At 42.0% G+C, this 57,671-nt stretch carries 35 protein-coding genes (2 of these 35 running past the window's edge); 16 read left to right on the top strand and 19 right to left on the bottom strand.

What is annotated here, in order from left to right:
• Together K1X76_00725 and K1X76_00720 are read left to right on the top strand one after the other, a co-directional pair.
• Window positions 1-1,556, top strand: the 3' portion of a protein-coding gene (locus K1X76_00725; GenBank protein ID MBX7147581.1) for a hypothetical protein. 1,021 nt of this gene lie to the left of the window's left edge; the window shows 1,556 of its 2,577 coding nt (coding positions 1,022-2,577); its start codon lies beyond the left edge, outside the window; its stop codon occupies window positions 1,554-1,556.
• 238 nt (window positions 1,557-1,794) lie between these two features.
• Entirely contained in the window at window positions 1,795-2,220 is a 426-nt protein-coding gene (locus tag K1X76_00720) for a hypothetical protein (GenBank protein MBX7147580.1), read from the top strand.
• On the opposite strand, the gene K1X76_00715 is transcribed toward K1X76_00720, so the two are convergent.
• The 7 genes from K1X76_00715 to crcB (K1X76_00685) all read right to left on the bottom strand — a co-directional run bounded on the left by K1X76_00715 (window position 2,217) and on the right by crcB (K1X76_00685) (window position 6,454).
• Window positions 2,217-3,491 (bottom strand): amino acid permease, encoded by a 1,275-nt coding sequence (locus K1X76_00715; GenBank protein MBX7147579.1) that lies wholly within the window; start codon window positions 3,489-3,491, stop codon window positions 2,217-2,219. The genes K1X76_00720 and K1X76_00715 overlap by 4 nt on opposite strands.
• Entirely contained in the window at window positions 3,488-3,862 is a 375-nt protein-coding gene (gene crcB / locus K1X76_00710) for a fluoride efflux transporter CrcB (protein ID MBX7147578.1), read from the bottom strand. Before crcB (K1X76_00710) ends, K1X76_00715 begins: the two co-directional genes overlap by 4 nt.
• 238 nt (window positions 3,863-4,100) lie before the next feature.
• Window positions 4,101-4,502 carry a hypothetical protein gene (locus K1X76_00705; protein ID MBX7147577.1) on the bottom strand — a complete coding sequence of 134 codons (402 nt, stop codon included), beginning with the start codon at window positions 4,500-4,502 and terminating at the stop codon, window positions 4,101-4,103.
• A 166-nt stretch (window positions 4,503-4,668) separates the two neighbouring features.
• Window positions 4,669-4,992 carry a hypothetical protein gene (locus K1X76_00700; GenBank protein ID MBX7147576.1) on the bottom strand — a complete coding sequence of 108 codons (324 nt, stop codon included), beginning with the start codon at window positions 4,990-4,992 and terminating at the stop codon, window positions 4,669-4,671.
• Window positions 4,993-5,009: 17 nt separating this feature from the next.
• Window positions 5,010-5,312, bottom strand: a complete 303-nt coding sequence (locus K1X76_00695; protein ID MBX7147575.1) for a hypothetical protein — start codon at window positions 5,310-5,312, stop codon at window positions 5,010-5,012.
• Window positions 5,293-6,075: a hypothetical protein gene (locus K1X76_00690; GenBank protein MBX7147574.1), complete on the bottom strand. Its 783-nt coding sequence runs from the start codon at window positions 6,073-6,075 to the stop codon at window positions 5,293-5,295. Before K1X76_00690 ends, K1X76_00695 begins: the two co-directional genes overlap by 20 nt.
• A 7-nt stretch (window positions 6,076-6,082) precedes the next feature.
• Window positions 6,083-6,454: a fluoride efflux transporter CrcB gene (crcB, locus tag K1X76_00685; GenBank protein MBX7147573.1), complete on the bottom strand. Its 372-nt coding sequence runs from the start codon at window positions 6,452-6,454 to the stop codon at window positions 6,083-6,085.
• A 41-nt stretch (window positions 6,455-6,495) separates the two neighbouring features.
• On the opposite strand from crcB (K1X76_00685), the gene K1X76_00680 reads away from it, so the two are divergent.
• Window positions 6,496-7,230 (top strand): TlyA family RNA methyltransferase, encoded by a 735-nt coding sequence (locus K1X76_00680; GenBank protein ID MBX7147572.1) that lies wholly within the window; start codon window positions 6,496-6,498, stop codon window positions 7,228-7,230.
• Window positions 7,231-7,276: 46 nt separating this feature from the next.
• On the opposite strand, the gene K1X76_00675 is transcribed toward K1X76_00680, so the two are convergent.
• Complete coding sequence (locus K1X76_00675; GenBank protein ID MBX7147571.1) at window positions 7,277-7,675, bottom strand: polymer-forming cytoskeletal protein; 399 nt, start codon at window positions 7,673-7,675, stop codon at window positions 7,277-7,279.
• A 250-nt stretch (window positions 7,676-7,925) separates the two neighbouring features.
• Here K1X76_00675 and mnmG point away from each other — a divergent pair, with 250 nt between their 5' ends.
• Window positions 7,926-9,821, top strand: coding sequence for a tRNA uridine-5-carboxymethylaminomethyl(34) synthesis enzyme MnmG (gene mnmG / locus K1X76_00670; protein ID MBX7147570.1), 1,896 nt, complete (start codon window positions 7,926-7,928; stop codon window positions 9,819-9,821).
• Between the two features lie 288 nt (window positions 9,822-10,109).
• Here mnmG and K1X76_00665 read toward each other — a convergent pair whose 3' ends face one another.
• Window positions 10,110-10,556, bottom strand: a complete 447-nt coding sequence (locus tag K1X76_00665) for a hypothetical protein (GenBank protein MBX7147569.1) — start codon at window positions 10,554-10,556, stop codon at window positions 10,110-10,112.
• 135 nt (window positions 10,557-10,691) lie between these two features.
• Here K1X76_00665 and rsmG point away from each other — a divergent pair, with 135 nt between their 5' ends.
• The 5 genes from rsmG to K1X76_00640 all read left to right on the top strand — a co-directional run bounded on the left by rsmG (window position 10,692) and on the right by K1X76_00640 (window position 26,539).
• Window positions 10,692-11,375, top strand: coding sequence for a 16S rRNA (guanine(527)-N(7))-methyltransferase RsmG (gene rsmG / locus K1X76_00660; protein MBX7147568.1), 684 nt, complete (start codon window positions 10,692-10,694; stop codon window positions 11,373-11,375).
• 150 nt (window positions 11,376-11,525) lie between these two features.
• Window positions 11,526-12,329, top strand: a complete 804-nt coding sequence (locus K1X76_00655) for an AAA family ATPase (protein ID MBX7147567.1) — start codon at window positions 11,526-11,528, stop codon at window positions 12,327-12,329.
• Between the two features lie 55 nt (window positions 12,330-12,384).
• Window positions 12,385-13,263 (top strand): ParB/RepB/Spo0J family partition protein, encoded by an 879-nt coding sequence (locus K1X76_00650; protein MBX7147566.1) that lies wholly within the window; start codon window positions 12,385-12,387, stop codon window positions 13,261-13,263.
• A 449-nt stretch (window positions 13,264-13,712) separates the two neighbouring features.
• Entirely contained in the window at window positions 13,713-25,598 is an 11,886-nt protein-coding gene (locus K1X76_00645; protein ID MBX7147565.1) for a hypothetical protein, read from the top strand.
• A gap of 17 nt (window positions 25,599-25,615) precedes the next feature.
• Entirely contained in the window at window positions 25,616-26,539 is a 924-nt protein-coding gene (locus K1X76_00640; GenBank protein MBX7147564.1) for a lysophospholipase, read from the top strand.
• Here the strand turns inward: K1X76_00640 and K1X76_00635 are convergent.
• The gene (locus K1X76_00635; GenBank protein MBX7147563.1) at window positions 26,536-27,354 is read right to left on the bottom strand and encodes a hypothetical protein; all 819 of its coding nucleotides are present in this window, start codon (window positions 27,352-27,354) and stop codon (window positions 26,536-26,538) included. The genes K1X76_00640 and K1X76_00635 overlap by 4 nt on opposite strands.
• A gap of 374 nt (window positions 27,355-27,728) precedes the next feature.
• Here K1X76_00635 and K1X76_00630 point away from each other — a divergent pair, with 374 nt between their 5' ends.
• Together K1X76_00630 and K1X76_00625 are read left to right on the top strand one after the other, a co-directional pair.
• Complete coding sequence (locus tag K1X76_00630) at window positions 27,729-40,643, top strand: hypothetical protein (GenBank protein MBX7147562.1); 12,915 nt, start codon at window positions 27,729-27,731, stop codon at window positions 40,641-40,643.
• Between the two features lie 242 nt (window positions 40,644-40,885).
• Window positions 40,886-41,992 (top strand): hypothetical protein, encoded by a 1,107-nt coding sequence (locus K1X76_00625; protein MBX7147561.1) that lies wholly within the window; start codon window positions 40,886-40,888, stop codon window positions 41,990-41,992.
• Between the two features lies 1 nt (window position 41,993).
• Here K1X76_00625 and yidC read toward each other — a convergent pair whose 3' ends face one another.
• The 4 genes from yidC to rpmH form a co-directional block, all read right to left on the bottom strand.
• Entirely contained in the window at window positions 41,994-43,682 is a 1,689-nt protein-coding gene (gene yidC / locus K1X76_00620) for a membrane protein insertase YidC (GenBank protein ID MBX7147560.1), read from the bottom strand.
• Between the two features lie 5 nt (window positions 43,683-43,687).
• Complete coding sequence (gene yidD, locus K1X76_00615; GenBank protein MBX7147559.1) at window positions 43,688-43,909, bottom strand: membrane protein insertion efficiency factor YidD; 222 nt, start codon at window positions 43,907-43,909, stop codon at window positions 43,688-43,690.
• Entirely contained in the window at window positions 43,873-44,223 is a 351-nt protein-coding gene (gene rnpA, locus K1X76_00610; protein ID MBX7147558.1) for a ribonuclease P protein component, read from the bottom strand. The genes yidD and rnpA overlap by 37 nt, the downstream gene beginning before the upstream one ends.
• Window positions 44,224-44,312: 89 nt before the next feature.
• On the bottom strand, window positions 44,313-44,462 hold the full coding sequence (gene rpmH, locus K1X76_00605; GenBank protein ID MBX7147557.1) for a 50S ribosomal protein L34: 150 nt from the start codon (window positions 44,460-44,462) through the stop codon (window positions 44,313-44,315).
• A 560-nt stretch (window positions 44,463-45,022) separates the two neighbouring features.
• Here rpmH and dnaA point away from each other — a divergent pair.
• The 4 genes from dnaA to gyrB all read left to right on the top strand — a co-directional run bounded on the left by dnaA (window position 45,023) and on the right by gyrB (window position 51,784).
• Entirely contained in the window at window positions 45,023-46,360 is a 1,338-nt protein-coding gene (dnaA, locus tag K1X76_00600; protein ID MBX7147556.1) for a chromosomal replication initiator protein DnaA, read from the top strand.
• A 714-nt stretch (window positions 46,361-47,074) separates the two neighbouring features.
• Window positions 47,075-48,169: a DNA polymerase III subunit beta gene (dnaN, locus tag K1X76_00595; GenBank protein MBX7147555.1), complete on the top strand. Its 1,095-nt coding sequence runs from the start codon at window positions 47,075-47,077 to the stop codon at window positions 48,167-48,169.
• Between the two features lie 18 nt (window positions 48,170-48,187).
• Entirely contained in the window at window positions 48,188-49,294 is a 1,107-nt protein-coding gene (locus K1X76_00590; GenBank protein ID MBX7147554.1) for a DNA replication/repair protein RecF, read from the top strand.
• 75 nt (window positions 49,295-49,369) lie between these two features.
• Window positions 49,370-51,784 (top strand): DNA topoisomerase (ATP-hydrolyzing) subunit B, encoded by a 2,415-nt coding sequence (gyrB, locus tag K1X76_00585; GenBank protein MBX7147553.1) that lies wholly within the window; start codon window positions 49,370-49,372, stop codon window positions 51,782-51,784.
• Window positions 51,785-51,804: 20 nt separating this feature from the next.
• Here the strand turns inward: gyrB and K1X76_00580 are convergent, their stop codons facing one another.
• Both K1X76_00580 and K1X76_00575 read right to left on the bottom strand, forming a co-directional pair.
• Window positions 51,805-52,833 (bottom strand): hypothetical protein, encoded by a 1,029-nt coding sequence (locus K1X76_00580; GenBank protein MBX7147552.1) that lies wholly within the window; start codon window positions 52,831-52,833, stop codon window positions 51,805-51,807.
• Entirely contained in the window at window positions 52,830-54,260 is a 1,431-nt protein-coding gene (locus K1X76_00575) for an FAD-binding oxidoreductase (GenBank protein MBX7147551.1), read from the bottom strand. The genes K1X76_00580 and K1X76_00575 overlap by 4 nt, the downstream gene beginning before the upstream one ends.
• Between K1X76_00575 and K1X76_00570 the strand changes: the two genes are divergently transcribed.
• Entirely contained in the window at window positions 54,246-55,241 is a 996-nt protein-coding gene (locus K1X76_00570) for a class I SAM-dependent methyltransferase (GenBank protein MBX7147550.1), read from the top strand. The two genes, K1X76_00575 and K1X76_00570, sit on opposite strands and share 15 nt — an antisense overlap.
• A 79-nt stretch (window positions 55,242-55,320) precedes the next feature.
• Here the strand turns inward: K1X76_00570 and K1X76_00565 are convergent, their stop codons facing one another.
• The 3 genes from K1X76_00565 to K1X76_00555 all read right to left on the bottom strand — a co-directional run.
• A complete protein-coding gene (locus K1X76_00565; protein ID MBX7147549.1) occupies window positions 55,321-56,991 on the bottom strand; it encodes a DUF4215 domain-containing protein in 1,671 nt (556 codons plus the stop codon).
• A gap of 189 nt (window positions 56,992-57,180) precedes the next feature.
• On the bottom strand, window positions 57,181-57,549 hold the full coding sequence (locus K1X76_00560; GenBank protein ID MBX7147548.1) for a PilZ domain-containing protein: 369 nt from the start codon (window positions 57,547-57,549) through the stop codon (window positions 57,181-57,183).
• Window positions 57,549-57,671: the 3' portion of a hypothetical protein gene (locus K1X76_00555; GenBank protein MBX7147547.1), read on the bottom strand. 237 nt of this gene lie beyond the right edge of the window; the window shows 123 of its 360 coding nt (coding positions 238-360); its start codon lies beyond the right edge, outside the window — the gene reads right to left on this strand; the stop codon is at window positions 57,549-57,551. Before K1X76_00555 ends, K1X76_00560 begins: the two co-directional genes overlap by 1 nt.

Here is a 57,671-nt window from a genome sequence, read left to right as displayed (position 1 = left end):
CCGTCTTACGGACTCTGTGCGATTTAGTTGATACCAGCGAAGAAAAGGAAATCAAAACCTGGTACCACGAAATACCGGCCCAGTCTTCACCGCCTCATATGGAATCCGTAAATGCTTTTCCTAATCCATTGGCAGATCCGCTCCAAGCTGAGCTTCCCGTTGACCTGGTGTATTCAAATCTGGTAGCGGATCAAAACTATGCCTACGGTTTTGTGACTGATCTCACGCTATATGCTCCAGACAACCGCTTGTTTCGCTATACACTGACACCCGGATTGGAAACTCGAGAGCTGTTTTTAGACGGCTCCAATCTGTTCCAACACTCTGCAAGGATCAGTTTGGCAGGGAATCGTTTGTGTTTTTTGGCCAGCGATGATGTTGATGATTGGTATGTGGGAATTTTCTGCGTTGATACGAATACCCCGTTTGCAACGCCCCCCACGTTCCAAGACTTAAGCCAGCAGGGTATTACGCAACTTCCGTTACCGGATAATCTGAACAACCCGTTCTTGGAGAGACCGGCCCGCCCCATCGATATCCACTTAAGTCGGAACGCCATTTACCTGCTGGGAAGATCTGAAGACGGTTTTTCACAAATCCAGCGCCTCTGGCTGGATAGGAGCGGCAGCTCCTGGGAAGTGTTGACAACTCTGTCCCAGGACAAAGACTTTACCGCCTTCGACCTCGATGAAAATACCCATGAGGTTTTTATTTCCGACTCCTCCCGCATTTATAGTTGCAATTATCTGACTTCCCTCGGGCCCCTTGCATTGCCAACTCCAAAATTGGAGGGTCAGACGGGCCTGTGCCGGTTAGAACTTTTTGCCGGCCTGGAAAACCAGAAGGGCTACAAACGTGGACCCAGGCTAGAGGCCGCTTTCACCCTCATCCACGATATCTTCCGCGATGAAGGCAAACTCTACGTGGTGGACATGTCTGGTGCTTCCGCCATCGGTTTGCGGGAACGCCAGAACGTTGTTCAGATTGCCGGACAGCCAGCCACCCTGGGCCCAGAAGGCGGCGGTCACGTGGCCGTGATGGACCATGTTTTTGTTAACGGTTTAACCCAAAGGGCCATCCCCGTGGGTTATAACGCCGATCCTCAATACCCCGAGAGATTTGTACGTTACATTCACAAAGACAATGCGGCTCTTTTCCAGACCAATGTTAGTTTGGACTTTGATTCGACTTCAGAAAATCTAGTTCTGGATCCTACTATCTATTCGTTTTCTTCTTATCTGTCGTCCGTATACACCGGTTATTACCCACTGGTTCGGATTGATGAGACCGTCCCTCTTGTGAAGCAAAGCTTCTGCGGTTTTGAAGACGTCGATTTGAGTGGCAACATGAGCGGGATTGTCCATATGTTCGCGCAAACCAGCCAGCCTAACACAGCAGGAATTGAAGATGTTTTGAGTGATTCTGGTTTGTTGGATGACGCACAAATGGAACAAGTTTTAAGCGCCAACTGGGTCCATCTGAAATCGCCGGAGGAGATTGCTGCGGAATTCAACGTCGAATGTCCTTTATACGAAGGGCAGTATCTGTATGAATAATTCATAGGAGCAGGGGACGTTCTTGACTAACCGGACTAACTTTTTTATTTTTGAGTTAGACTTATTCCGGAAAATCAACAACGTCCCTCATTCAATACAGCTTTGTAAGATGCAGAGACTTGTTTTCTGATTATACAAATATTATAAGTTGGCATTTCTCATTAAAATGATGCTATTTTCATGAGTTGAATGGAGATCAATCTTTCATTACTATTGATACTTCAGGTATGAGCAAGACATGTGGACAGCACTACAACCTCTATCTATAAAAATTCTATTTTTCGTAGTAGGTGTTATTCTTATTTCTTCTATTATTCTAATTGGATTTGCTGTTATTGATTATTGTAAAACAAGACTCAGCATTTACTTCCCTGGACATCCTATTTTTATCTGTCCTCAGTGCTGGAGACTTTATTATAATAAGGAAGCTTCTACTTGCACGGAATGTGATCGTGAACATGTGGTAAACCTAGTTGTAACGGATGATGTATTAAAGAAATATAACCTTGAATACATTACGCATCACATTCAGAAAATAAAAGATGAACTAAGAATAACAAAAACAGATAAAACTAAATTTGGAATAACAAGAACACATTTTTTGAAAAATTCTGTAATTGCTGCCAAGCGTATATACACTCTAAAAAAGCGTCACTCACCTTAAAGATTTTGTTTTAAATTTAATAACCTGAAAATTAAGCCAAAGAATATAACGCCTGCGGCCCTCAAAAATACATCACTATCAAAATAAAACATAAGCCCTACTGTACCCACTAAACCTAAAACAGGAATAGTGAGCCACGCTATATGCTTAGCAGACTGAAGGTTGATTTTAAAAAGGCTTAAATGAACAAGTGAAAAAACAATGAGAATAAGCAAGCTGGTTGTTTGCGCTAAAATTTTTAAACTCCCGGTAAATACTAAAAGTGCTACCGCAAGAGTAGCGATAACAACACCCACCCAAGGGGTTTTACGCTTGTGATGAATTTTTGAAAATATTTTGGGGGCTAAACCTTCTTCACTCATGCCATACAGTAAACGCGACACCATAATAAGATTAATAAGCCCCGTATTGCTAATGGCCATCATGGCCAAAATAGAAAAATAACTAATCACAAAGGTCCATCCACTTTTTTCAAAAATGAGAAGAAGGGGAGTGGTAGATGACGCAATGGTATTTTCGTCCACAACCATCTGCAACAAAATAGTAACGGTAATATAAATGACAGTAGCAACTAGAATGGAAACTAAAATTGCCCGTGGAACATCGCGAGAGGGATTTTTGGCTTCTTCGGCCAAATTACTTAAATCTTCAAATCCAATAAAAGCATAAAAGGCGAGCGTTGTTCCCAATAGAATGGGATTAAAATCTATATTTTCTGTGAAACGCATAACCCACGCATTGGCACTCTCAAACGACACCAACTTAAAACCGGCAGCTATCACTAAAACCAAACCCAGCACTTCCATGATGGTGAGAATAATATTTACACCAGACGATTCACGAATTCCCCAAAAACAAAGAAAGGATATACTGGATAAAATAATAATTTTAATGATGAGCGGATCGAGTGAAAAAAGCTTTTCACCATATCCTGCAAACGCATTCACCACGGTAGATACAGAAGCAAGCCCTGTGGCCATCACCAGCACTCCCACGAGTGTAGCAAAAAGTTTTCCTTTAAAAGCGCGCCTGATATAAACCGAAGCCCCGCCACTAACCGGATACAGAGACGCAAGCTTGGCATAGCTAAGCCCTGTTAAAATAGCGATAACAGCTCCAACCACAAATGAAAGAGAGGCAACATTGCCGGCAACCCCCACAATTTTTCCAACAAGGGCATAAATTCCGGCACCCAAAACATCGCCTACACCATAAAAAATAAGAGCCAGCGCTCCTAAATGACGCGAGAGTGTATGTTTAACTTGAGTCATGAATTTTTAAAGAGTGAATACGCCAGAGTTGTAACCGATAAACAAAGTAAGAGATTGAGGGCTATATTAGTAAACGCTTGGCCAATTTGTTGTTTGTAAAGCAAATCAACGGTTTCAAAACTAAAGCTGGAAAAGGTGGTAAGCCCACCCATAATCCCTACTACTAAAAAAAGACGGGCGCTTTCGGAAAGTTGTCCCTTTAAAAATAGGGCCATTAAAAAGCCGATTAGAAATGAGCCAACAATGTTTACAATGAGTGTTGGGTAAGGAAAAGTGGAGGGTAAAAATTTAGGAATCACTATACCCGCCGAGTAACGGCTAACAGCCCCAATAAAACCACCCATACCCACTAATAAAATGTTTCTCATCATAAGGTTTGTGAGTATATATCCCTTACTAAGTAATGAATATGAAAAAAATCCGTATCGATCAACTTTTAGTAGAAAAGAACCTTGCCCCCACACGTACCCGTGCGCAAAGTTTAGTGATGGCCGGTGTTGTTTTTTGTTTAGAGCAAGGGACGTTCTTGACTAACCGGACTAACTTTTTTATTTTTGAGTTGGACTTATTCCGGAAAATCAACAACGTCCCTCATTCAATAAATTATAACTACATCACCGGCTTAAAAATGCTCAGTTTTAAATTATTTCCAACCTCCGGAAGTGAAATACATGAATAATTGAGAGGGTTCAAAACGGGTCTGATTTCTTTAAAAATTTTACTTGCACGCTGTTGACCCAAGGCGCCATCAGGATTTACAACTAGGATTCTAAACTTGTAGCCCGATCCTGGGGTTGTTAATAGTTTGGTTTTAGCATCAAAAGGCAATACAATTTTTTTGGCCACGTCTTCCAATGTTCCCGATTTACAACTAATAGTACTATTTAGATCATTACCGTTAAACTGGCAGTTTTCTTGCTCCAACAAGGCATTAGTATCGGCCACATCATCGGCTTTAGCAAAAGAGATAATGGCCATCACAATCATTAATGATAAAAATATTTTTTTCATATCGTTCCCATTTCTTAAATTACAACCATGCCAAATTTGTATTCTGTCATCAATAGAAACTTGCAACAAATCAAAATTTATCAGATGAGGGACGTTGTTGACTAAGCGGACTAAGTTTTTGATCAAATAAAAAGTCCGATAATTAAACAACTTCCCTGGTTCAATATTATTTGTTTAAAGGCTGCGCAGGAGAAGGGCTGGTAGTGGGAGATTTTTCTTTATTCACACACGAAAGCCAGCATTCCTTATTTATTTCTTTACCCGTTACCTTATCTGTTTCCCATACACACACATCATCACAGACACCATCTTTTACTTCATAAATACTGCACGGTGTATTTTTTTTACCTTTATAACACGGATCTTTTTCGGGCGCTTCATCGGCTATAGCCATACTTAACGAACATTTGGAAGGAACTGGGGCTACATCTATGAGAGGTAGTATTGAAACAAGACTTACTACAAAATAAAATATGAACATTTTTTTCATAAATACTCCGCTTTATCTTAAGTTAAAAAGCCAATAGCGCAGCTGATACTATTAGCCAACACACTCCATAACCAAAATTTTTTCAATCCAAAAAATTTTAAATAAAACGCTTCGGCAACAATGGCAAATGTTTCGGCAATAATTAAAAATTCGGCATAGCGGTATAGTGGCATAAAATGCGGTATCACAAACCATACTATGGGATGCGTCAGGGCACTGGCACCAAAGGCAACAGCGGGACGCCCTTTTAAAGCAAAACAATAGATTGGCATTTCCACAAGCTGTGTACGAATAAATGCATTAAGCCACGGATGAAACATTGTTGATAAAATTCCTTTCGGGTTTAATGGCTATGAGTAAAAGATAAATAAACTCAAGATACACATGAAACCCGGCTAGTTTTAAATACAAGAGCCTGGCGCTCCACACATCGTAAAAAGCATACACACCAAGGGCTATAAAAGTAATAGCCGAAATTATCATAAGAGGTTTTCCAAAATCATGGGTGAGCGATTTTAAAGCAACAGGCCATTTTTTATGATGATATAAGGGAATAAGAATAAGCCATATAAGGTAATGAACCATTTGCCAAAAAACAAATAATACTAAAAGCTTTATTGATAGTGCAGGGCTTACAAACGGCACAAGACTGTGAGCCGCCTGAAACAAACCCATATTGTGTATAACGGTTTGAAGCGGAATAATTTTTTCTAAGGGGGCTACAACACAAATGATGGATAGAAAAAGCCATAAAACAAGGAAAATATTTTTATACACAGCCGGCGTTTTACGGGAATGGACCAGCCAGATTATAACCGCCACCACGTTATGAAAAAAAACTAGTCCTAATAAAAGCCGGCCTGGATGAAACAAAAAAGTAAAAATAAGAACGGGCAAAACGGAAAAAAGAAAAACTAACGCGGCGTACTTTTTGTTGCTTAAAAGAGAATGACGAATAACCAAATAGCGAATATCCGAAATAACATGAGGAATTCCCAAAACCACAGGCGTCATTACATACAAAAAAAGAGGCATTTTAAGACATAAAACAAAAAGAAACAAAACACTTATTATTGGCAGCATATTTGCCTCATGAATTCTTAAACAACGAATACGCAGCAGCGGTAGCCCCTAAACAAACTATAATATTAAAAACTATATTAAAAAATGCAGGCATCATTTGTTGTTTGTGAAACAAATCGATGGTTTCGTAACTAAAACTCGAAAACGTGGTGAGCCCGCCCATAATCCCCACGCCCAAAAACAAACGGCCTCCTTCGGATAAAGAACCTTTTCCAAAAGAGACCATGAGCATGCCGATTAAAAAGGAACCAAGAACATTGACGATTAAAGTAGAGTAAGGAAAATTATCCGGTAAAAAACGAGGGATAATAAGCCCCGTGCTGTAACGCGCCACGGCTCCCAAAAACCCGCCCATACCCACTAATAAAATGTTTCTCATCATAAGTTTTATGAGTATATATCCCTTACCAAGTAATGAATATGAAAAAAATCCGCATCGATCAACTTTTAGTAGAAAAAAATCTCGCCCCCACGCGCACGCGCGCACAAAGTTTGGTGATGGCCGGTGTTGTTTTTTGTGGAACAGAGAAGATTAAAAAATCATCCGAAACTTTTCTGCCAGATGCCCCTATTAGCGTAAAAGAAGCCGATCATCCCTATGTGGGGCGTGGAGGTCTTAAGTTAAAAGGGGCGCTGGATTCTTTTAAGCTAAGCGTAAAGGATTTTGTTTGTTTAGATGTGGGTGCCTCCACCGGCGGCTTTACCGATTGTTTACTGCAAGAAGGAGCAGGAAAAGTTTATGCGTTAGATGTTGGTTACGGTCAACTGGATTGGAAATTAAAGAGCGATGCACGTGTGGTTGTGTTTGACCGTACTAATTTTAGAAATTTTGATATTCAAGAAATCAGCGAAAAACTGGATCTCATTGTAATGGATTGCTCATTTATCTCTATCGACAAATTACTTCCTAAAGTGATCGAATTTGCACCGCCGCATTTTATCGCTCTTATTAAACCCCAATTTGAAGTAGGGCCTGGTCAAGTGGGCAAGGGCGGTATTGTAAAAGATGAAAAACTACATGAAGAAGTTACAAAAAATATTCGTAATCTTTTAACTGATAATCATTTTGATATTTTGGGAATTATCCCATCGCCAATCACCGGACAAGAAGGGAATAAGGAATTTTTAGTATACGCCACGTGGGCAAAAAAATAAGGGCGGCTATAAGGCCGCCCTTATTTAAAATAACAATGCTGACTGACTATAACTTGGTGTTTAAATCTACAACTTTGCCCTTGTTACGTCCCATGGAGCAGTTACCTTCGAAAAGTGCACCTTCTTTAATGATAAGAGAAGGAGCAGCAATATCGCCTTGCACAACAGCAGGGGCATTAATTTCAATTTTATCTTTGGCGTTAATATTGCCACGCACTTCGCCCTGAATTTGAATGCGACCAATTTCGATGGTGCCTTCTACGTAACCACCTTCGCCAATAATGAGAGTGCCTTCCGAAAAAATCTCACCTTTAAATTTGCCATTGATTACCACACAACCTTCAAAAGTCATTTTACCTTCAAAGGCCGATTCTTTATCAAGAATGGTGCTTACTTTAGGGGTGATCGTGTCAGAACGCAGGTCTTCGGCTTTATCTCCAAACATATTTTTCTCCTCATTGCTGTGATTGCTTAATAATTTTAATGAAACCATGATTTCTATAGAAAGAACTAAGGGCTTGGTACCAACTCTCCTTTGAAATGACAAGTGTTTTGTGAAGAGTAACCCCCTCCAACTCCCCTTTAATCTAAGGGGGAGGGTGCAGAACGTCCCCCTCCCTTAGATTAAGGGAGGGGATAGGGGTGGGTTACTCTCTATTGACTTTGCTAACCCGCCTAGATTAAGTCATCTCCTTATGCGCGAATGTTACGACATCATAGTTGTTGGAGCGGGTCATGCGGGATGCGAAGCGGCTCATGCGGCAGCCCGTATGGGTTTTAAAACATTACTCTTAACGGGTAATGTAGACCGCATTGCGCATATGAGTTGTAACCCTGCTATTGGTGGTTTGGGCAAGGGTCATTTGGTGCGCGAGATTGATGCCATGGGTGGCGTGATGGGCATGATGGCCGATAAGACTGGCATTCAATACAGAAAACTTAATACTCGTAAAGGTGGCGCCGTACAAGGCACGCGTTGCCAGAGCGATATGTTTCAATATTCGCGTGAGATGCGTGTGTATCTGGAAACGGTTGAAAATTTATCGATCAAGCAAGGTATCGTCTCTAAAATTTTGTCAGAAGGCGAAACCATTACCGGCGTTGAAACAGAAATTGGACAAATTTACGACGCAAAAGCTGTGGTTGTTACTACGGGAACATTTTTAAATGGTCTTTGTCATATTGGTTTTAAGCAAATTCCCGGGGGAAGAATTCCCGATTTTACGTCTACAGGTATTTCAGCTTCTCTTGCAGAATTGGGACTTGAGTTAGGTCGCTTAAAAACCGGCACGGTCCCGCGCATTGATGCCAAAACAATTGATTATTCTAATTTAGAGGCTCAATACGGCGACACCCCACGCCCGCGTTTTTCGTTTAGAAAAGTAGAAAATAAATTAGATCAGATCGCCTGCCATATCACCTATACCACCACACAAACGCATGATATTATTAGAGAAAATTTGCATCAATCCCCTATGTTTCAGGGTGTGATCAAGGGGCGAGGGCCCCGCTATTGTCCGTCGATCGAAGATAAAATCACACGCTTTGCCAACAAAGATCGTCATCAAATCTTTTTAGAGCCGGTGGCTTTGAATACAAACGAAGTGTATCCTAACGGGCTTTCAACTTCTTTACCGGTAGACGTGCAACTCGCGTTTTTGCGCTCCATTGGTGGTTTGGAAAAAGTAGAAATTATCCGTCCCGGTTACGCGGTGGAATATGATTATGCGCCTCCCACGCAACTGGATCATAGTTTGCGTGTTAAGCATTTAAAGGGTTTGTACTTGGCCGGTCAAATCAATGGAACAACGGGATACGAGGAGGCTGCAGCCCAGGGCTTAATCGCCGGGATCAATGCTGTACAGTATATACGTGGCGCAGCCCCCTTTGTTGCAGCGCGGTCGCAAGCTTATATGGGTGTGATGGTGGATGATTTGGTAACCAAAGGTGTGGGCGGCGAACCATACCGCATGTTTACCTCGCGCGCCGAGTATCGTTTGCATTTGCGAGAGGATAATGCGGATTTTCGTTTAAGCACTATAGCTCACGAATTGGGTCTTTTGAGCGATGCGGATTATGCAGTTTTTGAGGCCCGCAAACATGATTTGGAAAACGCGAAAAACTTTTGCGATAAAACCCGCGTACCGGTTACTGAGGAAATTAATCGGTTGTTAGAGACGCAAGGCGTATCGCCGCTTAAAAACGCCACCAGCGTGAGTGATTTGTTTAAGCGACCTGGGTTTAGCCTTGAGCTCTTGCATGCGCTTAAAACGAAAGTGCCGGCGTTAGATACAGAGCATTGGGACGATGCCGAGAATATTCAGACCTTACATTACGATATTGTGTACGAAGGATATTTAAAACGTGATGTAACTGAGATTGGCAAACGTGAAAAGCTGGAAAAAATGCATATCCCTCAAAACTTTCCTTTTAACTCTATTTCGGGACTTTCAATTGAAATTAAAGAAAAGCTGGCAAAAATTCAGCCTGCTAATTTGGGCCATGCCTCTCGTATCCCCGGAATGACTCCCGCCGCCTTATCTATCCTTTCTATTCAGATCCGAAAATTTGGGTCAGCCACCATTTCCTAATTCTTTTTTTGAGCTCATTTGGACCTGACAGAATTATGTACAGAATTCTGTACTACATGATTTGTGAGTCATGAAAATAAGTAAGTTCATATAATGTTGTGATCGCTTTTAAAAAAATGATTCATTTTTATTTTTTTGATTCAGTTTTTTTCAATTTTTTTAGCTGAAAATGCCTGCTTAAGGGCCTTAAAACTGTAAAATGGGCATGATTTAGAGCCTAATGATTACAAACAGCTGTTCCACGTGAAATTGTATCAATTTTTGTGTCCACAAATAATTATTATGCGACTAATCTACCGCGAGCCACTGGGCCTCTACAGGAATGGTTAAAGGGTCACTATCCTGCGTCCAAATGGTCATTTGTCCTTTCATGTCTTCATTTTCATAGAGGCAATCATCTATTTTGTAGGTCAGATATATTTCAAACTCCCCGTTGCTAACTGGTACCTCGCCATCACTTTTCATACATTCTACTTCTAACTTCCATTGTACGGTATTGGCATCATCTAAGACATTACCCCTTATTATGTAATGCACGCTTGAACCAAATCGTAGACTGATATCCTCAACCTCAGATGTGGAACAACCACTCATCACACAAAATCTCTCTTCTATAGAGCTAATGGCAAGTTCGCTGTTATCAAGAACAGGAACTTCACTAAAGGAATGGGACTCTTCGTTGCCACAGGCTACACCACCAAGAATAACTAATATTAAGATAAGAATTGTTTTCATAAAATCTCCTCACCTCAGTTATCGCCTAAGCACCCGCTAAGGTTGCGCAATCATAGATCTTATCGTATTCGCCCAGAATACAATGGCACATACAAAAAACTTTGATTTGATATGAATTCACTATATAAGGAGCAAATGACCTTTTCTCCCTCCATTCAGCTGGAACAAGCTTTAATGATCCATTCTTTTGAGCTTTTGGACGCCCAAAAGGGTAATATATTGTTATTTTTAGAGATTTGCCTTGAGTGGAATAGTAAAATTAATCTGACAGCGCACAATAATTATACGTCTCTTATTCAAAAAGATGTTCTCGATACACTCTTTTTAAATTTGTACATTAAAATGTACATACAAAAATTTAAAAAATGTATGGATATGGGCTGCGGGGCTGGTTTTGTAGGGATTATCCTTGCCATTTTACACCCTGAGAAGAAATTTTACCTAGTTGACGCCAACCATAAAAAGATTAATTTTGTCCGTTATGCATCTAATATATTGAAATTAAACAATATTTATCCAGCACACCAGCGCGTGGACAGCCCAAATCCTCTCATGAAGGAAGGTTTTGACCTTCTTGTTTCACGCGCAACATGGCGCATAAAGGACTATATTGACCATGCACTTAATTATGTACAGAATAACGCACATATTCTATATATGGCTGGTACTCATAAAAATAATGATGAACCGGATTTGCAGGAATATCAAGGCTTAGAGAAGAATAGTGACTATTTTTATAAAATTCTTCCAGAAAATATAGAACATAAAATAATTTCTTATACGGCAAAAGTTTCACGTGAAACCATTATAACTAATTGATTTATAATTGTTTATTTTAATAATGCTCAACCTCTCTCTTGGGCACATCTCTATATATAATAAGAAAATTCTTGATTGATTAATAAAGTGGGAATACAGCTCATTTATAGTCTTTTTTTTCTACCAAAATTGGGCTTTATCTAGGAGATCATTATGAAAATTATCGTTCTTTGTAATCAAAAGGGTGGGGTTGGCAAAACTACATCATCGGTAAACGTTTCGGTGTCTTTGGCCAAGCTTGGTAAAAAAACACTTCTTATAGATATGGACCCTCAGGGCAACGCCGGTAGCGGTTTAGGGGTTAACAAATATAAAATTGAAAAAAGTATTTACCATGCCTTGATTGGCCAGGTGTCCATGAAGGATGTTATACGAAAAACTGAAATTGAAAATTTTGATATTGCTCCTTCGAACCGCGATTTGATTGGTGCCGAGGTGGAATTAGTGAATGCCTTTGCCCGGGAAAATAAATTAAAAAATGCTCTTAAAGATGTGGTGCCCGAATACGATTTTATTATTATTGATTGCCCGCCATCGTTGGGCTTACTAACAGTGAATGCTTTGACAGCCGCCGACACGGTGATGATTCCGGTTCAATGTGAATATTATGCCTTGGAGGGAATTTCGGAATTGGTTCATACCATCGACATGATAAAAGAAAATTTGAACCCCGATTTAAATTTAGGCGGTATATTTTTAACCATGTTTGACAAGCGTAACAACTTGTCGCATCAAGTGGTGGGTGAAGTTCAAAATTATTTTAAAGAAAAAGTTTTTAGTACGCTCATTCCCCGCAATGTAAAATTGTCCGAATCTCCATCTCACGGGGTGCCTATTCAACTTTACGATCCCAAATCAATTGGGGCTGAATCTTATCAAAATTTGGCATCCGAAATCGTGGAACGTTCGGGTCAGATTCGTAAGGGTGGTTTGACACTAGTTCAAAATTCTTAATTTTTTGTATTAACCACAAAACTTATTTTTCACACTTAGTCAGTATAACGAAAATATGGAAAAACGTGCACTTGGTAAAGGTTTAAGTTCTTTAATTCCCCTTGGTCGGTCCGATAAAGATGGCAACAAAATTTTTGAATGTCCCCTCAATGATATTGTGGCCAACGAAAATCAGCCTCGTAAATTATTTGATAGAGGGGCTATTGATGAACTCGCTTCTTCCATTGAAGAAAAAGGAATTCTTCAGCCCATTTTAGTACGCAAATTAGGGGGCGGAAAATATGAAATTATTGCTGGCGAAAGACGTTATCGCGCGGCCAAGCAACTAAAATTTGAAACCATTCCCGTTATTGTAAAAGATATTGAAGGTAACGAGGTAATGGAGGTTGCCCTCATTGAAAATTTACAAAGACAAGATTTAAATCCCATTGAAGAAGCTTTGGCGTATCAAGAATTGATGTCAAAATATCAATATACCCAAGATGAGCTCGCTAAAAAAATGGGGAAGGACAGATCCAGCATTGCCAACACTTTGCGGCTTTTAAAATTGCCCGAAGAAATTCGCGGCCATCTAATTTCTAACAAATTATCGATGGGTCATGCGCGGGCACTACTCAGTTTAGAAAGTAGAGATTTGCAACTTAGAGCCGCCGAACAAATTTTGAAAAATGATTTATCGGTAAGAGATATAGAAAATTTGACACGTGAAGTAAAAGAGTCACAAAATGAAACAACTGTTGATGACCTAGACAAAGTAGCCGGTCCAAAAAAAATAAGTAACCCTTTCAAAAATTTGGAAGAGGAGCTTAAAAAAATGCTCCGCACCAAAGTGCTGATTAAATCCACCAATGGCAAAAAAGGGAAACTCATTATTAATTTCCATACCCAGGATGAGCTAGAGGCCTTTTTCAATAAATTGGTTGGGGCGCTGTAAAATACTCTTTCATATTTCCCTTATACGCCGACTTTTTGACTAAACCTACCTCAGGGAAACCCTAACACTGATTTTACACGCTATAACCACTTGTATTTATTTGTGTATTTATGATCAATACAATGCTGGGCAATAAATATTTGATAATTAATACTATTTTGAGCTTCAATTTTAAGCGAAACCCATTTTTCACATGAAAAAACACGCCAATTAATGACGAGCTCTCATAATGACAGGCAAATATTGCCGCTAAAGGGTATAATTTAACCCCAAAATATACATTGGATAAAACCTTTCCAATCTAAAATTTAGGTTCATTATTTTTTTTATAAAAATCAACAGTTTAGCGTGGTCTAAATAAAGCTAAAAAGGCCTCATTTCAATCACTTAGGCACAAACCTTGCTTCCCTTATAATAGATAATGGGAAGAGAGCTAAAAAAATAGGGGAATGGGTAGGGGGCTAATTAAAGCTCTTTTTGTATTTTTAGTTCTTGGTTTTTCACTCACCATTTTTTCATCAACAAGCTTTGCTGCAGCCGCCACCTGTTATTGGGTGGGTGCCAGTAGTGGCAACTGGGGAAATGCTGCCAGCTGGTCAAGTTCAAGCGGAGGCGCAGGGAGCACTTGCGATGGCGGTGTAGCACCCGGTAGTGATGACATAGCAACATTCACTTCAGCCAATACAAACAACCCTAACTTAAATGCGTCAGTAAACGTGAAGGGTATTGATATTCGCTCAGGCTACACAGGTACAATCACACAACCGATTTCTACCTCCATCACAGTAGGCACATCAGGCTGGCAACAAGCTGATGGTGTTTTTTCAGGACATACTTCAGGAACTGTTTCGATTGGCGGTACATCTGCTATCAGTGGCGGAACTTTTACACCAGCCGCCACAACATCGTTTACAGGCGGCACGGGGCTAACTATCTCGGGTGGTACCATTACAACCGGAAAAACAATTACAACAACAAAAAGTATTACGATTAGTGGATCACCTGTTTTAACAGGGGCCATCATCACATTAAATGGTGGAGCAACTACATCTCAAACAATAACTTGTTCGGGAAGTCTCAACTCTTCAACTAACATCAATCCTACAATTAATATTAGTGGTGGAGCAAATTCGCAAACTACTACGCTGGGTAATGGCTGTACACTTTACCAGAATGCCATCAGTACTTCGGGAAGTATTATTATTAATGGCATAATGGATCAAAGCGGGGCCTGGAGTTCCAATGATGTAACTATTAATGGAACACTAACCCGCTCTGCGAATAACACGATGGCCATTAATGGCACCTTTTCAAATACAGGAACGTTAACTCAAGCAGCCAACACTACCATTACTGTTAAAGATGATTATTCCAATGCGGGCACTATCAGCAATTTAGACTCAACAACCCTTACCTTTAACGGGCCATCAACAGCACAACAAACTATTCTAAATCCCAGTACTAGTTGCCCGTCCGGCTATCTAAATTCAGCAGGCAACACCGGTCCCGTAGTAAACATCAGCGGCGCTGCCGCCTCTACAGTATTTACACTTCCTGCCGGTTGCGAAGTTTACCAAAATGCTATCAGTACTTCGGGGGGGATTATTATTAACGGTATCATGAACCAAAACGGGGCCTGGAGCTCCAATGATTTAACCATTAATGGAACACTCATTCGTGCCACTAATAATACCTTGGCCATTACAGGCACTCTTTCAAATACGGGCACGCTAACCCAAGCGGCCAGCACAACTATTACGGTTACAGATGATTATTCTAATACAGGAACTATCAGCAATTTAAGCACAACAACCCTTACCTTTAATGGGCCATCAACAGCACAACAAACTATTCTAAATCCTAGTACTAGTTGTCCTTCAGGCTATCTAAATTCAGCAGGCAACACCGGTCCCGTAGTAAACATCAGCGGCGCTGCCGCCTCTACAGTATTTACACTTCCTGCCGGTTGCGAAGTTTACCAAAGCGCCATCAGTACTTCGGGGGCTGTGGTAATTAATGGCACCATGAACCAAAACGGAGCATGGAGTTCAAATTATGTAACCATTAATGGAACACTCATTCGTGCCACTAATAATACCATGAACATTGGTGGCACGCTTACAAATACGGGGACGTTAACCCAAGCAGCCAACACAAGCATTATTGTTACCGATGATTATTCTAATACAGGAACAATTAGCAATTTAAGCTCAACAACCCTTACCTTTAACGGGCCATCAACAGCACAACAAACTATTAATAATTGTTCGGGCAATCTCAATGCCAGTGATAACACAAGCCCTACAATAGATTATAAAGGTGGAGCTGCTAGTACAAACCTGACCATTCCAGCAAATTGCACAGTTTATTTAACTACTAATGCTACAAACGCAGGTGATATCACTGTCAATGGAACTGTATATGTAATGAATGCAGTAAAAGGGGATCTTCTTACAGTAAACAACGGTGGTAATTTCGGCTTTAATGGCGCTGCTGTAACGCTCAATACCAAAACACTCAATTCTGGATCAACTGTTACTTTTAGAGGCGATGGAGATGGCGCGGCCGACACTTATAGTATCAACAGTTTTGCTACTACTTATTATAATTTAGGCATCGACAGCATTGATGGAAGCACCGATATTTTTAACTTAGGTGCAACTATTCTGGTGAATACAAATCTAAGCGTCACGAGTGGTATTTTAAGCTTAAACGGTAGCAATCTTACCGTAACCGGTACCGTTAGCAATGACGGAACTATTCGCCTGCAGGGTGGAGAAACTGTAAGTGCCACTAATGATACAAATTCGGGAACAGTAGAATACGTTGGCACCAGCACTTATACCGAACTTAAATTTGGCGATAATTACTACAATCTAACCATTAACGGCAATGGTGGCGCATGGGGTTTGGATGCTGTTTTAGACGTAAATAATAATTTTTCACTTACACAGGGAAGTTTGGAAACTAATGGAAACGATATTACAGTGGGAGGTAACTGGAGCAAAAGCGGTACCTTTACCCACGAAAATAACACCGTCATATTTGATACCGCAGGCACTACCAGCGTCATTTCCGGTTCTTCTACTTTCAACAATTTTACCAGTACAACCGCTGGAAAAGCCATTACCTTTACAAACGGCACCACACAAACAATTGATGGCACTCTCACACTTACAGGTTCTGCCGGAAACCTGATAACATTACGCAGCACTTCCACGGGAAATGCTTGGTTACTCGATGCCAACGGCACAAAAAATGTAAGTTATGTAGACGTAAAAGATAGTGATGCTACGCCCAGTAGCACTAGCATTGTACCAACAAACTCTACTAATTCAGGCCACGTTCCTAATTGGGATTTTAATCCTTCCGTAACTCTTTCGCGTAACAACGCCACAATTGCCGAAAACGGAGGAACTTCTACCGTTACCGCAACTCTATCGGGAGGTACCGGTTTAAGTGTTACTGTTAACGTTGCATACTCGGGAACTGGCACGATTACATCCGATTATACAGGTGCTGCATCGTGTACCATCCCGGCACAATCTGTAAGTTGTACCATCACCTTAACGGGCGTAAACGATACTTTGGACGAAGCCGCCGAAACAATTGTGGTTGATATTTCAAGCGTCACCAACGGTACAGAAAGCGGTACACAGCAAGTACAAGTTGATATTACCGATGATGATGCAGCCCCCACTGTTGCTTTTAATGCTTCAACATCAAATGGGAGCGAAGCCACAGCAGCACCTACAATCGCAGTAGATTTGAGCACAGCTTCAGGTCAGAGTGTAACTGTTGATTATGCTGTGACTGGCGGAACAGCCACGAGCGGCGGAACCGATTTTACTTTGGCTAGCGGTACGCTTACTTTTAATGCGGGTGAAACTTCCAAAAATATTACGCTGGATGTAGCCAATGATACATTGGATGAAAATAATGAAACAGTTGTAGTAGCCATTAGTAATCCTACTAACTCAAGCTTAGGAGTAACAACAAGCCATACGTACACTATTAATGATAATGATAACCCTCCTACGGTAAGTTTTGATGCAGGAACATCGAGCGGTGGTGAAGACACAGCAGCGCCAACACTGGCGGTAAGCTTAAGTACGGCTTCGGGTTTAAGCGTAACCGTTGATTATGCCGTAACTGGAGGTACTGCTACAGGTGGAGGTACCGATTTTACTTTGGCTAGCGGTACGCTTACTTTTAATGCGGGTGAAACTTCTAAAAATATCACGCTTTCCGTTGAAGACGATGGAAACGATGAAAGCGACGAAACTGTCATCGTTGATATCAGCAATCCGTCCAATGCAACTTTGGGTGCCACCACTCAACATGAATACACTATTACCGATGATGATTCCCCCGCCGCCGGCATTACTGTAAGTGCAATCAGCGGCAACACAACCGAAGCCGGGGGTACAGCCACATTTACGGTTGTATTGGATGGTGCTCCTAGTGATGATGTAACTATTGGTATTAGCTCGGATGATACCAGTGAAGGTACAGTGAGTGCAGCAAGTCTCACCTTCACATCCGCTAACTGGGATACACCGCAAACTATTACAGTGACCGGTGTTAATGACGATGTGGATGATGGTGATATCAATTATAATATCGTAACAGCTGCCGCTACATCCAATGATGGTAATTACAATACCATGAATGCAGCCAATGTGGCTGTTACTAACACCGATAACGATACCGCTGCTTTTACAATTGGTGCCATTAGCGGGCACACTACCGAAGCCGGCGGTACTGCAACGTTTACCGTTAAACTTGCCACTCAACCTACGGATGATGTCACTATCGGAATTTCTAGCGATGATACCGGTGAAGGTACGGTAAGTGCTGCAAGCCTTACGTTTACGTCTGTAAACTGGAATTCCAATCAAACTATTACGGTAACGGGTGTTAACGATAGTATTATTGATGGCGATGTGGCTTTCAATGTGGTGACAGCGGCGGCTACGAGTAACGATACCAATTATAATAATTTAAATCCTGCTAACGTAGCTGTTACAAACGACGATAACGATAGCGCCGGTATTACGGTAACACAAAGTGGTGGTACAACGGTTGTAACCGAAGCAGGCGGAACTGATAGCTTTACTGTCGTGTTAACGGCACAACCCAGTGATGATGTCACTATCGGAATTTCTAGCGATGATACCGGTGAAGGTACGGTAAGTGCTGCAAGCTTAACCTTTACATCGGCCAATTGGAATACGCCACAAACCGTAACTGTAACTGGTGTGAATGATAATATTATTGATGGCAATGTTAACTTCAACATTATTACGGCAGCCGCCACCAGTAATGATTCTAATTTTGATGGTGTGAATGCAGCCGATGTAACGGCTACAAATAATGATAATGATACAGCCGGTGTCAGTATATCGGCTATCAGCGGACACACCGTTGAAGATGGTACAACGGCTACATTTACTGCAGTACTGACAGCGCAACCTTCATCGGATGTATCTTTCGATTTAACAAGCACGGATACCGGTGAAGGTACAGTAAGCCCTGCAAGCCTTACCTTTACAAATGGAAACTGGAATACACCTCAAACAGTAACAATAACCGGCGTGGATGATCTTGTATCGGATGGAAATCAATCTTTTACAATTACCACAAGTGTAACAAATTCTGTCGACGGAATTTTTGATAATTTGGCCGTAGCGGACGTAAGTGTTACCAATGATGATGATGAAAGTGCTCCCACGTTTAGCGTAGATGATATTAGCATTAATGAAGGAAATTCAGGCACAACAACAGCAACATTTACCATTACGTTAAGTACAGCAAGCAGCGATAGTGTGACGGTTGATTATGCTACCAGCAATGGTACGGCCACAGCAGGAAGTGATTACACATCAGGCAGTGGTACTCTTACTTTTAACGCAGGTGAAACTTCTAAAACAGTGAATTTTTCTGTAGCCGGCGATACCGTGGATGAAGTGAATGAAACGTTTAATTTAGGCTTAAGTAACGGAAGTGTAACTATCAGCGATGATACCGGTGTTGCCACTATTACCGATAACGATAGTGCTACAATTTCTCTGGCCGATGAAACTGTAGGTGAAGGCGATGATCATGCGGTTGTGACGGTAACACTGGCCACAACGAGCGACCGCCAGGTAACAGTTGACTATGCAACAAGCAACGGTACAGCAAGCTCTGCCAGCGATTATGTATCCGCCTCGGGAACACTCACCTTTGATGCAGGAGAAACCAGCAAAACATTTAACGTAACAGTTAATGATGATTCAACAGATGAAGCCAACGAAACCATTACCGTAACTTTAAGTAACGCCACCAACACAACAATTAGTGATGCTACTGGTACCATTACAATTACTGATGACGATGGTTCACCTAGTTTAAGTGTTAATGATGTAAGCGTGGCCGAAAACGTAATGGCTGGTAAAGCAACATTTACAGTAACATTAGGTGCCGCCAGCGAACAAAGCGTTACTGTTGATTATGCTACATCCAATGGTACAGCTACAGCAGGTAGCGATTACACGGCCGCCAGTGGAACACTCACCTTTGATGCTGGTCAAACTACCAAAACTTTTGATGTAACGATTTCCAATGATTCTGTAGATGAAGGAAATGAAACGTATACGGTAACCTTAAGTAACGCCACCAATGCCACCATTAGCGATGCTACCGGTACTGGAACGATTACCAATGATGATGCAGCAACTCTCTCGGTAGCCGATACTACAGTTGGAGAAGAAGACGGCACAGCAACGGTAACGGTAAGCTTGTCAAATGCCAGTTCACAACAAGTAACAGTTAACTATGCTACCTCCAACGGAACAGCTACAGCTGGAAGCGATTATACAGCGGCTTCTGGAACACTTACATTTGAGGCCAGTGAAACGTCCAAAACATTTGATATTACCATTGCCGACGACAGTATCGATGAAGCTAACGAAACCATTACGGTAACGCTCAGCAGTCCTTCAGGCGCTACCATTAGTGATGCAACGGGAACTGTTACCATCACCGATGATGATGCGAGCCCATCCTTAAGTATCAATGATGTGAGCGTGACCGAAAATGACGTAGGCGGAACAGCTACGTTTACTGTTACCTTAAGTACAGCTAGCGGTCGTAGTGTAACAGTGGATTATGCCACAGCCAATAATACCGCTACTGCTGTGAGCGATTACACGGCAGCGTCTGGAACACTTACTTTTGCAGCCGGTGAAACTACAAAAACAATTGATGTTTCTTTTAGCGATGATGGTGTCAACGAAGCCAATGAAACGTTTAATGTAAACTTAAGTAACGCCAGTAACGCCACTATAAGTGATAGCCAAGGTGTTGGTACTATTAATAATGATGATACTGCTCCGGGCTTAAGTGTAGCGGATGTCAGTGCCGGCGAAAGTGATGGCACAGTAACCGTTACCGTAACTTTAGCTTCAGCTGCAGGACAGCAAGTAACGGTAGATTATGCCACCAGTAACGGTACAGCAACAGCGGGTAGCGATTATACGGCAGCGAGCGGAACACTCACTTTTGCCGCCGGTGAAACCTCTAAAACTTTTGATATTAGCATTACAAGTGACACAACCGATGAACCTGACGAAAATTTAGTAGTCACCTTAAGCAATGCAACAGTGGCTTCCATTGCCGATAGCACGGCAACAGTGACGATAACCGATGATGATGCGGCTCCCTCGTTAAGCATTGATGATGTGAGTGTTGGCGAAAGTGGCAGTGCCAGCTTTACCGTAACCTTAAGCGCTGCCAGCGGTAAAACTGTAACGGTAACCTATACAACCAGTAATGGTACGGCTACATCGGGTAGCGATTACAGCACAGCTTCGGGCACTCTTACCTTTACCGCCGGTCAAACCACAAAAAATATTACAGTGCCCATTTTATCGGATTCTATCGATGAAAATGATGAAACAATTAATGTAACCATAAGCAGTGCCACTAATGCCTCTATTAGTGATAATCAGGGTGTGGCTACTATTACGGATGATGATAACCCGCCTACGGTAACTCTCTCGCGTACACCGGCTACTATTGCCGAAGCGGGTGGCATATCAACAGTAACTGCAACATTGTCGGCAGTATCAGGTCTTAATGTAACTGTTGATTTAGCCTACAGTGGCACAGCTACCGAAAACTCCGATTACACGGCATCCAGTTCATCCATTACAATTAATGCCGGTGGAACAACAGGCACAGCCACACTAACAGCAACCGATGATGGTATTGTGGACGCTGCCGAAACCATTGATGTGGATGTGGATAGTGTTACCAATGGAACCGAAAGTGGTGTGCAACAAGTGAGTGTAACCATTACCGATGATGATAGTTATGCGTTAAATATCACTCAAAGCGGTGGCAGCACCAATGTTACCGAAGGTACAGGTAGTGATACCTTTACAATTACTCTCGACAGCGCTCCTTCAAATGATGTGGATATTACACTCACACCGGGAAGTGATCTGGCGGTGGATGATGCCACATTGACATTTACCAGTGGCAACTGGAATGTTCCACAAACCGTAACAGTTACCGCTGTGGATGATGCCCTCAATGAAGGAGCACATACTGATACAATTACATATGCCATCAGTAGTGCTGATAATAACTATGATACGTTAACAGGCACAGCCATCACAGCCAATATCACCGATAACGATACGCCGGGCGTTACCATTACTGAGACAAGCGGTTCAACCAGTGTTACCGAAGGTGGTTCGACGGATACTTATACTATTGTTCTTGCTAGCCAGCCCACTGATGATGTGACCATCAGTCTTTCTTCAAGTGCTCAGGTAAGCCGTAGCAGTGCCTCGGTAATCTTTACCAGTGGCAACTGGAACACACCGCAAACCATTACATTAACAGCCGTTGATGACAGTTTAGCTGAGGGTAATAGTAACGTCACATTAACTCATACAGTAACCAGTAATGATGGTGGTTATGATGGTATTAGTGCTGCCAGTGTGAGCGTTGCGATTGTTGATAATGACAGTGCCGGTATTACTGTAACCCAAAGTGGTGGCACAACGGGGATTACCGAAGGCAGTACAACCGATACCTATACAATAGTTTTAACCAGTGAACCTACAGATGATGTAACCGTGACTGTTACGGGTACAGCACAAGCCAATGTCAGTGCATCAAGCCTTACGTTTACCAATGCCAACTGGAATACACCGCGTACAGTAACCGTAACTGCGGTAAATGATGACGTAGCCGAAGGAAATCATAATGCTACCATTACGCATGCGGCTAGTTCGAGTGACACAAATTATAATGGTATTATTGTTTCAAGTGTTGTGGCAGCCATTACCGATAATGATAGTGCCGGCATCAGCATTACCGAAAGTGGTGGTTCAAGTGCAGTTACCGAAGGCGGCGCTACCGATACGTATACGGTAGTTCTAACCAGTCAGCCTACTTCTACTGTAACGGTAACAGTAAATAATACAAGCCAGGCAACAACAACACCCACGGTTCTTACATTTACAACGGGTAATTGGAATACACCGCAAACGGTAACAATAACCGCTACAAACGATAACGTGGCTGAAGGCAGCCATAATACAACGCTGACACATACTTCAAGCTCGAGCGATACAAACTACAATGCAATTACTATTAATGATGTTGTAACCAGTATAACAGATAATGACAGCGCTGGTGTGAGTGTCACGCAAAGTGGTGGTACAACCACCGTAACAGAAGGTGGCGCTACCGATAGTTATTCTGTTGTACTTACAAGTCAACCTACAAACACAGTAACTATTACACTCACTCACTCCGCTCAAATTACATTATCGACCGAAACGCTGACCTTTGGTGCCGGCAACTGGAATACACCGCAAACGGTAACGGTTACAGCTTATAATGACAGTGTTGCCGAAGGCAGCTTGAACACAACAATTACGCAAACAGCCTCCAGTAGCGATGTTAACTATAACAATATTAGCGTAGGATCGGTTGTTACTAATATTACCGATAATGACAGTGCAGGTGTGAGTGTAACAGCCAGTGGCGGTACAACCGTTATTTCGGAATCGGGAACTACCGATACGTACACAGTAGTACTCACCAGTGAACCTACATCCGATGTTGTGGTAACTGTGGTGTCTACATCCGAAGCCAACGCCAGTGTATCAAGCTTAACATTTACAACGGGTAACTGGAACACGCCGCAAACCGTAACCGTAAGTGCTGTGGATGATAGTGTTGAAGAATTAGATCCTAACACAACTATTACACACACTGTAGCGAGCAGTGACACCAACTACAATGGAATATCAGCTAACTCGATATTAGTTGAAATTACTAATAACGATACGCATGGTATTACAATTAGTGAAAGTGATGCTGGTACAAACGTGAGCGAAGACGGAACAACGGATACTTATACAGTTGTCCTTAATTCACGTCCGTTGCACGATGTAACTATTACTCCTGCTGTGGATAGCAATTTAACCGTAAGTCCCACAACATTAACCTTTACAAGTGCTAACTGGAATACACCACAAACTATCACAGTAAGTGCTGTTAATGATGATGCTATTGAAGGAGATCATACAAGTAACATCACACATACGGCATCAAGTGATGATAGCCAGTATGATGATGCATCAATAGAAACGATCACTGTAACAATTAGTGATAATGATGTTGCCGATGATAGTCCGGATGCATCTATTATTGGTCATTTAACCGTGGGTAGCGGAAGTACAAGAACCTACACAGCTGCCGATACAACAAATACGAGTTACTCGTGGACAATCACAGGTGATGGCGCGATTGTTGGCAATGCAACATCTAGTAGTGTTGAGGTGTTATTTAGCGACAATAATGGCTCTGTTAATTTAACTCTAAGCGTTACTAAAAACTCTCAATCCGCATCCAGTACAGTTAATATTATCGTAACAAAAGCTAATATTATAACAACGGATAGCACTCTTGGTCGTTATGATGGCGTTAAAGCAACGGGGGCTACGGCCAGTGGTAGTTTAATTATAAACGATGCAGAAACCGTAGAAGGTCACGGCAGTGTGAGCGTGATCGATTTTGATTCGTTCCGCTTTTATGGTAGTTCGGATGCTCCCCTACAATACAAAATAGATACCACAAACAATGTGGTGTTTATTGGTGATTCTACAGCTAACAATAATACAGGCATTGTCTATCGCATCCCCTTTGCAAGTGCTTCTGGCGATATCCACGCGTGGGATTTACCCAGCTATGTTAAAACGCGTGAAGGACAAGCCGAAGGCGACAAGTTTGGTTATGAGCTTGTAGTATTTGACGACAAAATAGCGATTCATGCCCCCGGATTAAGAATTATTGCTGTTTATTCCAACAATTTAACTCAGTTCCTCTCACTGGTGAATGAAGCCGATAACGTACCTTTGGGCACAAATATATTTATGCAAGCTGAAGATTTTAACGGTGATAGCGAATCAGAATTATTTGTTGGTGGTAAATATACAAGTGAAGACACCAGCGTTGTAGAAGAGAGTTTAGGTTTAAGTGTAACACGCGCCATCGAGCTTGATATTGCTATGCCTGAAGAAGGCGAAGTAAAAGCTGTTGAAGGACAAGATGAATGGGAATCGGATGTGAGCTTAAATGAAGCTGATGCAACATTTAACAGTGAAGAACAATTTTATTCATCGGACGTAGGCGATTTTAACGGTGATGGCATTAATGATTTAGTAGTATCCAGCATGAACAGCTGCAGTGCTTATGTATTCTTTGGAACCGAAAGTATAGAAGGTAAGAGCGTGGAAAATGCTGATGTTACTATTAACGGACTTTATTGCAGCGGTGGATTGTTTGGTTATCAAACTGTGATGGGTGATGTATCGGGCGATAATTATGAAGATATCGTGATATCCGCACCCATGGGCGGCAGCAATAGTGGTGGTGCGGTTTATGTGGTGTTTGGATTTGGCAGTACATCACATCAAACTATCGATTTATCGGATACATCATCGGGCGCCAGCATTACCATCGAAAGTTCACAAGCCAATGGTTTACTGGGTGCCCAAACACTTGCCTTAACCGACACTAATGGAGATGGGGTACTTGATTTAATGATGAGTGAAGAAACCAGCGAGGGCACCTCCACTGTGATTTATGCCTTAAACCGCAGCGCTACTGGTTCGGGTGAGCAAGGCGGCGGTGATACTGGCAATGAATTGTCGGCTAGTGGTGGTTGTAGTTTAAATAACAATCAAGCTGCTCATCCTGCCTTATGGCTTATTTTTATAATCCCTGTGGTCTTCCTTGGCACGAAACGGTTGCGTCTTTTCAAGTAATTCATTAGCGTAAGCTCATGTCACTACCTTTTTACAAGGATCACTCCCATTGGGAGGAGTTTTTTTCCGATCCCGATGAATTATTATTTTTTAAAAACACGATTGAGGAAAAATATATCCCCTCCGGCGATACACAAATTCATTTAGATATTTATGAACAAACCAAACCTTCTCCCACCGTGGTATATTGCCATGGTTTGTCTAGTTGTGGCCGCATGATGGGGCACATGATAAAAGGGCTCTTTAAAGCTAGTTACAATGTAATATGCCCCGATTTAGTGGGCTTTGGCATGACCACAAAACCCTATGGCAGTGGCACCATCAGCGAGTTTGTACAAAATTTATTTGATACCGTTAATTATGCGAATAAACGCTTTGGCAACAATGTTTACCTGGCTGGCATTTCTATGGGCGGGGGCTTAAGTTATTATGCAGCAGCAGCAGGCGCCAACGTTAAAGCCATAGCCAGCCTGTGTTTAATGGATTTTGGAAGTAACGAAACTCTTAAAATAAACAGACAAACAAGTTTAATGATTCCGTTAAAACCGGTTCTAAAATTGGCAGCAAAACTTTTTCCAAAAGCCAATTTACCGTTACAACATTTTTTACAAGTAGATTATTTGTGCGATGATACCGTTGTAAAAGATTTGTTTAAAACCAACCCGCTTGTTATTCATAATTACACGCTTAGTGCGGGTTATAGTCTTGTGAGCACAAAACCGCTTATTACTTTTGAACAATTCAATAAAATTCCCACACTTGTTTTGCATGGCAGAGAAGACAAACTTTTGCCTGCATCGCTCTCCAAAAAAAATTATGATCGCTTAAAATGCAAAAAGAAATTTGTTCTCTTGGGAAATTGTGAACACATCCCTGTGGCAGAAGAAACACTGTTAAAATATGCGCAGGAAATGGATGCCTGGTTTAGCGAATATCATTAGGAAGAAGCAATACCACCCGCAAACAGAGTACGGGCACGGGCAAAAGAGGCTTTAAGATTGGTATCAAACGGAATTTTCATTTTTTGTCCTCTTTGACTTACACCCCACGCAGCTGTTTGATCTTTAAAATAAGATTGTGAATTAACCTTACAGGTAACATCAAAAACAGAACTATCGCCAATACGTGTAAAATCCCAGGTTACACGGTTACTTGTAAAATTGGTGTAGTAATCCATAAAACCAGCACAAGCGGGTTTATCGGGTTGTGGGCCGCAATTTTCACGCGTAATCGTTACGCCACCATCAGGTTTACGTGTAACAGTAAATTTAACACAGTGCCCAATGTAAGTAGAAACATCGCTCGTATCATGAATAAAATATGTATACACACCATTTCCATTGGGGGTTACTTGTGCAATACCTGGATAAATCTTTTTAAAACCGGCGCTATCGGCTTGAGCAAGAGCCACAATTACTTTTTCTATATCCCCAATCACCATTTGTCCTCTAATGGTAGCATTATAACCAAAAGTCTCTTCATTCCAGCTACTGGTTAAACTTACAGCAGTGTTACAGGTGGGAGCTGTTGTTCCTGTATCGGTATCACTTACCCCGCTTGAGGTTGTAGGAGTTGCTTGAGGTACAAAAAATAGAGGCGGCAATAAAGGCGGTGTGCTGCGCGGCAATGAGGAAAAAGAAGCCAACGCATAGCCGTCGCCATTTTGTTTTAGAGGAGACGTTAAAACTGCGCCCGTTGTTACAAGCGGCAATGCCGCTTGCTGCGGCGCTTGCGATGTTAAAGAATCAATCGTCATAAAATGCCCATGAATATTATCGGTATATTACCTTCAAATGTTGCGTCCTAACGGAATCAAAAACTCTACCAGTTTGATAAACACGTAATATTATTGTCAAAATATTGACTAACTATATGAAAAATAATGATAAATTGCCCATTTGGTCAACTTCAAAATAACATCGGATAAAAATTTAGCCAATAATTACAAGTCCTTATATAACAATACAAAAATTCACTATTTTCAGCATCTTAGCCAAAAAGGCACGGCCTTTGCTCTCTATAATAGATATGGGATATGGGCAAAAAAGGGGGGTATCACGGAATAAATGGCTGAATCTTTTTGCCCTTTTAGCTTTCTCATTCTCTCTCACTGCCTTTTCACAAACAGCATTGGCCACACAAGGACTCACACACGGTTGTTATTCGGCTTATGAATGCGAAAAATATTTTAATACCGATTGCGATCCGGGCAATGGTTTGTATTCGTGGAGCGATGGAATAAATTTTGGCGGCATGAATGCCACGCAAATGACTTGTATTGCCGATTACGGCTTGGCCAATTCGCTTCCCCCTTCCAATTCAACAGAAAATACCGACCCCGATGGTGATGATGGCCATTCGGACTACTGCGTTAACATGGCCGTACTTGGCAACTCGTACGTAGATACAACTTGCGTGGATGGCGGAGGAGCTGGTTGTCATTCGCTTGAAAGTTGTAAAAATATTTTTAACCAAGCCTGTAACCCGGGTGGGGGCACATATTCGTGGCAAGATGGAATTGATTTTGCCAGTTATACCGAAGAAAAATTACAATGTATGGCCAACTTAGCCTTAACCACCTACAGCGCCGATTTAACAGCCAACGGAAACGATGGAAACGGATTAAATTATAATTGTTTTAACAACACGCTCATTACCGATATTGGCAGCGCCTGCGACCCTGCAGCAGAAGGCCCCGGCGATGGCTGTAACAACGCCACCAGTTGCGGCAATTATTTTGATAGCCCCGATTGTAGCGATGATTATCCCACGGGTAGTGTGGGCTATAGTTTTGGCTATGTGGAAATTGCCACAGGCAGCACCGAAATGGCAACCTGCGTTGCCGATTTTGCTTTGGCTACAGGCGGTAGCAATTTATATGACGATGGTGATGGCAATTATTGTATGACCAACGATGCCTTTATGAACGCCAATTGCGATGGCGGCGGTGGAGGCGGGGGCGGGGGGGGCGATTTAGAAATAATAGACTTTTTTGTAGATTATAGTGGGACTCATTTTGGCAATATTGCTGATGTTGATACTTATGCAGAGCGTCTTTCGTTTTTTCCTGGCAACAGTAGTTTTACTAAGATCCGTGCCGGAACTACAGCAGGAAACGAGGGATATGATTTAGATGCTACTACGTTAAGCGGACATATTTTACTCAATCTTCTCTCTGATGACGGAGCAACAGTAATCGACACCATCAGCGGCCTCACGCTCTCGCGTGATACCGATGGTGGTGATAACCGTAGCGGTCAATTTAACATTACTGGGCCCACCACCTTAAGCGCTGGTAAATACATGGTACAAATCGTTAGCGGTTTGCTATCCGATCCTGCCGGTTATACTGTTACTACAGATGGTGCCAGCACCAAAGCTTACTTTGAAGTAACAAGCCATGTAACAATTAGTAAAAAAACAGCAACAACCACAGAAGCCGGTGGCACCGACACATTTACCGTGGTTTTAGATCAACAACCCGCTGCTGATGTGGTTATTGATCTTTCAAGTGATGACACCGGAGAAGGAACTGTATCGCCAGCTAGCCTTACTTTTACTAATGGTGATTGGGATACCCCTCAAACTGTTACCGTTACCGGTGTGGATGATGGAGCAAGTGATGGCAATATAAAATATCACATTCTTACAGACGTTATAACATCTGCCGATGGCAATTTTGGTGGAAGTGATCCAGCCGATGTAGTGATGAGTAATACCGATGATGATGCCCCCAGCAACACCGCACCCGATGCACCATCATCACTTGGCGCTGCCAGTTATGTAGATGGGTCTACCGTTACCGATACAACACCCACGCTTACGTTTACCGACCAAGATGACGACAACGATTCTCTCACGTATCAAATTCAAATTGATGATACCTCCGATTTCAGCTCGCCTGTTGTGGATTACACATCGGCCGCCGCTGCCGAAGGTTCCAAATCATTTACCGTAGGCCAAGCCGAAGGCGGTGGAACATATGCCGTAGGCGCACAAAACCAAACTCTTGTTGGTAAATCGTATTACTGGCGCGTGCGCTCTAATGACGGCACCGATACTTCTTCGTGGAGTACAGCTAACAGTGGATCGGTTGCGTTTGTGATGAATGTTAATCCCAGTGTGACGATTGATAAAAACAATGCCACTATCACCGAAGATCAAGATGGAACCACTACCAGCACCATCACCGCCACGCTCTCAGCTGCTAACGGTGTCGATGTAACCGTTAACTTTGGATTTAGCGGCACAGCAACCGGGGGCAACGCTGATTATACCCTTCCGGACGGCAGCTCTTGTATTGTTTCGGCGGGGGATACCACCTGTACCATCCGTGTTGTTTCTGTTCATGAAGGTTCGGATGAAAATAGCGAAACTGTTATTGCCGATGTCACTTCTGTTAACAACGGAACCGAGAGTGGCACACAACAGGTTACTATTAACATTACCGATTTTGATGATCCTCCTACTATTTTTAATTTACAGCTCACGGGCGGAGCGGGTAACGGCTATTATAATGAAGAAGCGGATGGAGAGTTTGGTAACCATGTAACCATTTCTGCCGTGCTCACGGCCGCATCGGGCAAGGGAGTGACTCTTCATTTAAACTACCCCGAAACTTTTGACGGCATGGTTCCCGAACTCATGGCTGTACGTGATGAAGATTATACGGCCGATAACGGTGTGGATGATTCGGGTGATTGTATCTTTTTGCCAAATGAAGCTACCTGTAGTGTTACACTAACAGCCATTCACGATACAATTTATGAAGGTTATGAAGGTTGGGCTGTTGTAGTAGGCACGGCTGTCAATGCAGATAGCGACTATGAAAATACACCCTTTGCGGCCTTTATTATCGATGACGATGCCGAACCTTCTGTTGAATTTACTACAACGTCATCCAGTGGTAGTGAATCTAGTACACCGGCCCAGTTGCAATTAACTCTCTCAAAAGTTGTTCAGCACGATACAGTGGTACCTTATAGTATACTTGGCGGCAGTACAGCCTCTGCCGGCCTTGATTTTACAGCACCTAGTGGCACCGTTACTATTCCAGGTGGGCAAACTACAGCTAATATCAACATTACCATTGCCGATGATGATGAAGTGGAAGCCAACGAAACCATTGTGGTTCAGCTTGGCGACCCCGATTTAGCAGCACTGGATGAAAATGACACGCATACTTACACTATTACCGATAACGAAGCCTATGTAACAATCGATCAAAGTGCCGCAGGTGGATTGATGACAGAAGCCCATGTGGCCGATGACAACCCTATTTCGGATGTTATTACCGCTACCCTATCTAAGAGTATTAATCGTGATACAACCGTACATTTTTCTTTTAGCGGTACAGCCACAGGAATTAATGGAAATTACCCCGATTACACACTGCCTGATGGTGATTTTTGCGTCGTAGGATCGGGAGATACAACTTGCCATATCACCATAACTCGTGCCGAAGATACAATGGATGAAGATGCCGAAACTACTATTGTAGATGTGGCCAGTGTTGAAAATGGAATTGAGGATGAAAGCGGCGGACCACAACGAGTAACAGCCACCATTGTTGCTGACGAAACAGATTTACCTCCTACAATTACATTACGCGAAACCGAAGTGTTGGTGAACGAATCTGATCTTTCCAAGAACATTATGATAGATTTAAGTGGTCGTTCCGGAAAAACTATTACCGCCAATATCCAAATTTTGGATTATACTTATGGTGATCTGGCGGCAGAAGGTTATCTGTACGATGGGATAGAAGTAGGTAGTTTTACCGGGGCAATCACCATTGACCCGGAAGAAATCAGCAAGGCCTTTACCATTTCCAATTTTCATGGACAAGATAGTGATCCTGAACCGGAAGAACACATAAGTTTTGCACTTTACAATACCACCAATGCTACGCTTGCAGAAACAGATTACGCCTCCTTAGTTTTTGTGGATGATGATACTCCTCCTGGATACACCGTCAGTGCCATTTCAGGCCCCACTTCCGAAGCGGGTGGTACAGCTACCTTTACCGTCAAGCTTAACAGTAGGCCAACAGCCAATGTGGTGATTCCAGTATCGAGTAGCAACACAGATGAAGGTACAGTTTCACCGGCGACACTCACTTTTACACCCGGCAACTGGAGTACCAATCAAACAGTAACCGTAACCGGTGTTGATGATGATATTGTGGATGTTGATCATCAATACGATATTGTATTGGCCCAACCTACCGATAGTGATGACGACGATTATGCCGCTCTTAATCCTGCCGATGTAGAAGATGTAGTAAATACAGATAATGATACTTATCCTACAGTGAGTATTGCACAAAATTACCCCACCATTACCGAAGAATTGGCCGGGGATATTACCGATACCATCACCGCCACACTCTCCGGAACTTATGGCGAAAATGTCACTGTCCATTTTGCTTTTAGCGGAACGGCCACTTTTACCAGCGATTATACGCGCCCCGATGGTACTTCTTGTATTGTCGCAATAGGCGATACTACTTGTACCATCCGCATTACACGCGCCCAAGATACTACGGATGAAGATGATGAAACTGTTATTGTGGATGTCGATAGCGTTGATAATGGAGTTGAGGATGAAAGCGGAGGCCCTCAACAGGTAACCGCTACTATTACCGATGATGATGCCGCGCCTACGGTGCAATTCCACGAAGCCCGATCGAGTGTACTGGAATCGGCGGCTTCCAAAACCATTACTTTCGATTTGAGTGCGGCTTCAGGCAAAACAGTTTCGCTGACTTACTTTATGGCCGTCACGTCAGCCGCGCAAGCTTACGATTTCTTGCCCGGTGATTCTATGGAAGCCTATGGCGGTACTCTTGAATTTGCGCCGGGAGAAACCAGCAAAGGTTTTACTATTAATTTCCCTGCAGATAATGCCGATCCGGAACCGGAAAGAGAGCAGATTTTCACTATCACCGCTACAAACAATACGTCAGTCAGTGGAATTGATAGTTATACTTTATATTATATCGATAACGATAATACGCCCGGCTATACGGTTGGCGGCATTTCGGGCAATACAACAGAAGCAGGCGGCACGGCCATCTTTAACGTGCATCTTAATACCCAACCCACAGCCAATGTGGTGATTCCTGTTTCCAGCAGCAATACCGATGAAGGTACAGTTTCACCGGCTTCACTCACGTTCACTTCGGCTAACTGGATGAATCAGCAAACGGTGACCGTAACCGGTGTGGATGATGAAGATGCTGACGGTAACCAGAATTACAGTGTTATTTTAGGAACGCCTTCTAATAGTAATGATGATGATTATAAAATTTTAGATCCAGATGATGTTGCTGTTGTGAACGAAGATGATGAAACTGTACCCAACACCGCGCCCACTGCTCATGCCGGAGATGATCAAAATGTAAATGATTCGGCCGGCACCGTTAATTTGGATGGCAGCACGTCGAGTGACCCGGAAAACGATACGTTAAGTTATGCCTGGACCGAAACCGCCGATGCAGGAAATAATTGTACGCTCTCGGCTGATAATGTGGCCTCGCCGAATGTGACGATTTTAAACATAAAAACAAATTACAATTGTACGTACGAACTGGTGGTAAATGATGGCACTGTTGATTCATCGGCCGATGCCATCACTATTGACGTCACCGGCGATGACGATGCCCCAACGGCCAATGCCAATATTGATCAAACTGTAAATGATTCGGCCGGCACAGTAAATTTGGATGGAAGCACTTCGAGCGATCCCGAAAACGATACACTTAGCTACGCCTGGACCGAAACCGCTGATGCGGGAAATAATTGTACGCTCTCGGCTGATAATGTGGCCTCACCCAATGTGACTATTTTGAATAAAACAGGCAGTTATACTTGTACCTACGAATTAGTGGTGAATGATGGCAATAGTGATTCGTCTGCCGACTCCATGCAAATTAGTGTGACGGGTGATAATGATGCGCCGACGGCGAATGCGGGCGTGGATCAAAACGTAAACGAAACAGCGGGCACCGTTAATCTGGATGGATCATCTTCGAGTGACCCTGAAGGCCAGTCGATAACTTACTTGTGGACCGAAACGGCTGACGCAGCCGGTGGCTGTTCATTAGCGGGAGGCACAACTGCTACTCCCACGGTGACCATTTCCGAAAAAACATCGAGTTATTCGTGTACATATCAATTAGTGGTAAACGACGGCACAAACAATTCGGCCGGCGATTCCATGACAATTAGTGTTACTGGGGATAATGATGCACCTACTGCGAATGCCGGTGATGATCAAAATGTGAATGAATCGGCAGGCACCGTTAATTTGGATGGTTCCAATTCTATCGACCCCGAAGCACAATCGGTTACATTTTTATGGACCGAAACGGCCGACGCGGCCGGTGCTTGCTCGCTTGCCGGCGGCACAACCGCTACACCCACGGTAACCATTGCCAATAAAGCCACAAATTATTCGTGTACGTATCAATTGGTGGTGAACGACGGCACAAACAATTCAGCCGGCGATTCGATGACAATCAATGTGACAGCCGATGATGATGCCCCTATAGCCCATGCGGGTAACGATCAAACACCTAATGAAAACGCAGTTTCGGTCAATTTAAATGGTTCTACGTCAAGCGACCCCGAAGGCCAATCACTCACTTACTTGTGGACAGAAGAAACAGATGCTTCGGATTCATGCGCTATTAGTGGTGAAACAACAGCTACACCCACGGTAACCTTTACCGAAAGAAGCTCAAATTATTCTTGCGTGTATTCATTGGTGGTGAACGACGGTACAAGCGATTCAGCATCCGATAGCATGACAATTAGCATTACTGCCGATAATGATCCTCCCACGGCCGATGCTGGACCGGATCAAAATGTAAATGAATCGGCGGGCACCGTTAATTTAGATGGTTCCAATTCTATCGACCCCGAAGCAGAATCGGTTACTTTTGCTTGGACTGAAACCGCCGATGCAGCCAATGCATGTACGCTTGTTGGTGGCACAACGGCCACACCCACAGTAACAATTGCCAACAAGGCCACCGATTATTCTTGTACATATGAACTGGTGGTTGATGATGGAACCACCGAATCGGCGGCCGATGAAATGGTCATTAACGTAACAGCCGATAACGATGCCCCTACAGCCCATGCCGGTATTGATCAAACCGTGAATGATTCTGTAGGAACGGTTAGTTTAAATGGATCTACTTCGAGTGACCCCGAAGCTCACGCACTTACCTATGCATGGACTGAAACTGCGGACGCGGGAAATAATTGTACTCTCTCGTCAGGAGTTGTGGCCTCCCCCACAGTAACTATTTTGAACAAAACCTCGGGATACACCTGCACCTACGAATTAGTAGTGAACGACGGCACCAATGATTCGGCCGCCGACAGCATGACCATTACGGTGAGCGGCGATAATGATGCCCCAACCGCCAATGCAGGTGTGGATCAAAACGTAAACGAAACTGACGGCACGGTTAATTTGGATGGTTCCGCCTCGAGTGATCCCGAAAGTCAATCGTTGACATATGCTTGGACAGAAACGGCTGACGCAGCAGACGCCTGCTCAATAGCGGGTAACACTACCGCAACACCTACAGTGACCATTGCCGATAAAGCGTCCAATTATTCCTGTACGTATCGTTTAATTGTGAATGACGGCACCAATAATTCGGCCGGCGATACAATGGTAATTAACGTTACTGCCAATAGCGATGCACCTACGGCCCATGCCGGCAATGATCAAAACGTAAACGAAAGCGATGGTACTGTTAACTTGGACGGCTCTTCATCGAGCGACCCTGAAGGCAGTGGCCTTACCTATCAATGGACCGAGACCAGTGACGACGACAGTGGTTGTTCTATAACAGGAGGAACAAGCGCTACGCCTACGGTAACACTGGCCAATAAAGCCGCTTCTTACTCGTGTACCTATGAACTCGTGGTGAACGACGGTACTAACGATTCGGCCGCAGATGAAATGGTTATTAACGTGACAGCCGATGACGATGCGCCCACAGCCCATGCCAATATTGATCAAACGGTAAACGATTCTGTTGGTACTGTTAATTTAAATGGTTCTACCTCAACTGATCCCGAAAATCAGTCGCTCACCTACGCGTGGACCGAAACAGATGATGCCGGTAATAATTGTACGCTCTCGGCAGACAATGTGGCCTCGCCCAGTGTGACTATTTTGAATAAAACCACGAGCTACACTTGTACTTATGAGCTTGTGGTGAATGACGGCACTAGTGATTCATCCGCAGATGCAATGACAATCAACGTAACCGGTGATAACGATGCCCCCACAGCTAATGCAGGTGTCGATCAAAACGTGGCAGAAGAAGATGGCACCGTTAATCTAGATGGTTCTGCATCGAGTGATCCTGAGGGACAATCGCTTACTTATTTGTGGACTGAAACAGCCGATGCAAGCGATGCCTGTACGTTAGCGGGCGGAACAACCGCCACACCTACCGTTACCATTGCGGATAAATTAAATAGTTATACCTGTACTTATCGCCTGGTGGTGAATGATGGCACCAATAATTCTGTGGCCGATACTATGGTTATTAGTGTGGCCACTAATAATGCCTTACCCACAGCTAATGCTGGTAACGACCAAACAGTAAATGACAGTGCTGGTACGGTTAATTTGGATGGCACCGCTTCGAGCGATCCGGAAGCGCAAGCCATGACTTACGCGTGGACCGAAACCGCCGATGCCGGAAATAATTGTACGCTCTCGTCGGGAAGCGTTGCTTCACCCACCGTTACTATTTTAAATAAAACATCAGGCTACACCTGTAGCTATCAACTGATTGTGAATGATGGAAATTCCGACTCTGCGGGCGATAGCATGACCATTACCGTCAATGGCGATAATGATGTTCCCACAGCCAATGCGGGTAGTGATCAAACGCCCAATGAAAGTGCTGCTTCCATTAGTCTGGATGGTTCCGCCTCCAGCGATCCTGAAAACCATAGCCTTACCTATAACTGGGTAGAAACTTCTGATAATGATGATGCATGTAGTCTCCAAAGCACCAATGTGGCGAGCCCCACACTCAACTTGTTTAATAAAACCGGTTCTTACTCGTGTACTTTCTCTCTTACCGTCAACGATGGGGCACAAGATTCTGCAAGTGACAGTGTCACCATCAGCGTTACCGCCGATAATGACGCGCCCACGGCGAATGCAGGCATTGATCAAACCGTGAACGATTCGGCAGGCACGGTAAATTTAAATGGAACTTCTTCTTCCGATCCCGAAAGTGAATCGCTCACCTACGCGTGGACCGAAACAGATGATACCGGAAGTAATTGTACGCTCTCATCCGGAAGCGTCGCTTCTCCCACGGTGACAATCTTAAATAAAAAAGTTAGTTACACCTGTACCTATCAACTCATTGTAAACGATGGCACGCAAGATTCTGTGGCTGATAGCATGACCATTACCGTAACAGGGGATGACGATGCTCCTACTGCCAATGCCGGCATTGATCAAACGGTGAATGATTCCGATGGCACGGTTTCATTAACAGGAAGCGCTTCGTCGGATCCTGAAAATGATTCTTTGACATATGCCTGGACCGAAACCGCCGATACCGGCAATAACTGTACGCTCTCGGGCGGCACCACGGCTACACCCAGTGTGGCCATTCTGAATAAAACCGTCAGTTACACCTGTACTTATCAATTAATTGTGAACGATGGGAATAGCGATTCCACGGGCGATAGCATGACAATTAGTGTGACCGGGGATGATGACGCGCCCACGGCCAATGCAGGTGTAGATCAAAATGTGAATGATGAAGCCGGTTCTGTATCGTTAAGCGGCACAAGCTCGTCCGATCCGGAAGGCCAGAGTTTAACATATGCGTGGACCGAAACTGCGGATGCAGGCAATAACTGTAGCTTAACGGATGACACCACAGCAACGCCCAGCGTCTCTCTCAATAACGGTAATACCAATTATACCTGTACGTTTGAACTTGTGGTAAATGATGGAACAAATGACTCTGTTGCCGACAGCATGACTATCACGGTAACAGCCGTTGCCGGTTTTACTCTAACTCAATCGGGCGGTACCACAACAGTAACTGAAGGCGGCGCTACCGATACCTATACAATTGTACTCAATGCCCTGCCTACTCAGGATGTGGTAATCACAGTAAGCGGTACCGCACAAGCCAGTGTGAATCTTTCAACATTAACATTCACCAATGCCAACTGGAATACACCACAAACCATCACGGTTACGGCTGTCGACGATGATAGTGATGAAACCAGCCCCGATACAACCAGCATCACACATAGTGTTACCAGTGATGATGACAATTACGATGGTTTGTCGCTTGCTTCGGTGTCGGTGAGCGTTACCGACAATGATTCCGCCGGTGTGTCGATTGATGAAAGCGCTGGATCAACAGATATAACCGAAGGAGGCGCTACCGATTCTTATACCGTTGTGCTTACCAGCCAGCCATCAGCCACTGTGACCGTTGCGCTTTCATCCAGTGCTCAATATACACGCAGTAGTGCTTCATTAAGCTTTACAACCGTTAACTGGGCTACACCTCAAACGGTAACTATTACCGCTGTTGATGATTCGGTAATGGAAGGAGCCCATGCCCCTGTTATTAGCCATACGGTAAGTAGTAGCGACACCAACTATAATAATTATGCAGCCGGTTCTGTAACGGTGAATATTACCGATAACGATACGGCCGGTGTGAGTGTAACAGCAAGCCTCGGTACAACGGAACTAACGGAAGACGGTACTACCGACACTTACACTGTTGTTCTCACCACAGAGCCCACGGCGGATGTGGTGATTACGATTGTTTCCACGGCCGAAGCAACAGCCAACGTATCGTCACTCACGTTCACAAGTGCTAACTGGAACACACCGCAAACGGTAACATTAACAGCTGTAAACGATGATACTATTGACGTGGCCAATACAACAATTACACACACAGCAGCTTCGGGTGATTCTAATTATAACGGTATTTCGGTGGGATCAATTGTAGCTTCTATTACGGATAACGATACAGCTAACATCACTTTAAGTGAGAGCACTTTAAGTATTGAAGAAGGGTCCAACGACAATTACACCGTTGTTTTAACCGCAGAACCTACGGCCGATGTTGTAGTAGCAATTGCGGATGATTCCGAAGAAGTCACTCTCAGTACAAGCACTCTTACCTTTACAAGCGCCAACTGGGATACCCCACAAACAGTAACAGCTACTGTGGCAAATAATGATAGTGTGGATGGAGAAAGAACCGCTACTATCACACACACGGTTACCAGTGATGATTCTCACTATGATGGTATCAGTGTTAACGATGTGGCAATTACTGCTAGTGATGATGATGAAGAACAACCAGAAGAACTTGATGCGTTAATTGTAGGCAATAAAGTTGCCGCAGCGAGCACAACGCTTACATACGCCGCTCACGAAACCAGTTATTCTTCCTATGCCTGGACCGTTTCGGGCAACGCCTCCATTTCTGGATCGGCAACGGGTAGCAGCGTTCATCTTACGTTTGGTTCCGGTAACGGCGAGGCCACATTAACACTCACCGTATCGGATAATGAACAAACAGCCAGTGAATCTGTTGTTATTTACGTCCACCAAGCTCAGGTTGCCACGAACGACACCAGAATGTCGCGCATGGAAGGAACTTTAGCGAGCAACGTAACAGGGTCAGGCCAATATATTACAGAAAATATCGCCAGCGTTGATGGCCATGGCGATGTCTTTACACTCGATTTTGACACCTTCTCCTTCTTTGCTCTTTCCGATGAACCCGTTATTTATGTTTATAATGCCGATAAAACAGTTTTGTTTATTGGCGATCCTTCGGCCAATAACGACACCGGGATAGTCTATCGTATCCCTGTCAATGAAGTAAGCGGCAACGTTGAAGCCTGGAATTTACCCGATGCGGTAGCTACGTTAGCAGGGCAGGCCGAAAACAATAAATTTGGCTATAAAATTGTTCCTTTCGATAGTAAAGTTGCCATTCATGCACCGGGCCTTCAAATTATTTCTATCTACTCGGATGATTTTGATAACTTTTTATCGTTAGTCAACGAAGCCGATGATGTTCCGTTGGATGAAAATATTTTTATTAACGCCGAAGATATCAGTAACGATAACGAAGCCGAGTTATTTGTAGGCCGTCGCTATGCCGGTAGTGATGTTGATCAAATGGAATCTAATTTGGGAATTTCAATTACCCGAAAAGTAACACGCACTGTTGATTCTATACTTTCGGGTAACGTGCATATTGTTGGCGGAACACATTCTTGGAGTTCGGATATTGACCTGGACGAATCGGATGCCTCACTCAGCTCGGACAATCCCGTCTATTCATCGGATATTGGTGATTTTAACGGAGATGGTTATAATGATATTGCTTTAACCAGCATGGATGCTTGCTCTACCTACGTGTTTTTTGGAGAAGATTCACTCACAAACCAAAATACCGATGATGCCGACGTTACCATATTGGGTAATTATTGTGATGGTTTGTTTGGTTACAATACACGTATGGGTGAAGTAAACGGCGATGGTTATGAAGATGTTGTCATCAGCGTCCCCACGGGTGGCGAAAACGGCGGCGGTGTTATTTATGTTGTTTTTGGGTACGACAATTCAAGCGATACCCTGGTAGATTTAAGTGATACCGAATCGGGCAAGAGCCTCATGATTTACAGCAACTCCGCAAACAGTTATTTGGGTGCCCAGGCATTAACACTAGCCGATACCGATAATGATGGGATTTTTGAAATTATCATGAGTGAACAAACGGCCTTTGGTACGTCGACGGTAGTATACAGCGTTACACGCAATACGGCAGGTACAACCAGTGGGGGGGGCGGGGATCATGCCGGTATAACATTCCACGCCGCAGGCGGTGGTTGTGCTTTATCACTGCAAGACCATAATCCTCAGAATTTTCATTTTATTTTTCTTATTATGCTTATTGCGCTTACGGCCCCGCGTTTTGTGAAAAGAAAATAACAGTTTTAAAAAACAACCTATATTTTAGGTTGTTTTTAATACCTTCTTTTGGGGCAAAAGCTTTCTCACTAAATTTATTAATAATTATAAATACTTGGCCTTTATGAAGTTTGGGTCATCTCTATCAACCTTTCTAGCAACTTTGCCCTCCATGGGACCGATAATAATTATGGGCATGGGAAGATTCTATCGAATCCCCATAAAACTATGTTCATTGTATCTATTCATGAAGGAGATTGCGTATGGGATCTACAGTCACATCAACACCTGACACCCTTGGTTCACAAATTTCTGCTGACGTTGCAAAAAAAATTGAGGGGGAAGATTATTTGGTAAAAGCCTTACAAACTCAAGAAGTAGAAATCCGGTTAGACACACTAGAGCCCGAAACAGTTCAGCTTTCCGTCACAGAAGTTATGGGCTACCTTGAAGATACAAGCTCTGTATTAACAAAATCACAAAAAGTAGATCTGCTTTTCGAATTTAATTATCAACGCGGTAGGGGCATTAATTTAATGAGTGATACGTCGCTCGATTTTTTAATTACACAATCAGATGAAATGAAAGCCTTGTGGCCAAAACTTACCGAGGGAGAAAAGCAGGTTATTCGCTCGCAGTTAAATGGTGCCGATACTTTGCCAAATGCTACTTATAAGTATGATCCCGCAACAAAACAAATGACTGTAGATAAATTAGGTCATGAAAAAATATATACGCTCAGCATGCCCGAATGGGTTGGCATTGCGCCTATTGGCGGCGGGCGAGCCGTTATTATTTACGATAAACGTGACTTAAATATAGAACAAAGTAAACCGACCGATATTTTGCTAATGTACGATAATATCGTTCAGGAGTATTTTGATGCTAATAATCCAAGAAGTATGGATCCTGTCAGCTACAGCGCTAGAACAACGGATGATTTAACTAGTGCTAATTTAACTACCAGCGGGTATCAATCACCCCAAGCTCTTATAGATGGTTTTGTGGAAAACACTCACTTGAAAGAAATTAATTACACACCTTCTTATTTTGATTTAGGAAATGGGAAAACATACGTTGGCTGTGGCCCTACCTCAGATGGATATTACTATATGAATAGCAGCGATAGCAAATACCAATATCGCCTATGGTTTAATCCAAAAACTCAAGATATCAAATTAAACAATTTTGGTGGTTGGGGATCGGCCGATATTGCGCTTCAAGTTGTGCCAGACAGTTTTAATGCCGGTCAGTTTAGGGTGCATTATCAATCGTCAACCGGGGGAGATCTCTATTTTGATGTTACTTTTACTGATGGCAGCAAAGACCCCAATAGGGCATTTGACATCAAAGAAGAAACTCCAAAATAACTTAGTTTTTTTGTGGCAACAGTTTTCTTAAAAGGTCCATACCCGAAACTTCTTTGTGCATCATGTATTGCTGAATAACCGACATGACGGTGTTTACAAAAATGTAAATCACCAAGCCCGACGGTAAAAAGAGCATAAATCCGCAAAACATCAGTGGCATGATCATCATTATTTTTTGTTGGGCTGGGTCAACGCTGGCTGCCGATGGAGTTAGTTTTTGCTGCAGCATCATAAAAATACCCAAAAGAACTGGCGAAATCATGTAAGGATCGGGAGCGGCTAAATCCTTGTAAAAACCAAAGAAAGGGGCATGATAAAGTTCAATGGCATTCCACAACACGCGGTAGAGCGCAAAATAAATAGGCATTTGCATAATAAGAGGCAAACAACCACTCATGGGATTTACATTGTTTGTCTTAAAAATCTGCATCATTTCTACGTTTAACTTTTCACGATCGTTTTTATATTTTTCTCTAATTTCGGCCATTTTGGGCTGCAACTTTTGCATGGCTTTCATCGATTCCATCGATTTTTTATTGACGGGATGGAGCAGCATTTTTACTAAAAAGGTGAGAGCAATAATGGCCAAACCCCAGTTTCCCAAAAAGTGCTGTAATTGAATTAAAAGATAAAGCAGCGGGATGGCAATAAATCCAAACATACCGTAATCCACACTTTTTTCCAAACCCACACCATTAGCTTTTAAAGTGTCACGCTTTTTGGGCCCAAAATAGCCGGAAAACTTTTGTGTTAAACTTTTTTGCGGTTCAAGCGTGTAGGATCCATAAGAAAGCGACGTATAAACATATTTATTGTCCATTTTTCCATAAGCAATACTCGTTTTATCCGAGGTTTCTCGCGAGATAAGGCTGCTTAAAAAATAGCGATCCGTTAGTCCTGTCCAGGTGATCATTCCCGGTTGTTCGGTTTTATCTTTCAACTTTTTCCAATTCATCCCATCTTTTTTAAGAGCATTATCCATCAAATATTGTACCGTATACAAATCGGCCGGTTTTTTTAAAAAACTAAAAAAGCCGGTGCTTTTTTCCTCTTCTTTTTGCGCATGTACAATATAACTACGGGGGCTTAAAATTTGAGAAGAAGTTGCGATATTGGTAACTATTACATCCAAATCTACCCAATTAGGGTCGGCTTTGGAGCCAAAGGTGAACGTTTTTTCAACTGCAATGACCGAGTTTTGTGCCAATAATGTAATTTTTTCACTATTATTTTCTTTTTTATGACTTGTTAGCTTATAAACAAGCGCTTCATCGGCAACACCCCAGGTTTGAGAAAAAGCATTACCACCAAATCCTTCATTAAATAAATCAGTATGAGGCGAATCCGGCGAAGTGGTTGTATGGTAATTGTTTAAAATAACACGATCAATCGTCCCTGTTGAAATGTTAACCCGAATATCGGTTTCTTTACCCTGATAAATGATAAAACTGCCTTCCGATCCTCCTTGAGGGATTAACGAAGAAGTGACAGTAGCCGGCTGCGGAGCCGATGACACTTGTGAAGTGGGAGTGGGAGTGCTTGGAGTTGCAACAGGAACTTTTTCGGTAGAAACAGCCAGGGGTTCTTTGGGATTAACCGTTGGCTTTGCAGGAGGATTAATAAAGGTGTAGTAAACAAAAATGGCGGCCATTGATAAAACAAGGGCCAACATGGGTTGTGGTTTATTCATAAATTTTATTCTACAGGATCAAAACCGCTGCCACCCCAAGGATTGCAACGGATGATGCGTTTTAAACTTTTCCAAAAAGCATGCCACCAAGAATAGCGTGCAAAACATTCTAAAGCATAATGCGAGCATGTTGGCGTATAACGACATGCACTTGGGAGATAAGGAGAGATTCCTCTTTGATAAAAAGTAATCAAACCCCGGCTGATCGTGTTGCGACTCCCATCCATTGAACACCAAACTTCTTCCAATCACTTTTTTTATACGACGCAAGTGGTAAGGATGAAAAAAAGTAATAATCAAAAAAACCCAGCAAGTCTTTGTTTTTTCTAAAAAATTCTCTAATATGGCGTCTCGCTCTTACCCGTACCACGGCATTGCCTGCTTTTTTGGTAATGGCAACAGCCATACGAGGATGTTTGAGATTATTTTTTAAGCGATACGCACGAAACGGGAAAAAATTAAACGACACTCCCTTTTTTTGGATAATTCTAATTTCATCCGCCGAAGAAATCCGGTTTGATTTACGGAAATTTTCGCTCACTGATTAATCGGTAAAATAAAAAGGGGAATTTTTTTGTATCGCTGTGAACAGTTCAAGTGACACATTATCAAAGTTTCCCCTATCGTTTACTATTTTTTGTAAACATCGGGCGCAAGTCTCTTGCGACCTTTTTTACGACGACGAGAAAGTACGCTTCTTCCACCGGGTGTTTCCATACGGGCTTTAAAACCATGTGTCCGCTTACGCTTGATTTTTCTGGGTTGCCAGGTTCTCTTCATTTTTTAACTCCCAAAATTATTTAGTTTTCGCACAGATAAAAAGTTTCGCGAATTTAGATGAATATATATTTTTGTCAACGCAAAAAGTTTTCAAAAAAAAATTCAGAATTCTTAACCACTTATCCACAGGAAAAAAATTTTTATAATTTAATCTTGCAAAAGTTTCGATCCACCCATAAAAACAATTTCACTTTTTGAACACTGCGTGTCTTTTAAGTGAGAGATGAGTTGAGGGAATGTTTCAGGGGCACTTAAAATTTAAGAAAACCCTAAAAAATTTTTTCAACTCTGTTTCACTTCAAATGCGATCCAACTTTTCAAGTTGGGTGGTATTAAGCGACACCAATCAAAAAGTCCAGCCTTAAAGATCGTTTTAAAACCGCCGATGAGGGAGGTTTTTAAACAAAAGGGCTATTATTGGCTTATACACAGGTGGGGATAAAACTGTGAATGGGGGAAGTGTGTCTAAAAGCGCTAATGATTTCAACAATTTAGAAGAGGGCGGCATTATCGTGACAACAACGGGCGGGGATAACTCTGGGGAAGTTTTATCGAAGGTTTTGGATGCTTTAAAAACCAAGGTAAGCGAATTTAACTATAATAACTGGTTTGGACTGTGTGGTTGGAGTGTAGATACAGCCCAAAATCAGGTTAAAATTGAGGCTCCCAACAAGTTTGTACGGGACTGGATTTTAGAAAATTACCACGAAATCATTAAGTTTTTATTCTTTAAAACCACAGGCCAGGAGTTTGAAGTTTATTTTCATGTAGGCACTCAAGCCGCTGCTACTCCTGAAACTGTAGTTTCTACCAGTGATACCATAAAAAAACCTGCTCTTTCGGTAGTTACTGAAGAAAGCGAACCGGTACTTCCTACAGGTTTTAGTCCCAAATATACTTTTGATCAGTTTGTAGTAGGCTCGTCAAACCAATTTGTAAATGCAGCTTCGCTGGCCGTGGCTCAAAATCCGGGAAAAAACTATAACCCACTCTTTATATATGGTGGTGTGGGTTTGGGTAAAACTCATTTGCTTAACGCTATTGGTCTTGAAATTTATAAAAAGAACCCTTCGTATAAAATTGTGTATGTTACCGGCGAACAATTTACCAACGAAGTGATTAATTCCATCCGTTACGATAAAACCTACGAATTACGCAAAAAATATAGGGCTTGTGATGTACTCTTAATTGACGACATCCAATTTATTGCGGGTAAAGAGCGCACCATGGAAGAATTTTTCCATACATTTAATGCTCTTTACGAAATGCGCAAACAAATTATCCTTACTTCCGATACTTTACCCAAAGATATCCCGCATTTGGAAGAACGTTTGCGTTCTCGCTTTGGCTGGGGACTTTTGGCCGATATCCAAGCTCCCGATTTTGAAACACGTTGTGCTATTTTGCGTAAAAAAGCTCAACTTGATGGTATTCATTTTCCGGATGATGTTTGCAATTTTATTGCCTCGCACATTAAAAGCAACGTTCGTGATTTAGAAGGTAGCCTTATTCGCCTTACCGCATTTGCTTCCCTTTCTAAGCAACCTTTAACAGTAAGCTTGGCAAACGAAGTTTTGCGTAACATGCTCCACGGCTTTACCCCTACCTTAACGGTAGAATCCATTCAGCAATCGGTAGCCGAGTATTTTCAATTAAAAGTGGCCGATCTTAAATCGCCCCGTCGTCACAAAAACCTGGCGGTACCACGTCAAATTGCCATGTATCTGTGCAAAAAACATGTAAAAGCTTCTTTTCCTGAAATTGGCCAAAAATTTGGAGGCAAAGACCACACCACCGTGATCCATGCTTGCCAAAAAATCAAAAAGGAAGTGGATAACAACGTGGGACTTCGCGATAATGTGACAACTCTAGAAAAAATGCTGGCTCAAACACATTAATCTCTCACTAAAATTAGACACTTTTCTATTTTTCAGCACAATTTTTCTATTCCAGTATCCACAAATGATAAAGGGACAAGTTTGTATTGAAAATTTTTATTTATCTGTAGCCAAACCAGGAGCCCCCACCCCACCACCCAAAAGCCTTTCTCCACAGAACATGTGGGGGCGATATCTAATAGACGGATTTCAGATAAATAAAAATTTTCAATACAAACTTGTCCTCCACCCATAGCTAAGCAAAAATTCTCCAAGCAAAACGTCTTTTCTCTTGATCTCAAAGAAGCGAGCAGCTAATCATAATAAACGTGCTCAAGTAAAACTTGAACATAAAAATTTTCTTATCAACAAGTACGTGTTGATAATAGAGGGATAAAAAACTTTTTGATGTGGATAACAAAATCTTATTCACAGTATGCACTCACTCAAAAAGGATAACTTAAAATTTTCACGGACAACATAAAAAGAAACCCACAGCGAAATTTTAAAAAAAGGGTTATTTTAGAGCAAGTTTTAAACTTATACCTCTTATCCACAGTCTCTAAGATGACTACTGTTTTAATATATTAAATTAATAAAGAATAAGAGGGGAAACACCTCTTGAAGTTTTACTTGAGGTGAAAGATAGTTTTTAGGAAAATAAAAATGAAACGGTTCAAGTAATACTTTCACACACCTTCATTTTAAACTAATGAAGAGTATAAGGAGAAAAAAATGGAATTTAAAATTACGAGAGAACAATTTTTAGAAACGTTAGCAAAAGCCATGGGAGTGGTAGAGAAAAAGAATACCATGCCCGTACTCTCAAATGTTTTACTTGAAGCCGATAAACACGGTCTTAAAGTGTCGGCAACCGACCTAGAAGTAACTTTTATCACTCAGGTGCCTGCCACGGTATCCACTCCGGGTAAAATCACTGTATCGTGTCGTAGCTTGCATGACATAGTCCGTGAAATTCGTGACACCGAAATTAAACTTACATTAAAAGATAACGATCGTATTGAGGTTAAGGCGGGAAGTTCCTTATTTAAAATTCCTGGGCTTAATGCTTCTGAATTTCCTCAAACCCCTAAAGTAGAAGCCGATTCTTTAGAAATTCCCTGTGAGTTGTTCTTACGTATGATAGAAAAAACAGCTTTTTCTATGTCAACCGACGATACACGCCATAACTTGGCCGGTATTTTGCTTCAAAAAGTAGGGGATGGATTAAGAATGGTATCAACCGATGGTCATCGCTTATCGGTTGTAAATGGTGATGTGGTTACACGGGGCCTTGGAGAAATTAAGGTGATTGTGCCGCGTAAAGGGATAAGCGAACTTAAAAGAATGGTATCTAAAGAAGGATCTTTTGAATTGGCAATTTCCCCAAAGAATATTTTTGCTCGCAAAGGAAACGAATCGCTTTTTATCCGCTTGGTAGATGGTGATTTTCCCGATTATGAACGGGTAGTGCCCAAGGGAAACACCAAACTTGCTGTTATTCCTCGTGAAAAGCTTGTGGGAGCTTTGCGTCGCGTATCTCTTTTATCAAATGAAAAATCTCGTGGGGTTGTTTTTAATTTCACACCATCACTTCTTGAAGTATCTATTACCAACCCCGATTTAGGAGAAGCTAAGGAAGAGTTTGATATTAACTATAAATCTGAAAAAATATCGGTTGGTTTTAATGCGCGGTACTTTTTGGATGTCTTGGATGTTATTAAAGATGAGTCGGTTCAGTTAAAGCTAGAAAACGAGCTAGCACCCTGTCTTATTCAATCCGAAAAAGAAGAAGGTTTTTTATCGGTGATTATGCCGATGAGAATTTGAAGAAGTGGATAGTAACGAGTGAATATACAGAAGCTCACGCTTAAAAACTTCCGCAATTACAGCCATCAAGTTGTAGAGTGTCATCCTCATTTTAACGTTATCATTGGCCCTAATGCTCAAGGTAAAACCAATTTGCTAGAAGCGGTGCATTATTTGGGCTTTCTTAATTCGTTTAGAACTTCTACGCGTCATGAATTTGTTAAAAAAAATGAGACCGATGCTTTAATTGAGGCCGATCTTATACGAGATGCTATTAACCATCATATTAAAATAACACTCACACCCCATCATCGTGATGTGAGGCTTGATGGTAAAAAACCCCAGTTGTATCGAGATTATTACGGTCTTATCCCTATATTGTTGTTTGAACCCCGCGATGTGTATTTGTTTCGTGATTCACCCTCCAAAAGACGGCGTGCTATTAATAAAGCTCTTTTTTTAGATAATCCACTGCTACTTAAAACCATTGCCGATTACGATAAAATTGTTGAGCAAAAAAATAAGGTTTTAAAAGAAGGGTGGGGGGACGATCAGCTGGATGTATGGAATGAGAAATTGGCTGCTTTGGGAGCCTCACTGATAGCGGGGCGGCTAGAATGGATAGCAAAAATGAATAGCTGTGTGGATATTGAAAACACCAATTTGGGCGGCGTGGGTAAAATGCAGCTCCGTTATAACAGCATGGAGGGGCTTTTGCCCCATATGGAAGAAAAAGAAATTTATACCTTGCTTGTCAATCAACTGGCCCAGCGTAAAAATGAGGAAAAACGGCGACGAGAATCGGTTGTGGGCCCACACCGGGATGACTGGCTGGTGATGTTAGATGACAGAGATGTTGGTGTTTATGGCTCTCAGGGTGAAAACAGGACCTCACTTATAGCCTTAAAAGCAGCACAAGTGACCCTTTATGAACAAAAATGGGGCTTTCCTCCCCTTTTTCTGTTGGATGATGTTGCTAGTGAGCTTGATCCCGAGCGTCAAAAACGTCTTTTTGAACGTCTTTCCAAATCTGCCGGCCAGGTGTTTTTAACCACCACCAAACCCAAGAATTTAGAAGGCTTTTTTGATCATGAAGGAACATCTTTTTTGGTTGAAGAAGGACACATTTCTGTGCTAGCAAAGTAAGATTACGAACGGCATTTTTCCCTCGTAAAACCGGCCTTTGCCGGTATGACAATTATCATCTCAGATAACGAAAATATGACGCAAACAGCTCAAGATTATAACGCATCTTCCATTAAAATTTTAGAGGGCCTTGATGCCGTGCGCAAACGGCCCGCCATGTATATTGGTTCTACCAGCGGGCGTGGTTTGCATCATTTAGTTTATGAGGTGGTGGATAACAGTATTGATGAGGCGTTGGCCGGCTTTTGTAATGAGGTGAGCGTTACTATTCATATTGATGGGGCCATTACGGTAGAAGATAACGGTCGTGGTATTCCGGTAGATATTCATGAAACCGAAGGAGTATCGGCCGCTGAGGTGGTGCTTACAAAGCTGCATGCTGGTGGTAAATTTGAAAACTCGGCTTACAAAGTATCGGGTGGGCTGCATGGTGTGGGCGTATCCTGTGTGAATGCACTTTCCGAAAAACTAGAGCTCGAAATCAAGCGCGGTGGTAAAGTGTATCAGCAATCGTACCGTCGTGGGGTGCCTCAGGCCCCTCTTAAAGAGGTAGGAGTAACAGAAAACCGTGGCACTAAAGTTTGGTTTTTGCCCGATAAAGAAATTTTTGAAACTACCGAATTTAGTTTTGATATTCTTTCGCAGCGTTTGCGCGAACTCTCGTTTTTAAATCGTGGAGTAAAAATTGTAGTAAAAGACGACCGTACCGAAAAAGAACATGTGTTTGAATATAAGGGCGGGTTGATGAGCTTTGTGGAGTTTTTAAACCAGCGCAAACAACCCGTGCACGAAAAAATTATCTCGTTTATTGCCGAAAAAGACAAAGTAGTGGTGGAAGTGGCACTTCAGTGGAACGATGCTTATAATGAAACCGTCTTTTCATTTGCCAACAACATCAATACGGCTGAGGGCGGTACGCACCTTTCCGGATTTCGATCGGCGTTAACTCGTTGTATCAATGCCTATGCCGATCAACATAATCTTTTAAAAGGACTCGAGGAAAAGCCAAGCGGTGAGGATATACGCGAAGGCTTAACGGCTGTTGTGAGCGTTAAATTACCTAATCCCCAATTTGAAGGCCAAACCAAAGGTAAATTGGGTAATTCCGAAGTTGAAGGTTTGGTCAAGCAAATCATGAACGATAAGTTTTCGGCTTATCTGGATGCAAATCCTGGCGATGCCAAGCGTATTGTATTTAAAGTAATTGATGCCGCCCGTGCTCGTGAAGCGGCTCGTAAGGCTCGTAATTTGGTGCGTCGTAAAGGAGCTCTCGATTCTAACGCACTTCCTGGTAAACTGGCCGATTGTCAGGAAAAAGATCCGGCACTTTCCGAATTATACATAGTGGAAGGGGATTCGGCCGGTGGATCTGCCAAACAAGGCCGTGACCGTAAAAATCAGGCTATCTTGCCTTTAAAAGGTAAAATTCTAAACGTAGAAAAAGCGCGTTTTGACAAAATGCTTTCCTCCGAAGAAATTCGTGTTCTTATTACGGCTTTGGGTGCAGGTATTGGTGAGGAAGATTATAATATTGAAAAACTGCGTTATCATAACATCATCATCATGACCGATGCCGATGTGGACGGGGCTCATATCCGTACGCTTCTCCTTACTTTCTTTTATCGTCAAATGCCGCAGATTATCGAGCGTGGCTATTTATATATTGCGCAACCTCCTCTTTATAAAATCAAAAAAGGGAAAACCGAACAGTATTTAAAAGACGATAAACAGTATCAAGCTTTTCTTATTGCCCAGGGTACCGATAACATGGTGGTGAGTGGAAAAAATAAAAATGTAACGGGCGAAGGTCTTAAAGATTTAATCCGCAAGCTGGTAGTGCATGGCCAAATTATGACGCGCGCCGAAAAATTTGGTGACCCACGCGTGATAGAAGCCCTTGTACGTGGTAGTGAAATTCGCAAGGAAACTTTTTCTACCCCTAGCGAACTAAAAAGCCAACAAGCGGTGATGGACAATTATCTGAAAACCATGTTTACCGATATGGGTTCGTTTGATATTGAAGAACAAGACGATCCCGAGCATTCGGCCAAAAGACTTATTTATAAAACAACCTATCATGGTGTGATGAAACGCACCGTTTTAGATACATCCTTTTTGGTAACAGCCGAAATTCACGAAGTAAAAAAACTGGAAAAAGAATTCCGCGAAATTTTGGGTGATGGCCCATACACCATTCAAAATGGTGATAAAAAAGAAATAGCCAAGCGTTTGGAAGATGTTCGCACAGCTGTATTTGAAGAAGGTAAAAAAGGAATGAACATCCAGCGTTACAAAGGATTGGGCGAAATGAACCCGTCTCAATTATGGGAAACTACCATGGATCCTACCGTGCGTACGCTTCTGCAGGTAAAAGTTGAAGATGCTGTAGAATGTGATCAAATCTTTACGGTGCTTATGGGTGATCAGGTAGAACCCCGCCGCGATTTTATCGAAAAGAACGCTCTTAATGTGCGGAATTTGGATATCTAATTTTGGTTATCCCGCTTTCCTCAGTAATCATACAAGTGTTCGAGTAAAACCGTAGTTCCATTAATTTGAGAAAAAAATGAATCAAATGTATGAAGTGGAATTAAAATACCCCATCTAGTTATGGAATTTTGAAGCGGTGAATCCATTTTAAAAAGAATGTTTTGTTCTGTAAATTGAGGATTGGCATCATCTTTAATTAAAATTGTTGCAAAGATTTTTTTATTTCCGGCTATTTCTTTAAACACAACTCCCCTTTTAACAAGCTCCGGCACGAGTGAAGTAAACTCATTAAAACGTGGAATACGAATAAGCTCCAAGTCATTTAAGGGAGCTACTCTTTCAATACGTTTGTCGTTTAAACTGGGCCAGTTAAAAGCTCGAGTAAGCGCATAAATTTTATAGGCTGTTTGGCCATAAAGGCCCTTCGTTCCTTCCTTTGTCATCTGGCCATAAAGAGATTTAACAAAAAGCTCGGCAGATAAAACAAGCCGTCGTTCCCACTTGCGTATTTTGTTTGGCCCTTCTGTTGGAACCTTTTCCCACAACAGATTAAAGCGCGAAGCAAATGGGTATTCGTACCAAGGATAATCGTAAATAAAGCGCACATAATCGGCATGAAGAGCTTTTACGAAATTATCTTCATCGGTATCATGACCGCCTATGTATTCGGTAAATATTCCAATAGAATGCTCATAAATGCTTTTTATGGCAAATTCGGCCGATTGACTAAAACCAATCACCCACAGCATGAAGTGATCTCCCCAGTTAAAATTGTTTAATTTTTTAGTTTCGCGATAAACAGTTTGGTAGCATTTCCAAAAGCTTGCAATTTCGGCAAAATAGGGAAAACGGCTAGGTTTATTGTGTTTGATAAACTCGGCATAATCTTGCGACATGTAAACAATGAACCATTCTGGAAACGTCAGATAGGTGCTAGAGAGCGGGCGCTCGTATTCATTTTTGGTAAGCTCGTTTATTTTGTCTCTATCGCTTGCTGAATATGCATTTAGAGAAAAACAGATTAAAAGTAATAAAAAAAAATATTTCATAGGTTATGATAATATTTATCCCAAAGCTTGTTGGTAAATTTATAATTGGGATCGTAGTGCTTTTTAAGTTCAAAAAAACGGGATGCGTTAGGATAAGCCTTGTGAAATTGCTCTTCTGTAGCGTGAGGCTGGTAAGGTAAGTAATAACGTCCATCTACTGTCAGTACCGCATCAATCATTTCTCTGGTCCATTTTCCTACTATTGCTTTATTTTCCTCGCTTGTTCCTTGCTTATAATACACTACAAAGGCAAATGTTTCGCCTCTGGCCCAGGCTAATAAGGCGCCCGGATCGGCATAAGCATGTCGGATAGAAACATTAACAACGTTAACATCGTATTTTTCAAAAACGGCGCGCATCAAGGGTACAAAAGAATCAAATTTTTCAACAGGCACAAAATATTCCTGTAATACATACGAAAAATCATTTCCAGAAATAGGTGCTAATTCAAAAGCATCGTAACTAGCTTCATGATTGCGCCATTTAACGGGATGGCCTGTGTAGGCATAATAGAGCGGGTCTACAATATATTGACGAATCCATTTTCCAGTATTTCCTTTGGAAACAAGCCACATAAAAGTTTTTTCCATAGGGTATGAATCATTTTGCGGTATTAAACGGTCGGTAACGGTAAGATTTTCGTCTGTTTTTTTCCAACTCACAGCGCGTACGTGGTTATAATGTGGCGGGTAAATATCCCCATTATGAAAAATGACATCGCTATTACCCCGTACATTTTTAAAAAAGAAATCTTTATACGCGGTAGTATCCATTTTTTTATCTTCGCGTCTTACCTTAACATTATCAGCTAAGCCTAATGTGGCCTCTACAATAACACCCATGCCACCCATGCCGCCGGCACAGGCGTAGAAAAGTTCGCTATTTTCAGTGGGGCTAGCACTTACAAGAGATCCATCAGCTAAAACTACTTTGATAGATTGTAATGATTTTACAAGAGGCCCTTCGCCCATATATCGTCCATGAACATTCACGCTGATGGAGCCACCTACTGTAAAATTGCTGTAGGTTTGCATGATGCGCACTGAGAGATTATGAGGGTCGATATATTCCTGAATTTTATGCCAGGTAATACCGGGTTCTACGGTTATGGTTTTTTGAGAGGCATCAAAGGAGATAACTTTGTTAAATTCGCGCATATTGATGAAAAGTGCATTTTCTGAAGCGGTTTGACCCCCCATGCTAAAACGTCCACCGCCTATTGATATTTTTCCATCCCAATTTTTAACAGCTTCCTGGATTTCAGAAATGGAGTGTGGCGCAATTTCTCGATTTACCTCTATAGGATTAAGTCCCGTAATATCGTTAATAATGGGCCCTGCTTGTATGGTGTGTGCTAATAATAAAAATATAAAAATAATGAATATTGAAAAAAATTGGTGTAATTTAGCGGAATGGAAAATCTTCATAGACGTACCTTTATAAAAGGCCTGTTAGTGGTTTGGGCTGCCTTTGTTACCAAAAAACTGTGGGCCAGTGATTTGTCGTTTAACAGATATTTAGGTGAGGGTTTAGTAAAGTTAAACCCTAGTCAACCCGGTCAAGGCAACTTTGCTGCAATTTACCACGATCCTGTTTTAAAAGAACAATTCTTTTTGTTTTTTAAAAATGTTTATACGATTTTCCCAGAAAATGATTTTCATGCTCTTATTGAAGAAGGTGTGAATACTACCAAGACCGACCAAGAGGTGTACCTCTACATTCAGAAGAATTTAAAGAAGGTAAAACCATTTTTAGCCGATCTTACCTATTCGCTTCCGTCCTTAAAAGTCCAAAAAGAAGAAATGGCCCGTCAAACCTTTAATTTTATTCATCAAGGCGATAATATTGAAAATTACCTCGAAATTGGTAGCCCTGGGCGCTACATCAGTAAAATTAAGGATCATCTTAAAATTAAGAATAAAATTTATTTATTGCATTGGGCGAAACCCACGTATTCGCCGGTAGATATTATGGAGCGTGGGCAACTTACGCCCATAGGTGATTTTATTGATTTAAATAATTATGAGCCACACTTAGAAGAGCATATTCCCATGAATAGTGTAGATGTTGTTACCAACTATATTGGTTTTCATCATTCTCCAGGTGAGAGGCGCGATGCCTTCGTAGACGGGATTTGCAATGTTATGAAACCCGGAGGGAAGTTATTATTGCGTGATCATGATGTTAATTCGCCTGATATGGAACGTATTGTGGCTTTGGCTCACGATGTCTTTAATGCAGGGCTTAATATTCCGTGGGAAACTAATTACGAAGAAGTGCGGCATTTTACGTCTATTGCCGAAATTACCACTTATCTTGAATCGCGAGGTTTTAAAAAGAATGGGACCAACCAGTTTCAACCGGGCGACCCCACTCATAATGCTTTAATGGAGTTTGTAAAAATATAATTTTTTATCAAACTCAAATTTAAATATACTTCCAACAGGCAGTATTGATACTATGTCTTCAGTTGTTTCTTTAAAATAATTATTTCTCACTTTTATTTTCAACCGCCAGTCGCATCAGTCCCAAACCTAGCCCCATCATCAAGCTACTTAATAAAAAGCCGAAAAAAGAAGTAGTCATAGTTTGACTTTGCAGTGAACAACCACCGCTAGCTTTACCCCCAACGTGAGCATTTCCCGATTCGGTGCCATCGCCTGCATGGTCAGGAATGCTCGATCCTTCATTTTCCTCATCGCAGCTTGCTGAGCACCCGTCTTTATCGATAGTATTGCCATCATCGCATTCTTCGTTACCTTCTTTAATACCGTTGCCGCAAAGGTTGTTTAAAACGCGTGTTACAAGAAGCTTACCACCCACTTTACCAGTATCTGTTTTGCTAGAAACATTGCCAATTGCTACAATATTATCATTTTCATCTACGCTTAAATCTGTAATAAGACTCTGGCTGTTTCCAAAATCAAGAATAGAGATACCGGCATCTTTAAAATTTGGATCAAAACCGTAGTTATTGGCATCGGTAGAAAATTTTAATTTTATTAGAGTTGCTTTGTTAGAAAATGGACTATCCATTTTAAAGCCACCAAAAATGATGTTATCTTGGCTATCCACTATTATCCTTGATGGCTGAAAAAAGGAATCAAGAGGTAATATCTGGGTGGAAGTTTCTGTTAGATTTGAGTCGTATTTTGAAATTAAAAGATCATTAAATTTGGTTTCCTGGTTATTGGTATAGCCACTGGCCAGGATGTTACCGTTTTTATCAATACTAATATTTGCAAAATAAGTTTGTTGCTGATCAATTGCTTTGGTGATGATGGTGGCATTACCTTCAACAGGGATTTTGATGATAAATCCAGCAATAGGATTGTCTTGGCTAGGATCTGAAATTTGTGTTGTTGTAAAACCCGAAATATAAATATTGCCCTGAGTATCTACAATGGTTTTCATCACCAAGGGATTAAGGCCCGCATCAAACGTTTTATATCCATTCACGCCAAAACTGGAATCAACCATCCATTTTTGTTCGGTATCCCGTGTATATCGGTAAAGAATAACTTTTCTGGTTTCAAAATCAGGCAGCTCCTGTTGTCTGTTAGTACCAGCCCCTAATATTCTATTTTCATTATCAACACTCAAAGAAGTGATCGATTCACCCCCGTTTGTACTTTCGGGTGCACCTGTTATCAACTGAAAATCTTCTTTTATAGTTTCCTTATTAATTTCTCCCGAACGTTTTCCAAAAAGCACAGGGAATTTTTTTGTATTGCCGGCTGCAGAGCCGCTAATAACAACAGTGCCATCCGTTAAGAGCAACATATCCTGAGGTGTAAAGAAAGGGAGCGGGAAAACCGGTAGAGTTAAGCCCAAAGATCCTATTGTACCCGAGTAATTGGTATTTTTAATGCCGTCATGATGAAAACCTCCAAAAAAACCAAATAAAAATTTCTTACCTTGAGAAAGGCCCGTGATATTGATATTTTTTTCTCCATCAATAAATACTTTGGAAGCTGTGAGTTGTGGATTGGATACATCATAATCTTCAGCTACAAAACCCGCTCCGTTTGCAAAACTGGTATCAGGGCACCCGGGTTTAAGCTGATCGGTCGCGCAAAGAGTCAGCGTTTCTTGAGTATGTGCCGATACAGAAATAAGAAGGGTTAAAAGAGTAAAAAAGTAACGTAATAATTTCATATAAAATGCCTCTCTTAAATAAAACCAGTTTGTAACCTGACCCAAAGTGAGTGAATTGCAATTCAAATGCCACAGGGAAGCATTTTGTAAGATTATAAATATATGATTTTATTAGTTTTTATATATTTTCACGCTTTAATTAAAGATTAGGCCGCGAAAAAGATCATTCTTTTGACGGTAGGGATTATTTTACTTTTCATTTTGAGAATAAATGAAGTTCTCAATGCTTCTAATTTGATCAGAGGTGGAATTGATAAAATGGATACCCATGCCCGTAACAGCATCTTTGCGGCGTCGCCCGGGGCCTTTTTGTGGGAGTGTATAACGGGCTACTTCTCCTACAAAGCGTAGAGGTTCTTTATTTTCTTCTAAAAGAAACGATAGCATAAGGCGAGTGCCATTTTTAAACAGTGGCGGGGCTTCTACAAAAATACCCGATACCGAAATATTGGATGACATTAAATACAAAAACCCTTGGCCAAATTCATCTTCAAGTATCACACGTGTTTTAATACTGGCTCGGGGAGAAAGTCGTTTTTCGTTTAAAACTAATAGCATTAGCCTTTTAATCCTTTCTCAATAGCACGTGCCAAATCGTTTGGTAAAAAAGGTTTTAAAAGACAAGTGGCAAATCCTTTTGTATCAAAGTTTTGCGGGTTATCATGAATAAGAAAAAAACG

The organism is bacterium, assembly GCA_019695305.1.
Lineage (GTDB): Bacteria > UBA10199 > UBA10199 > UBA10199 > JAIBAG01 > JAIBAG01.
Note: the sequence above shows the minus strand (reverse complement) of the source record. Positions and strands in the feature narration are given on the sequence as shown.

What these genes read in the sequence shown, in the direction of transcription:
- K1X76_00720 (MBX7147580.1), top strand. Translation starts at nt 1,795, where the DNA reads ATGTGGACAGCACTACAACCTCTATCTATAAAAATTCTATTTTTCGTA.
- K1X76_00715 (MBX7147579.1), bottom strand. Translation starts at nt 3,491, where the DNA reads ATGACTCAAGTTAAACATACACTCTCGCGTCATTTAGGAGCGCTGGCT.
- crcB (MBX7147578.1), bottom strand. Translation starts at nt 3,862, where the DNA reads ATGATGAGAAACATTTTATTAGTGGGTATGGGTGGTTTTATTGGGGCT.
- K1X76_00705 (MBX7147577.1), bottom strand. Translation starts at nt 4,502, where the DNA reads ATGAAAAAAATATTTTTATCATTAATGATTGTGATGGCCATTATCTCT.
- K1X76_00700 (MBX7147576.1), bottom strand. Translation starts at nt 4,992, where the DNA reads ATGAAAAAAATGTTCATATTTTATTTTGTAGTAAGTCTTGTTTCAATA.
- K1X76_00695 (MBX7147575.1), bottom strand. Translation starts at nt 5,312, where the DNA reads ATGTTTCATCCGTGGCTTAATGCATTTATTCGTACACAGCTTGTGGAA.
- K1X76_00690 (MBX7147574.1), bottom strand. Translation starts at nt 6,075, where the DNA reads ATGCTGCCAATAATAAGTGTTTTGTTTCTTTTTGTTTTATGTCTTAAA.
- crcB (MBX7147573.1), bottom strand. Translation starts at nt 6,454, where the DNA reads ATGAGAAACATTTTATTAGTGGGTATGGGCGGGTTTTTGGGAGCCGTG.
- K1X76_00680 (MBX7147572.1), top strand. Translation starts at nt 6,496, where the DNA reads ATGAAAAAAATCCGCATCGATCAACTTTTAGTAGAAAAAAATCTCGCC.
- K1X76_00675 (MBX7147571.1), bottom strand. Translation starts at nt 7,675, where the DNA reads ATGTTTGGAGATAAAGCCGAAGACCTGCGTTCTGACACGATCACCCCT.
- mnmG (MBX7147570.1), top strand. Translation starts at nt 7,926, where the DNA reads ATGCGCGAATGTTACGACATCATAGTTGTTGGAGCGGGTCATGCGGGA.
- K1X76_00665 (MBX7147569.1), bottom strand. Translation starts at nt 10,556, where the DNA reads ATGAAAACAATTCTTATCTTAATATTAGTTATTCTTGGTGGTGTAGCC.
- rsmG (MBX7147568.1), top strand. Translation starts at nt 10,692, where the DNA reads ATGACCTTTTCTCCCTCCATTCAGCTGGAACAAGCTTTAATGATCCAT.
- K1X76_00650 (MBX7147566.1), top strand. Translation starts at nt 12,385, where the DNA reads ATGGAAAAACGTGCACTTGGTAAAGGTTTAAGTTCTTTAATTCCCCTT.
- K1X76_00645 (MBX7147565.1), top strand. Translation starts at nt 13,713, where the DNA reads ATGGGTAGGGGGCTAATTAAAGCTCTTTTTGTATTTTTAGTTCTTGGT.
- K1X76_00640 (MBX7147564.1), top strand. Translation starts at nt 25,616, where the DNA reads ATGTCACTACCTTTTTACAAGGATCACTCCCATTGGGAGGAGTTTTTT.
- K1X76_00635 (MBX7147563.1), bottom strand. Translation starts at nt 27,354, where the DNA reads ATGACGATTGATTCTTTAACATCGCAAGCGCCGCAGCAAGCGGCATTG.
- K1X76_00625 (MBX7147561.1), top strand. Translation starts at nt 40,886, where the DNA reads ATGGGATCTACAGTCACATCAACACCTGACACCCTTGGTTCACAAATT.
- yidC (MBX7147560.1), bottom strand. Translation starts at nt 43,682, where the DNA reads ATGAATAAACCACAACCCATGTTGGCCCTTGTTTTATCAATGGCCGCC.
- yidD (MBX7147559.1), bottom strand. Translation starts at nt 43,909, where the DNA reads ATGGATGGGAGTCGCAACACGATCAGCCGGGGTTTGATTACTTTTTAT.
- rpmH (MBX7147557.1), bottom strand. Translation starts at nt 44,462, where the DNA reads ATGAAGAGAACCTGGCAACCCAGAAAAATCAAGCGTAAGCGGACACAT.
- dnaN (MBX7147555.1), top strand. Translation starts at nt 47,075, where the DNA reads ATGGAATTTAAAATTACGAGAGAACAATTTTTAGAAACGTTAGCAAAA.
- gyrB (MBX7147553.1), top strand. Translation starts at nt 49,370, where the DNA reads ATGACGCAAACAGCTCAAGATTATAACGCATCTTCCATTAAAATTTTA.
- K1X76_00580 (MBX7147552.1), bottom strand. Translation starts at nt 52,833, where the DNA reads ATGAAATATTTTTTTTTATTACTTTTAATCTGTTTTTCTCTAAATGCA.
- K1X76_00570 (MBX7147550.1), top strand. Translation starts at nt 54,246, where the DNA reads ATGGAAAATCTTCATAGACGTACCTTTATAAAAGGCCTGTTAGTGGTT.
- K1X76_00575 (MBX7147551.1), bottom strand. Translation starts at nt 54,260, where the DNA reads ATGAAGATTTTCCATTCCGCTAAATTACACCAATTTTTTTCAATATTC.
- K1X76_00565 (MBX7147549.1), bottom strand. Translation starts at nt 56,991, where the DNA reads ATGAAATTATTACGTTACTTTTTTACTCTTTTAACCCTTCTTATTTCT.
- K1X76_00560 (MBX7147548.1), bottom strand. Translation starts at nt 57,549, where the DNA reads ATGCTATTAGTTTTAAACGAAAAACGACTTTCTCCCCGAGCCAGTATT.